This is a genomic window from Geodermatophilus sp. SYSU D00710 (genome assembly GCF_054050195.1).
Window position 1 is genome coordinate 1 of sequence record NZ_JBJGYX010000038.1, and the last position, 43,860, is coordinate 43,860.

Annotated in this window: 46 protein-coding genes and 1 pseudogene; 20 read left to right on the top strand and 27 right to left on the bottom strand. The window is 75.9% G+C overall.

Going from position 1 to position 43,860, the window contains the following annotated elements; genetic code table 11:
* Positions 1 to 358: hypothetical protein (locus tag ACI78U_RS16605; protein WP_456876445.1), on the top strand; the 358-nt coding region annotated here is incomplete at its 5' end.
* A gap of 127 nt (positions 359 to 485) precedes the next feature.
* Positions 486 to 1,082, top strand: a complete 597-nt coding sequence (locus ACI78U_RS16610; protein WP_456876446.1) for a TetR-like C-terminal domain-containing protein — start codon at positions 486 to 488, stop codon at positions 1,080 to 1,082.
* A gap of 30 nt (positions 1,083 to 1,112) precedes the next feature.
* On the opposite strand, the gene ACI78U_RS16615 is transcribed toward ACI78U_RS16610, so the two are convergent.
* A complete protein-coding gene (locus ACI78U_RS16615) occupies positions 1,113 to 1,820 on the bottom strand; it encodes a TetR family transcriptional regulator (protein WP_456876447.1) in 708 nt (235 codons plus the stop codon).
* 105 nt (positions 1,821 to 1,925) lie between these two features.
* On the opposite strand from ACI78U_RS16615, the gene ACI78U_RS16620 reads away from it, so the two are divergent.
* On the top strand, positions 1,926 to 2,879 hold the full coding sequence (locus ACI78U_RS16620; protein ID WP_456876448.1) for a Gfo/Idh/MocA family protein: 954 nt from the start codon (positions 1,926 to 1,928) through the stop codon (positions 2,877 to 2,879).
* On the opposite strand, the gene ACI78U_RS16625 is transcribed toward ACI78U_RS16620, so the two are convergent.
* The 6 genes from ACI78U_RS16625 to ACI78U_RS16650 form a co-directional block, all read right to left on the bottom strand.
* Positions 2,792 to 4,018 (bottom strand): glycosyltransferase, encoded by a 1,227-nt coding sequence (locus tag ACI78U_RS16625; RefSeq protein ID WP_456876449.1) that lies wholly within the window; start codon positions 4,016 to 4,018, stop codon positions 2,792 to 2,794. The genes ACI78U_RS16620 and ACI78U_RS16625 overlap by 88 nt on opposite strands.
* A complete protein-coding gene (locus ACI78U_RS16630) occupies positions 4,015 to 4,980 on the bottom strand; it encodes a glucosyl-3-phosphoglycerate synthase (protein WP_456876451.1) in 966 nt (321 codons plus the stop codon). The genes ACI78U_RS16625 and ACI78U_RS16630 overlap by 4 nt, the downstream gene beginning before the upstream one ends.
* A 169-nt stretch (positions 4,981 to 5,149) precedes the next feature.
* Positions 5,150 to 6,124, bottom strand: coding sequence for a glucosyl-3-phosphoglycerate synthase (locus tag ACI78U_RS16635; RefSeq protein WP_456876452.1), 975 nt, complete (start codon positions 6,122 to 6,124; stop codon positions 5,150 to 5,152).
* Between the two features lie 89 nt (positions 6,125 to 6,213).
* The gene (locus tag ACI78U_RS16640; RefSeq protein WP_456876454.1) at positions 6,214 to 8,382 is read right to left on the bottom strand and encodes a phage holin family protein; all 2,169 of its coding nucleotides are present in this window, start codon (positions 8,380 to 8,382) and stop codon (positions 6,214 to 6,216) included.
* Positions 8,379 to 9,059, bottom strand: a complete 681-nt coding sequence (locus ACI78U_RS16645; RefSeq protein ID WP_456876456.1) for a DedA family protein — start codon at positions 9,057 to 9,059, stop codon at positions 8,379 to 8,381. Before ACI78U_RS16645 ends, ACI78U_RS16640 begins: the two co-directional genes overlap by 4 nt.
* Complete coding sequence (locus ACI78U_RS16650; RefSeq protein ID WP_456876457.1) at positions 9,056 to 9,865, bottom strand: MBL fold metallo-hydrolase; 810 nt, start codon at positions 9,863 to 9,865, stop codon at positions 9,056 to 9,058. Before ACI78U_RS16650 ends, ACI78U_RS16645 begins: the two co-directional genes overlap by 4 nt.
* Positions 9,866 to 9,990: 125 nt before the next feature.
* Between ACI78U_RS16650 and ACI78U_RS16655 the strand changes: the two genes are divergently transcribed.
* The 6 genes and pseudogenes from ACI78U_RS16655 (at position 9,991) to ACI78U_RS16680 (ending at position 16,915) form a co-directional block, all read left to right on the top strand.
* Positions 9,991 to 10,260, top strand: coding sequence for a hypothetical protein (locus ACI78U_RS16655; protein ID WP_456876459.1), 270 nt, complete (start codon positions 9,991 to 9,993; stop codon positions 10,258 to 10,260).
* A gap of 32 nt (positions 10,261 to 10,292) precedes the next feature.
* The gene (locus ACI78U_RS16660) at positions 10,293 to 10,679 is read left to right on the top strand and encodes an MmcQ/YjbR family DNA-binding protein (RefSeq protein ID WP_456876460.1); all 387 of its coding nucleotides are present in this window, start codon (positions 10,293 to 10,295) and stop codon (positions 10,677 to 10,679) included.
* A 92-nt stretch (positions 10,680 to 10,771) separates the two neighbouring features.
* Positions 10,772 to 14,053 (top strand): annotated as a pseudogene (fdh, locus tag ACI78U_RS16665) (formate dehydrogenase).
* Positions 14,050 to 15,123 carry a 4Fe-4S dicluster domain-containing protein gene (locus ACI78U_RS16670; RefSeq protein WP_456876461.1) on the top strand — a complete coding sequence of 358 codons (1,074 nt, stop codon included), beginning with the start codon at positions 14,050 to 14,052 and terminating at the stop codon, positions 15,121 to 15,123. Before fdh ends, ACI78U_RS16670 begins: the two are co-directional and overlap by 4 nt.
* 5 nt (positions 15,124 to 15,128) lie before the next feature.
* Positions 15,129 to 16,202 carry an NrfD/PsrC family molybdoenzyme membrane anchor subunit gene (nrfD, locus tag ACI78U_RS16675; protein WP_456876463.1) on the top strand — a complete coding sequence of 358 codons (1,074 nt, stop codon included), beginning with the start codon at positions 15,129 to 15,131 and terminating at the stop codon, positions 16,200 to 16,202.
* An 80-nt stretch (positions 16,203 to 16,282) separates the two neighbouring features.
* On the top strand, positions 16,283 to 16,915 hold the full coding sequence (locus ACI78U_RS16680; protein WP_456876465.1) for a hypothetical protein: 633 nt from the start codon (positions 16,283 to 16,285) through the stop codon (positions 16,913 to 16,915).
* Here the strand turns inward: ACI78U_RS16680 and ACI78U_RS16685 are convergent.
* The 4 genes from ACI78U_RS16685 to ACI78U_RS16700 form a co-directional block, all read right to left on the bottom strand.
* Positions 16,912 to 17,343 (bottom strand): VOC family protein, encoded by a 432-nt coding sequence (locus ACI78U_RS16685; protein ID WP_456876467.1) that lies wholly within the window; start codon positions 17,341 to 17,343, stop codon positions 16,912 to 16,914. The two genes, ACI78U_RS16680 and ACI78U_RS16685, sit on opposite strands and share 4 nt — an antisense overlap.
* A gap of 11 nt (positions 17,344 to 17,354) precedes the next feature.
* Positions 17,355 to 18,227, bottom strand: a complete 873-nt coding sequence (rsgA, locus tag ACI78U_RS16690) for a ribosome small subunit-dependent GTPase A (RefSeq protein ID WP_456876468.1) — start codon at positions 18,225 to 18,227, stop codon at positions 17,355 to 17,357.
* 140 nt (positions 18,228 to 18,367) lie between these two features.
* Positions 18,368 to 19,675 (bottom strand): 3-phosphoshikimate 1-carboxyvinyltransferase, encoded by a 1,308-nt coding sequence (aroA, locus tag ACI78U_RS16695; RefSeq protein ID WP_456876469.1) that lies wholly within the window; start codon positions 19,673 to 19,675, stop codon positions 18,368 to 18,370.
* Positions 19,676 to 19,715: 40 nt separating this feature from the next.
* Entirely contained in the window at positions 19,716 to 21,179 is a 1,464-nt protein-coding gene (locus tag ACI78U_RS16700; protein WP_456876471.1) for an NAD-dependent succinate-semialdehyde dehydrogenase, read from the bottom strand.
* Positions 21,180 to 21,324: 145 nt separating this feature from the next.
* On the opposite strand from ACI78U_RS16700, the gene ACI78U_RS16705 reads away from it, so the two are divergent.
* Positions 21,325 to 22,071 carry an SOS response-associated peptidase gene (locus ACI78U_RS16705; protein WP_456876473.1) on the top strand — a complete coding sequence of 249 codons (747 nt, stop codon included), beginning with the start codon at positions 21,325 to 21,327 and terminating at the stop codon, positions 22,069 to 22,071.
* A 95-nt stretch (positions 22,072 to 22,166) separates the two neighbouring features.
* Positions 22,167 to 23,648 (top strand): fused MFS/spermidine synthase, encoded by a 1,482-nt coding sequence (locus ACI78U_RS16710; RefSeq protein WP_456876475.1) that lies wholly within the window; start codon positions 22,167 to 22,169, stop codon positions 23,646 to 23,648.
* Here ACI78U_RS16710 and ybaK read toward each other — a convergent pair.
* Positions 23,645 to 24,118 carry a Cys-tRNA(Pro) deacylase gene (gene ybaK, locus ACI78U_RS16715; RefSeq protein WP_456876477.1) on the bottom strand — a complete coding sequence of 158 codons (474 nt, stop codon included), beginning with the start codon at positions 24,116 to 24,118 and terminating at the stop codon, positions 23,645 to 23,647. The two genes, ACI78U_RS16710 and ybaK, sit on opposite strands and share 4 nt — an antisense overlap.
* Before the next feature lie 218 nt (positions 24,119 to 24,336).
* Between ybaK and ACI78U_RS16720 the strand changes: the two genes are divergently transcribed.
* Together ACI78U_RS16720 and rsrA are read left to right on the top strand one after the other, a co-directional pair.
* Entirely contained in the window at positions 24,337 to 25,053 is a 717-nt protein-coding gene (locus ACI78U_RS16720) for a sigma-70 family RNA polymerase sigma factor (RefSeq protein ID WP_456876479.1), read from the top strand.
* The gene (rsrA, locus tag ACI78U_RS16725) at positions 25,050 to 25,373 is read left to right on the top strand and encodes a mycothiol system anti-sigma-R factor (RefSeq protein WP_456876481.1); all 324 of its coding nucleotides are present in this window, start codon (positions 25,050 to 25,052) and stop codon (positions 25,371 to 25,373) included. The genes ACI78U_RS16720 and rsrA overlap by 4 nt, the downstream gene beginning before the upstream one ends.
* Positions 25,374 to 25,480: 107 nt before the next feature.
* On the opposite strand, the gene ACI78U_RS16730 is transcribed toward rsrA, so the two are convergent.
* Positions 25,481 to 25,555: a 50S ribosomal protein bL37 gene (locus tag ACI78U_RS16730; RefSeq protein ID WP_014377707.1), complete on the bottom strand. Its 75-nt coding sequence runs from the start codon at positions 25,553 to 25,555 to the stop codon at positions 25,481 to 25,483.
* Positions 25,556 to 25,737: 182 nt separating this feature from the next.
* Here ACI78U_RS16730 and ACI78U_RS16735 point away from each other — a divergent pair, with 182 nt between their 5' ends.
* Positions 25,738 to 26,787 (top strand): biotin carboxylase N-terminal domain-containing protein, encoded by a 1,050-nt coding sequence (locus ACI78U_RS16735; RefSeq protein WP_456876483.1) that lies wholly within the window; start codon positions 25,738 to 25,740, stop codon positions 26,785 to 26,787.
* A gap of 79 nt (positions 26,788 to 26,866) precedes the next feature.
* On the top strand, positions 26,867 to 27,091 hold the full coding sequence (locus ACI78U_RS16740) for a biotin/lipoyl-binding carrier protein (RefSeq protein ID WP_456876484.1): 225 nt from the start codon (positions 26,867 to 26,869) through the stop codon (positions 27,089 to 27,091).
* Between the two features lie 15 nt (positions 27,092 to 27,106).
* Here the strand turns inward: ACI78U_RS16740 and ACI78U_RS16745 are convergent, their stop codons facing one another.
* Entirely contained in the window at positions 27,107 to 27,901 is a 795-nt protein-coding gene (locus ACI78U_RS16745; protein WP_456876487.1) for a lipase family alpha/beta hydrolase, read from the bottom strand.
* 176 nt (positions 27,902 to 28,077) lie between these two features.
* On the opposite strand from ACI78U_RS16745, the gene ACI78U_RS16750 reads away from it, so the two are divergent.
* Entirely contained in the window at positions 28,078 to 29,679 is a 1,602-nt protein-coding gene (locus ACI78U_RS16750; protein WP_456876489.1) for a WS/DGAT/MGAT family O-acyltransferase, read from the top strand.
* On the opposite strand, the gene ACI78U_RS16755 is transcribed toward ACI78U_RS16750, so the two are convergent.
* On the bottom strand, positions 29,661 to 30,182 hold the full coding sequence (locus tag ACI78U_RS16755) for a GNAT family N-acetyltransferase (protein WP_456876491.1): 522 nt from the start codon (positions 30,180 to 30,182) through the stop codon (positions 29,661 to 29,663). The genes ACI78U_RS16750 and ACI78U_RS16755 overlap by 19 nt on opposite strands.
* 45 nt (positions 30,183 to 30,227) lie before the next feature.
* Between ACI78U_RS16755 and ACI78U_RS16760 the strand changes: the two genes are divergently transcribed.
* Complete coding sequence (locus ACI78U_RS16760; RefSeq protein WP_456876492.1) at positions 30,228 to 31,727, top strand: sensor histidine kinase; 1,500 nt, start codon at positions 30,228 to 30,230, stop codon at positions 31,725 to 31,727.
* A gap of 129 nt (positions 31,728 to 31,856) precedes the next feature.
* On the opposite strand, the gene ACI78U_RS16765 is transcribed toward ACI78U_RS16760, so the two are convergent.
* The gene (locus tag ACI78U_RS16765) at positions 31,857 to 32,105 is read right to left on the bottom strand and encodes a WhiB family transcriptional regulator (protein WP_456876495.1); all 249 of its coding nucleotides are present in this window, start codon (positions 32,103 to 32,105) and stop codon (positions 31,857 to 31,859) included.
* A 291-nt stretch (positions 32,106 to 32,396) separates the two neighbouring features.
* Positions 32,397 to 33,419 (bottom strand): diacylglycerol/lipid kinase family protein, encoded by a 1,023-nt coding sequence (locus tag ACI78U_RS16770; protein WP_456876496.1) that lies wholly within the window; start codon positions 33,417 to 33,419, stop codon positions 32,397 to 32,399.
* Between the two features lie 82 nt (positions 33,420 to 33,501).
* On the opposite strand from ACI78U_RS16770, the gene ACI78U_RS16775 reads away from it, so the two are divergent.
* Positions 33,502 to 33,975 (top strand): hypothetical protein, encoded by a 474-nt coding sequence (locus ACI78U_RS16775; RefSeq protein WP_456876498.1) that lies wholly within the window; start codon positions 33,502 to 33,504, stop codon positions 33,973 to 33,975.
* Between the two features lie 87 nt (positions 33,976 to 34,062).
* On the opposite strand, the gene ACI78U_RS16780 is transcribed toward ACI78U_RS16775, so the two are convergent.
* From ACI78U_RS16780 to sodN, 6 genes are all read right to left on the bottom strand, one after another.
* Positions 34,063 to 34,845 (bottom strand): HAD-IIA family hydrolase, encoded by a 783-nt coding sequence (locus ACI78U_RS16780; RefSeq protein ID WP_456876499.1) that lies wholly within the window; start codon positions 34,843 to 34,845, stop codon positions 34,063 to 34,065.
* 33 nt (positions 34,846 to 34,878) lie between these two features.
* Positions 34,879 to 35,364 (bottom strand): N-acetyltransferase family protein, encoded by a 486-nt coding sequence (locus ACI78U_RS16785; protein WP_456876500.1) that lies wholly within the window; start codon positions 35,362 to 35,364, stop codon positions 34,879 to 34,881.
* The gene (pssA, locus tag ACI78U_RS16790) at positions 35,361 to 36,188 is read right to left on the bottom strand and encodes a CDP-diacylglycerol--serine O-phosphatidyltransferase (protein WP_456876502.1); all 828 of its coding nucleotides are present in this window, start codon (positions 36,186 to 36,188) and stop codon (positions 35,361 to 35,363) included. Before pssA ends, ACI78U_RS16785 begins: the two co-directional genes overlap by 4 nt.
* Positions 36,189 to 36,195: 7 nt before the next feature.
* On the bottom strand, positions 36,196 to 36,885 hold the full coding sequence (locus ACI78U_RS16795) for a phosphatidylserine decarboxylase (protein WP_456876504.1): 690 nt from the start codon (positions 36,883 to 36,885) through the stop codon (positions 36,196 to 36,198).
* A gap of 67 nt (positions 36,886 to 36,952) precedes the next feature.
* Positions 36,953 to 37,366, bottom strand: coding sequence for a VOC family protein (locus ACI78U_RS16800; protein WP_456876505.1), 414 nt, complete (start codon positions 37,364 to 37,366; stop codon positions 36,953 to 36,955).
* A gap of 122 nt (positions 37,367 to 37,488) precedes the next feature.
* A complete protein-coding gene (gene sodN / locus ACI78U_RS16805) occupies positions 37,489 to 37,893 on the bottom strand; it encodes a superoxide dismutase, Ni (protein ID WP_456876506.1) in 405 nt (134 codons plus the stop codon).
* 51 nt (positions 37,894 to 37,944) lie between these two features.
* Between sodN and ACI78U_RS16810 the strand changes: the two genes are divergently transcribed.
* Positions 37,945 to 38,313, top strand: a complete 369-nt coding sequence (locus ACI78U_RS16810; RefSeq protein WP_456876509.1) for a S26 family signal peptidase — start codon at positions 37,945 to 37,947, stop codon at positions 38,311 to 38,313.
* Here ACI78U_RS16810 and ACI78U_RS16815 read toward each other — a convergent pair.
* Positions 38,310 to 38,915 carry a dTDP-4-dehydrorhamnose 3,5-epimerase family protein gene (locus ACI78U_RS16815; RefSeq protein WP_456876511.1) on the bottom strand — a complete coding sequence of 202 codons (606 nt, stop codon included), beginning with the start codon at positions 38,913 to 38,915 and terminating at the stop codon, positions 38,310 to 38,312. The genes ACI78U_RS16810 and ACI78U_RS16815 overlap by 4 nt on opposite strands.
* 86 nt (positions 38,916 to 39,001) lie before the next feature.
* Between ACI78U_RS16815 and ACI78U_RS16820 the strand changes: the two genes are divergently transcribed.
* Entirely contained in the window at positions 39,002 to 40,195 is a 1,194-nt protein-coding gene (locus tag ACI78U_RS16820; RefSeq protein ID WP_456876513.1) for an NAD(P)-dependent malic enzyme, read from the top strand.
* On the opposite strand, the gene ACI78U_RS16825 is transcribed toward ACI78U_RS16820, so the two are convergent.
* The 3 genes from ACI78U_RS16825 to ACI78U_RS16835 are packed head-to-tail and all read right to left on the bottom strand — an operon-like array spanning position 40,185 to position 43,736.
* A complete protein-coding gene (locus tag ACI78U_RS16825; RefSeq protein ID WP_456876515.1) occupies positions 40,185 to 41,639 on the bottom strand; it encodes a pyridoxal phosphate-dependent decarboxylase family protein in 1,455 nt (484 codons plus the stop codon). The genes ACI78U_RS16820 and ACI78U_RS16825 overlap by 11 nt on opposite strands.
* The gene (locus ACI78U_RS16830; protein ID WP_456876517.1) at positions 41,636 to 42,976 is read right to left on the bottom strand and encodes an MFS transporter; all 1,341 of its coding nucleotides are present in this window, start codon (positions 42,974 to 42,976) and stop codon (positions 41,636 to 41,638) included. Before ACI78U_RS16830 ends, ACI78U_RS16825 begins: the two co-directional genes overlap by 4 nt.
* 43 nt (positions 42,977 to 43,019) lie before the next feature.
* On the bottom strand, positions 43,020 to 43,736 hold the full coding sequence (locus tag ACI78U_RS16835; RefSeq protein WP_456876519.1) for a metal-dependent hydrolase: 717 nt from the start codon (positions 43,734 to 43,736) through the stop codon (positions 43,020 to 43,022).
* Positions 43,737 to 43,860: the final 124 nt, after the last annotated feature.

Here is a 43,860-nt window from a genome sequence, read left to right on the forward strand (position 1 = left end):
CTCCGTACCTTGTCGGCGCGGCGTGGTGGGCGGGGGGGGGGGCCCCGGGCGCGCCGCCGGGCCGGCCCCCCCCCCCCCCCCCCCCCCCCCCCTCGGCCGGCTGCACCTGGCACTGGGCCAGGTCACCGACGAGGAGGCCGACCAGGCGCTGCGGGACGCGGGCCTCGGCCGGCTGGAGGACGCCGAGACCGGCTCCCTCGACGCCACGGCGCTCCGCGCCGCCGCCGAGTCGCAGGCCGACGCCGCGGACTGGGCGCAGCGCTGGGACCGGATGGTCGAGCAGGCCCGGGAGCGCGGCTGGATGAGCGAGGACGGCGCGACGCTGCAGGTCCACGTCGAGAGCGCCGCCGGGGCCTGAACCGGGCCGTGACCTGCGTGTTCGACCGTCACCGCCGCGGTCGCCGGAATTCGGTCGTTGTGGTCACTCCATCCATTCGTCAGTATGAGGCTGTGCACAACCTGATGACGTGCGAACGGATCCGCTCGTGAGCGGCACGCCCGGGCGCCCGCTGAGCGCTGAGCTGTCCGAGCAGCTGGTCGCGGTCGCCGTCGACATCCTCGCCGAGGAGGGCTGGGGCCGGCTCAACAGCGACCGGGTCGCGGCCCGGGCACGCGCGGGCAAGGCCGGCATCTACCGGCGCTGGCCCTCGATGTCCGCGCTGGCCCGGTCGGCGGTCAGCCGCTTCCGCCTGGTCACCCCGCCCGACGACGAGGGCTCGCCCCGCGCCGACCTGGTCGCGCTGGTCGCCTCCTGGCGCCGCCCGCTGTCCCGCGAGGAGCGGGCCGTGGCCAGCCTCGTCGGCGCCGCCCGGCACGACGAGGACCTGCGGGCCGGCCTCGACGCCGCCCTCGTCCACCCGCTCACCGCGGCGGTCGAGGTCATGGGCGCGCGCTGGGCGGAGCGAGGTGACGAGGTGCCCGACGAGCGGCTGGCCCTGCTGCGCTCGGTGCTCGAGGCCTTCTGGTGGCAGCGACTCACCGTCGCCGGCGACGGCGCCATGGTGGCCGAGCACGTCGAGCAGGTGGTCGACGAGGTGCTGATGCCGATCGTGGCGCCGGCCGTGGAGCCCGTCGCCCGCTGATCCGCGGCCCGCGACCCCGGCGCCGCGCCCTCAGACGGCGCGCAGGACGCCGGGGTCCCCGTCGTCCCGGAGGGCACCGGTCCCGACGCCGAGGTCGGCACCGGCGTCGTCCTGCAGGCGGGCGAGCAGACGGTCGGTGAGCGCACGGGTCCGCGCGGCCAGCGCCGGGACGTCCTCGGGGGCGGGCAGCCGCTCGCGCACCGCCGTGACCAGCGTCCGCGTCGTCGCGAGCCAGGTGGCGGCCACCAGCGCGGCGGTCAGCCGCGGGTCGGCGGGCGCGGGCCGCTCGGCGTCCGGGCCGGTCCACGCCTCCTCCAGCGCGGCACACAGCAGCCGCTCGGCCTCGTGGTGCAGCTCCCGCTCGGCCGCCTGCAGCGCCGACGACCGGTCCAGCGCACCGACGGTGCACCGCCCCTCGGGCGTGCCCAGGCGCTCGACGAAGCGGCCCATCGCGTCGGTGAGGTGCTCGCGCAGCGCGGTCAGTGCCGGGACGCCGGGCGCCCGGTCCCGCACGGCGTGCGCGGGGCCGGGGACCCACGGCGACCGGCCCGACCAGAAGAGCTCCTCCTTGGTCGCGAAGTGGTTGAACACGGTCTGCACGGCCACGCCGGCGACGGCGGCGACGTCGGCGATGGTGACCGCGTCGAAGCCGCGCTCGTGGAACAGGCGCTGGGCGTTCTCGCGCACGTGGGCGTGCGTCCGTGCCTTCTTCTGCGCTCGGCGGGACTGCTCACTCACGGTCGGCAGGCTAACAACGGGCTGTCGGGCGGGTCCGGGATGCGGAACGAGATCAGCCGGAGTCGGCCGTGGTTCCCCGGGCCCGGGCCGGGGCAGTTCCGCGGCATGACGCTGAGGGCGGGCCTGGTCGGGGCCGGTGGAGTGGGGGCGCGGCACGGGCGCACGCTGGCGGGACTCGACGGCGTGGAGCTGGTGGGGGTGGCCGATGCGGTCCCGTCCGCAGGGGCCGCGCTCGCCGCGGAGCTGGACGTCCCCGCCCTCGGCGTCGACGAGCTGCTGCGGGCAGGCGTGGACGCGGTGTGGCTGTGCGTGCCGCCCTTCGCGCACGGGGAGCTCGAGCTGGCGGTGGTCCGCGCCGGGCTGCCGCTGTTCGTGGAGAAGCCGCTGGGCGCCGGGCTCGCCGTCGCCGAGGAGGTGGCCGCCGCCGTCGCCGCGGCCGGCGTCCCGACCGCGACCGGCTACCACTGGCGGCACCTGGACACCGTCGCCGCGGCCCGTGCGCTCTGCGCGGCGCACCCTCCGCGGCTGGTGTCGGTGACCTGGCTGGACAAGGTGCCGCCACCGGCGTGGTGGCGGCGGGCCGACCGCTCGGGCGGGCAGGTGGTCGAGCAGGCCACGCACGTGCTCGACCTGGCGCGCGTGCTCGCCGGCGAGGTGACCGAGGTCGAGGCGGTGACCGCGCCGTCGTCGGACCCGTCGCGGGACGTCGACGACGCCACTGCGGCGCTGCTGCGCTTCACCTCCGGCGCCGTGGGCACGCTCACCGCCGCGTGCGCCCAGCCGGCGAAGACCCACGCCGGGCTCGAGCTGTCCTGCGCCGGCGTGGCGGTGGAGCTCACCGAGACGTCGCTGACCGTGACGACGGCGGAGGGCGCCGAGCACCGCGAGCCGTCGGTGGACGCCCGCACCGCCGTCGACCGGGCGTTCGTGGACCTGCTGGTCTCCGGTACCCGGGCCGAGGGCCTGGTCGACTACGCCGAGGCGCTGCGCACCCACCGGCTGGCCGTGGCCGTCGCCGAGTCGGCGAGGACCGGGTCCCGGGTGCGGCTCGACGCCTGAGCGGCGCGCCGCACCACCTCGGCGTAGAGCCGCTCGTAGGCCGCGGCCATCACCGCGGGGGCGAAGCGGCGGCGGCCCTCGGCGGCGCAGACCTCCGGGTCGAGGGTGCCGACCCGGCGCAGCGCCGCGACCAGCCCCGCCTCGTCGTCGGCGAGGAAGCCGGTGCGGCCGTCGTCGACGAGGGTGGGCAGGCAGCCGCGGGCCGTGGCGACCACCGGCGTGCCGGCGGCCAGCGCCTCGCACACCGCCGTCGCGCCCGGCTCGTCCCAGCGCACCGGCGACAGCAGCGCCCGCGCGCGGCGCAGCAGGCCGGCCTTCTCCACGCCCGCCACGCTGCCCACCCAGCGGGCTCGGTCGCCGTCGAGCAGGGGCTCGACGTGCTCGCGGAACCACACGACGTCGGGATGCCCCGCCCCGGGGTGTCCCGGCGTGGCCAGCGCGGCATCGAGGGCGGCCCGGTCGGGGAAGGGACCCACCGGCCCGGCGAGCACCACCGGGACTCCGGCGGCGGCGCCGGCCCGCAGCGCGGTGTCGGTGCCCTTGAGCTCGCAGATGCGGGCCAGGACGAGGACGGCGTCGTCCCGCTCGTCGCGGGGCAGCGGCGGCGGCCCGTCCACCGGCACCGACAGCGGCACCGCGCCCAGCGTCTGGCGGCGCATCCGCTCGGGCCCGCGGGCCACCTGGCTGTCGGACACGCCGGCGAAGAAGACCCGGCCCCGGCCGTCGAAGCGCTCGTAGAAGTCGGTGTTGCGGCGCACGTCCCAGTGCAGCGTGTGCAGCACCGGCGGCACGGCCGCTCCGAGCGCGCCGAGCAGCGCCGGACCCACCACCTCCAGGTGCGTGTGCACCACGTCGAAGGGCTCGGCGGCGCTCATGAGGGCCTCGGCCACGACCAGCGCGTGGGCGTGCGCGGTGCCGACCACCTGCGCGTAGGGCGAGCCCAGCCGGTCGAACCGCCCGGTGGGGAACGCGCTGACCAGCCCGTCGACGGGCAGCGGGGAGTCGCCCGACGCCGCGAGGACCACGGTGTGCCCGCGGGCGCGCAGCTCCGTGGTGAGCGTGGCGACGACGTTCTCCAGCCCGCCGTAGCCCTCGGGCGGCACCGGCAGCCACGGGCCGGCGTCCATCAGCACCCTCACGGCCGGCGTCCCCCGTGCCCGCCGGCGGCCGCTCGTACGGTGCGCATCGGTGGCCGCTCGGTGACCGCGACGTCCCAGCTCACCGCCTCGACGCCGTCAGCGGTGCGCAGGAACTGCAGCAGCTCCGAGGCCGGGCTCCCGGCGCCGGGCCGGCGGGCCATCGCGGTCTGCAGGATCTGCCCGGCCATGCGGCCCAGCGCCGCGTCGGACTGGTGGCCGTGGTGGCGGGTGCCGAGGTCCACCTGGGCCAGCGCGTCGACCCCGGCCAGCCCCGCGAGGTCGACCAGCAGGCCGAACTCGACGCCGTAGCCGGAGACGAACGGCACCCGCTCGAGCAGCTCCCGGCGCCCGGCGTACTCCCCGGACAGCGGCTGGACGAAGCCGGAGAGCTCCGGCCACCAGGCGTTGAGCAGCGGCCGGGCGAGCAGCTCGGTGACCCGCCCGCCGCCGGAGGGGACGATGCCCTCGGTGGTGGACAGCGGCCGGTCGTAGAGCGCCTTGACGTACCCGATGGCCGGGTCGGTGAGCAGCGGGCCGAGCAGGCCGACGACGAACTGCGGGTCGAAGCCGACCAGGTCGGCGTCGACGAAGACGACCAGGTCCCCGCCGGTGGCGTGCAGTCCCTTCCACAGCGCCTCGCCCTTGCCCGGGACCCGGCCGTGGGCGGCCAGCACCGTGGTGGTGTCGACGACCCGGGCCCCGGCGGCCGCGGCGACGGCGGCGGTGCGGTCGGCCGATCCGCTGTCGACGACGACCACCTCGTCGACCAGCGGCGCGTCCCGGACGAGCGCCTCGCGGATGGCGCCGACGATCGCCCCGACGGTGGGCTCCTCGTCCAGCGCGGGCAGGACGACGCTGACGGTGGTGCCCTGCTCCCGCTTGGTGTCGGCCAGATCGGCCGCGTTCCAGCTGGCGGCGGTGTACGTGCGCCGGCGCAGCCAGCGGTGGACCTCAGGCCGCATGGGCGTTCTCCCCACGGTCGGGTGCCGGTTCCCTCGCCGGCACGGGACCCCCGTCGCGACAGGATGCCGTAGACCCCGCCCGGGGGCACCCCCGGTCGCCGTCCGCCGGTCGGGGCCGGTCCCCGCAGGTGGGAGCGCCGCGGGTCACCGGCCGACCCGCGCCGGGGTCTCAGACCACCCCGGCGCGGCCGGCCCCGTACTCGGGCACGGTGACCATCGGCGGCCGCTCGTCGACCGTCACCGGCGTGCTCACCGGCACGAAGCCGGCGCCCTCGCTCCGGAACTGGGTGAGCAGCCCGCCGGCGCCCGCGGACCCGGCCGCGGTGCGGGACAGCACCGCCGACACGACCTGCCCGGCCATCCGGCCCAGCGCCTCCTGGTCCTGCGAGGTGTGCCGGCGGACGCCCAGGTCCACCTGCGCGAGCCCGCCCAGGCCCACCAGCCCGAGCAGGTCGACCAGCAGGCCGACCTCCACGCCGTAGCCGGAGACGAAGGGCACCTGCTCGAGCAGCTCGCGGCGGCCGGCGTACTCCCCGCCCAGCGGCTGCACCACGCCGGCCAGCTCCGGCCACAGCGCGTTGAGCAGCGGCCGGGCGGTGAGTTCGGTGACACGGCCCCCGCCGGCCGGTGTCGAGCGGCCGTCGAGCTCCAGCGGCCGCGTGTAGCAGCCCTTGACGTAGCCGACCTGCGGATCGGTGAGCAGGGGGGCCAGCAGCCCGGGCACGTAGTGCGACACGTCGCCGAGCAGGTCGGCGTCGAGGAAGACGAGCAGGTCGCCGCTGGTGGCCGCCAGTGACTTCCACAGCGCCTCGCCCTTGCCCGGCCGGGCGCCGTGGGCGGGCAGGACGTCGGCGGCGGCCACGACCTCGGCGCCGGCGGCGCGGGCCACCTGCGCCGTGCGGTCGGTGGAGTCGGAGTCGACGACGAGCACCTCGTCGACCAGGGGCAGCGCCCGCACCCAGCGGTCGACCAGGTCGGTGACCAGCCCGCCGACGGTCGCCTCCTCGTCGCGTGCGGGCAGCACCACGCTGACCCGGTGCCCGCCGCGGCGCTTGGCCAGCAGGAGCGCACCGGCGTCGACGTCGGTGAGGGAGCGGACGGTGGAGGTGCGGCCGGAGAACCAGGCACGGGCGTCGGGTCGCATCGGCCCACTGTCGTGGAGCGCCCGGCGCGGTCGCCACGGGGGGCGCGCGTGTTCACGCACCCGTCGCCCGGCGTTCGGCGGCCGGTGGCTCAGGTGCGGCTGCGGTCGCCCTCGCGCAGCGCCGTGGGGCTCAGCGGGCCGACGGGCGCGCCGGCGCCGTCGGGCTCGGGGTGGCCCAGCTCGGTGAGCCAGCCGCGCAGCACGCGGTGCAGGTGCTCGGCGCCGACGATCTCGCCGGGGGCCGACAGCCGCCGCGGGTGGGCGAGGAACCCGTGCTGCTGCGGGCCGCCGAGCCCCCCGTGCGAGCCCACGTGCGGCTCGAACGGCGAGGCCTCGTCGGTGTCGGGGTCGTAGCGGCTGTTGACCACCACGTCGGGGCAGTGCGGGAACCCCGAGACCCGCGTCACCAGCGCCGGCGCGTGCCCGCCGTAGGGCGGCAGGGGGTCCTCGCCGATCACCACGCCGGTGTCGAGCCGGTGCAGGCCGTCGCGGCCGAGCACGACCGGCCCGTGCTCGGTGGAGTGCACGAGCAGGAACCCGACGCCGGCGTGGTCGACGAGCGCGGGCAGCAGGTCCGGCCAGTGCCGCTCGATCTCCTCCAGTGGCACCCGGCCGGGCAGGTCGGGGAAGGAGATCCCCGCGGTGTGGCCGGAGACGACGACCACCACGCCCGGCGCCACCCGCGCGACCTGCCCCGGCCGGCCCGACGGCGTCCGGTGCCGGTGCTCGGTGGCCCCGGCGCTCTCCACCCGGTCGCGCAGCCGCCGGGCGATGAACCCCGGTCCCGACGCCGCCTCGGCGAGCGCGGAGGCGACCTGCCAGCCCTCGGCGGCGCGGCGGCTGTCCCGCGGCTCGGTCCCGCGGTGCCCGGGCGCGGGGGACCCGCCGCAGTGCCGGCCGACGAACGCCTCGATGGTCTCCCCGAACCGCTGCGCGAAGGCCTCGCCCTGGGTCTGGCCGTGGTCGGACAGCAGCACCAGGTGGTAGTCGCGGGGCGCGAGCTGGCCGGCGCGGGCCAGCCGGCCGATCTGCTGGTCGATGCTGCGCAGCACCTCCAGGGTGTCGAAGCGCTCGACGCCGCTGTGGTGGGCGACCTCGTCGTAGCCCAGGAAGTCGGCGTAGACCACCGGCCGCCCGGCCAGCACGTCCTCCAGGATCGCCGCCACCACGATGTCGCGGGCGATGACCGTCGTGCCCGGCCGGGCCAGGGGGTAGACGCCTCCCCGGCTGACCCGCGGGCGGACGTCGGCGCGCCGCTGCCGGGCCGCGGCGGCGAGCTCCCGGTAGACGTCGACGAGCGAGACGCCCAGCGTGCGGACGGCGTTGACCGGGTTGGCGAAGTAGGCGTAGTAGCCCGCGCCCACCCGCTCCCGGCGCCGTCCGGCCCGCCGTGTGGTGACCAGCGGCAGCGAGCTCATGGTCAGGCTCACGTACGGCGCGTCGCCGCTGAACAGGTTGCCGCGGCTGGCGCCGCCGCCGGCCAGCAGCCCGCGCCCGTCGGAGTGCTGCCGCTCCACCTCGGCGGCGTCGGCGGGGTGCGACACCTGGACGACGTGGTCGCGGTCCTTCTCGTAGTACCGGAAGCCGACGATGTCGTGGTTGGAGCCGTGCAGGATGCCGCAGACCGCGGCGCCGGTCTGCGAGCTCCAGTCGGTGTGCCAGCCGGTCAGGGCGTGGCTGCCCGAGCGCAGCCAGGCGGCCAGGGTGGGCATCGACCCGTCGCGGACGGCGCGGCGGACGGTGTCGACGCCCAGGCCGTCGATCTGCAGGAACAGCACACCGGGCGGGAGCGGGGCGGCGGCCCCGGCCCCGGCGGCTCGGCGGCGGGCGCGGCGGAAGAAGAGCTCGTCCTCGTCGATCGCCAGCGCGCTGTTGACCACCGCCGTCACCGCGGCCATCGCCACGACGACGAGCACGGCGGTGCGCAGGTCGGCCACCCGGACCCCGGGGATGGCGAAGGAGACCGCCAGCACCGCCGCGCCCAGCAGCAGGAAGCTGCCCAGGCCCAGGGTGAACAGCGCCAGCGGCAGCGCCACCCGCATGACCAGCGGCCAGACCACCCCGGCGAGCACGCCGAGCAGCAGCGCGGCCAGCGGCGGCTGCCACCAGCTGCCCATCTCGAAGCCCTCGAGCCAGCGGTCGAGGGCGACGAGGGCGAGGGTGGTGAGCAGCCAGGTCAGCAGCACGCGGGCCGGCGCCCGGCCGCGGCCGAGCACACGTCCGCCGGCGCCCGGGCCGCGGGCGGCCGCGCGGCTCACGGTGCGGGGCCGCAGGGGGTGGCGGAGGCGGGGGCCTCGTCCCCGGCGGGACCGTCGCCGGCCGGGGCGCCGGGCCCGTCGGCCGTGTTCCTGCGCCGGCGCGACTGGGCGACGTTGAGCACGGCGCCCACCAGCAGCACGAGCAGCGTGGCCACCAGCGTGGCGAGCAGCGGGTTGTCGAAGACACCGCCGCTGGCCACGCCGATGAGCGCGTAGGCGACCGCCCACAGCGTCGCGGCCAGCAGCGACGCCGGCAGCAGTCGCCGCCACGGGTACATCAGCGCCCCGGCGGCGAGCAGGACCGGGATGCGCCCGGCCGGCAGCAGCCGCCCGACGACGATGATCTGCCAGCCGTGCCGGCGGAACTGCCCGCGCACCTCCTCGATGCGGTCGGCGTGCTGGCCGCGCGCCACCCACCGCACCGCGGCCGGCCCGCCCCAGCGGCAGACCGCGAAGGTGGCGACGTCGCCGGTCCAGGCGCCGAGCGTGGCCAGCAGGAGCACCAGCGCGATGTCCAGCTGCCCGGTGCTGACGGCCAGCGCGGCCGCGGCGCCGACGACGGCCCCGGTGGGGACGACCGGCACGACCGAGCCGAGCAGGACGCCGCCGAAGACGACGGGGTAGCCCAGGGACGAGCCGTCGGTCCAGCTCGCCGCGACCGTCCCGGCGGCGCTCACGGCGTCTCCGCGGCGGTGGGCAGGACGACCGGGTGCCCCGGTTCGGTGAGCGCGACCGTGGTGTCCAGGCCACGGGCGGCGACCGCGGCGGCGAACCGGCGCGGCGGCTCGACCAGCAGCCGCCGGTAGCGGCGGGACAACCCGGGCAGCGTCGTCGCGCCGGGGACGGCCAGGGTGCCCCAGTGCACGGGGACGGCGACCCGCGGGCGTACCCGGGCCACCGCCTCGGCGGCCCGGTGCGGATCGAGGTGGCCGGGGCCGAGGGTCGGGCCCCAGCCCCACACCGGCACCAGCGCGACGTCGACGCCGCGCCCGCCGACGTCCGCCATGCCCGGGAACAGGTCGGTGTCGCCGAGGGCGTAGACGGTCTGCCCGTCGCCCTCGACGAGGTGACCGACCGCCCGCGTGTCGGGCCCGTGCGTCAGCCGCGGGCCCCACCGGTGGCCGCTGTGCCGCGCGGGGACGGCGGTGACCCGCAGCCCGTCGTGGGTCAGGGACTCGCCGGGGGCCAGCTCGTCGACCCACCGCGGGCCCCGCGACCGCAGCCACGCGCCGGCGCCCCGCGGCACCACGACGCGGACCCCCTCGCCGAGCAGCCGCAGCGACGGCAGGTGCAGGTGGTCGGCGTGCAGGTGGCTGACCAGCACGAGGTCCACCCCGGACCAGGCCGACCCGGGCGGCGGTGCGGCCACCCGCCGCAGCGGGCCGACGGCGCGGGTGAGCAGCGGATCGGTGAGCACCGTGCTGCCGGCCAGGTCCACGCGGACCGTCGAGTGACCGAGGTAGTGCAGCACCGGGTCGCCCACGGGGCCAGTATCGACCCAGGCGGCGACGGAACCGCAGCGTTTTCACCCCGCCGGAACCGGACGGTCCCGATCGCGGCGCGCCGTTCCGGGTGCGGCCGGGACGGATGCGTTCCACCATGATCGCCATGACCTCATCGGGGCACGGCCCTGGGGTACCGACGACGACGGCGGACACGTCCGGCGAGCTGCGCCGCATGGCGCTGCACCTGGAGACCGCCGCGGTCCTGGAGCTGCGCGCCCAGCGGGCCACCGACCCCCGGCAGGTGGCCGTGCTGCGGCGCCGCGCCGAGCAGCGCCGCCAGGAGGCCGCCCGGCTCCGCGAGCGGCTGGCCGCCTGCGGGATGGCCCTGCCCCCGCGGGAGGGCCGGCCGGCGCGCACCTCCGCCGCCCCCTGACACCTGGTCGCCCCGCCGCTAGCCTGCCGCCCGTGGCCACCTGGGCGGACGTGCGGCGCCTGGCCCTCGCGCTGCCCGGCACCTCCGAGGGCACCGCGTGGGGCTCGCCGGCCTGGAAGGTCCGCGACCGGACGTTCGTGTGGGAGCGGCCGCTGCGCCGCGCCGACCTCGAGCACCTCGGCGACGCCGCACCCGCGGGCCCGGTGCTCGGCGCCGCGGTCGCCGACGAGGGCGTCAAGCAGGCGCTGGTCGCCGACGACCCCGCCGTCTACCTGACGACGCCGCACTTCGACGGCTACGCGGCGGTCCTCGTCCGGCTCGACGCCATCGACGTCGGCGAGCTCGCCGAGCTGGTCACCGAGGCGTGGCTGGCCAAGGCGCCGCGCCGGCTGGCCCGCGAGCACCTCGCCGGCGGGTGAGGGGCCGCGGGAGTGGTGCCGGACGATCCCGTCCGGCACCGGCCGGTCCGTAGAACGCGCCGGATCCGGCGCGTGGTGGCACAGTCGACGACGTGAAGACCTGGCTCGACGCCTGGCCGGTGTTCCGGCAGCTGACCGGCCCCGATCCGCTCGGCCGCGGCCTGTCCGCGCGGAGCAGGGCGACGGAGAGCGTGGTGAGCCGCACGGCCACCGCCGACCGCGTCGTCCAGAGCGTCTGCCCGTACTGCTCGGTGGGCTGCGCGCAGCGGGTGTACGTCAAGGACGAGCAGGTCGTCCAGATCGAGGGCGACCCCGACTCGCCGGTCAACCGCGGCCGGCTGTGCCCGAAGGGCAGCGCGAGCAAGTCGCTGGTCACCAGCCCGACCCGGGTCACGAAGGTCCGCTACCGCCGTCCGTACGGGACGGAGTGGGAGGACCTCGACCTCGACACGGCGATGGAGATGATCGCCGACCGCGTCCTCGACGCCCGCCGGGAGTACTGGCAGGACGAGTGCGACGGCCGGCGGGTCAACCGCACCATGGGGATAGCGAGCCTCGGAGGGGCAGCCCTCGACAACGAGGAGAACTACCTCATGAAGAAGCTCTACAGCGCCCTGGGCGCGATCCAGATCGAGAACCAGGCCCGCATATAGCACTCCGCCACGGTGCCCGGTCTGGGTGCCTCGTTCGGTCGTGGCGGTGCCACGAACCCCCAGCAGGACCTGGTGAACTCCGACTGCATCGTCATCGAGGGTTCCAACATGGCCGAGTGCCACCCGGTCGCCTTCCAGTGGGTGACCGAGGCCAAGGCCCGCGGCGCGAAGGTCATCCACGTCGACCCGCGCTTCACCCGCACCAGCGCGATCGCGGACCTGCACGTGCCGCTGCGCGCCGGCAGCGACATCGTCTTCCTCGGCGCGCTGGTCAACCACGTGCTGAGCAACGACCTGTTCTTCCGCGACTACGTCGTCGCCTACACCAACGCGGCGTCGATCATCCGCGAGGACTTCCAGGACACCGAGGACCTCGACGGCCTGTTCTCCGGGTGGGACCCCGACGCGAAGCAGTACGACCAGGCGAGCTGGCAGTACGAGTACGAGGAGTCCCCCGGCGACGGCGTCGCCGAGGACGACCCCGCCGGCGCGGCCGAGCAGGAGCGGCTGTCCCAGCAGGAGTCGGTCAAGGAGGCCGACCAGGCCCAGGCCGCCGGGTCCGGCGGCCCGCCGCTGCGCGGCCGGGCCAAGCGGGACGAGACCCTGCAGCACCCGCGCTGCGTCTTCCAGGTCCTCAAGCGGCACTTCGCCCGGTACACGCCGGAGATGGTCGCCGAGGTCTGCGGCGTCGAGCCGGAGGCCTTCCTGAAGGTCGCCGAGTGGATCACCGCCAACAGCGGCCGGGAGCGGACGACGGCCTTCGTCTACTCCGTGGGCTGGACCCAGCACACGGTGGGCGCGCAGTACATCCGGACGGCGTCGATCCTGCAGGCGCTGCTGGGCAACATGGGGCGCCCGGGCGGCGGGATCCTGGCGCTGCGCGGGCACGCGAGCATCCAGGGCTCCACCGACATCCCGACGCTGTACAACCTGCTGCCCGGCTACCTGCCGATGCCGCACGCCGTCCAGCACCAGTCGCTCGACGACTACTGCGCCGACGCGGCCGGCACCGGCGGCTTCTGGGGCAACAAGCGCGCCTACACGGTCAGCCTGCTCAAGGCCTGGTGGGGCGACGCGGCGCAGCCGGAGAACGACTTCTGCTTCGACCACGTCCCCAAGATCACCGGCGACCACAGCAGCTACCGGACCGTGGCCGACATGGTCGAGGGCAAGGTCGCCGGCTACTTCCTCGCCGGGGAGAACCCCACCGTGGGGCACGCCAACGGCCGCATGCAGCGGTTCGGGCTGGCCAACCTCGAGTGGCTGGTCGTCCGCGACCTGCAGATGATCGAGTCGGCGAGCTTCTGGCAGACCGCGCCGGAGATCGAGACCGGCGAGCTGGTCACCGAGCAGATCCCGACCGAGGTCTTCTTCATGCCCGCGGCCTCGCACGTGGAGAAGGACGGCACCTTCACCCAGACCCAGCGGATGCTGCAGTGGCGGTTCAAGGCGATCGAGCCGCCGGGTGACTGCCGCAGCGACCTGTGGTTCTACTACCACCTCGGCCGGATCCTGCGGGAGCGGCTGAAGGACTCCACCGACCCGCGCGACCGGCCGCTGCTGGACCTGACCTGGGACTACCCGCTGCACGGGGAGACCCAGGACCCCAGCGCCGACGCCGTGCTGCGCGAGATCAACGGCGTGGGCCCCGACGGCCGGGCGCTGTCGGGCTACCTGGAGCTGAAGGACGACGGGTCGACGACGTCGGGCTGCTGGATCTACTCCGGCGTCTACGCCGACGAGGTCAACCAGGCGGCGCGCAAGCGGCCTGGCCGCGAGCAGGGCCAGGTGGCCTCGGAGTGGGGCTGGTCCTGGCCCTACAACCGCCGCGTCCTCTACAACCGCGCCTCCGCCGACCCCGACGGCAGGCCGTGGAGCGAGCGCAAGAAGTACGTGTGGTGGGACGCCGAGGCCGGCCGCTGGACGAGCACCGGCGACGCCGTCGACTTCGAGGCCACCAAGCCGCCGGACTACGTGCCCCCGCCGGGGGCCAAGGCGCAGGCGGCACTGTCGGGCCAGGACCCGTTCGTCATGCAGAGCGACGGCAAGGCGTGGCTGTTCGCGCCGAAGGGCGTCGTTGACGGGCCGCTGCCGACGCACTACGAGCCGGCGGAGTCCCCGGTGGACAACGCCCTGTACCCGGTGCAGGGCAACCCGACGACGGAGCACATCCAGGCGCCGTACAACCGGGAGGCACCCTCGACGGGCGACGTCTTCCCGTACTCGGTGACCACCTACCGGCTCACCGAGCACCACACCGCCGGCGCGATGAGCCGCACGCTGCCCTACCTGTCGGAGCTGCAGCCGGAGTTCTTCGTGGAGGTGTCGCCGGAGCTGGCCGCCGAGCGGGGCCTGGAGAACGGTGGGTGGGCCACGGTCATCAGCCCGCGGGCGGCCATCGAGGCGCGGGTGCTGGTCACCGAGCGGATCCGGCCGCTGCGCACCCGCGGCGGCAAGGTGGTGCACCAGATCGGCGCCCCCTACCACTGGGGCGAGGTCGGCATCTCCACCGGCGACTCGGCCAACGACCTGCTGCCGGTGGTGATGGACCCCAACACCCACATCCAGGAGAGCAAGGCCTCGACGGTGGACATCCGTCCCGGTCGGCGGCCACGGGGACCGGAGCTCACCGAGCTCCTCGAGGAGTACCGGAGCCGGGCGGGCATCGCCTCGGGCCGGATGCCGGTCGGCGGCCGCGTGGCCGTGGAGGGGACCAGATGACATCGGTGAGCTCGGCGAGCCCGGCCTTCACGGGCCGGGACCCGCAGAACCGGCTGTTCGGGCCGCTGCCCGACGTCCAAGGGGAGGCCGGGTACGACACCGACCACCCGGCGCGGGTCGGCTTCTTCACCGACACCTCGGTGTGCATCGGCTGCAAGGCCTGCGAGGTGGCGTGCAAGGAGTGGAACGCGCTGCCGATGGACGACTCCTACGGCACCCGGGACACCCTCGGCCTGTCCGGCATGTCCTACGACAACACCGGCCAGCTCGGCGCCAACACCTGGCGGCACGTGGCCTTCATCGAGCAGGTGCGCACCGTCGACCTGCCGATGCCGACCGTCGGGCCGCCCCCGGCCGCCGCGGCCGGCCGCCGCGACGGGATCGTCGACGCCCCCGACGAGGCCGAGCCCGGCGACAGCGTGGTCACCGCCCAGACCAGCGTGCTCAACGCCGAGGCCCTGAGCGAGTACGACCCGCAGACCTCGCAGTCCGGCGACCGCGAGGTCCGCTGGCTGATGGCGTCCGACGTCTGCAAGCACTGCACGCACGCCGGCTGCCTCGACGTCTGCCCGACCGGTGCGCTGTTCCGCACCGAGTTCGGCACCGTCGTCGTGCAGGGCGACATCTGCAACGGCTGCGGCTACTGCGTGCCCTCCTGCCCGTACGGGGTGATCAACCAGCGCAAGGGCGACGGCCGGGTCTTCAAGTGCACGATGTGCTACGACCGGCTGACCGACGGGCTGCAGCCGGCCTGCGCGACCGCCTGCCCGACGCAGTCGATCCAGTTCGGCAACCTCGACGAGCTGCAGGCCCGCGCCGACGCGCGGCTGGAGACCCTCAAGCGGCAGGGCGTGCAGTCCGCCCGGCTCTACGGGCGGGACGAGGACGACGGCGTCGGCGGCAACGGCGCGTTCTTCCTCCTCCTCGACGAGCCCGAGGTCTACGGCCTGCCGCCGGACCCGGTCGTGACCACCCGCGACCTGCCCGCGATGTGGCGGTCGGCGGCCGCGGCCGCGGCGATGATGGTCGGGGTCGCGCTGTCGGCCGTCCTCGGCTCGCGGCGGCGGTGACCGGCGTGACCGGGGGCATCACGACGCCGGGTGAGGGCTGGCGGCGGGCCGGCGGGACCGACGTCGCCGGCGACGGCGTCCGGGCCAACGGGACCGGACCGCGCCGGAAGGGGCGCCGGGGCGGCCGGCGGGGCCGCGGCGGCGAGGTCCCGATGGTGGAAGAGGCCGAGTTCACCTCCTACTACGGCCGGCCGATCATCAAGCCGCCGGTGTGGAAGAGCCCCGACGTGCCGCTGTACCTCTTCCTCGGGGGCGCCGCGGGCTCGTCGGCCATCCTCGGCGCGCTCGCCGACCTGAGCGGCCGGCCGGCGCTGACCCGGGTCTCCCGGCTGACCGCCGGCGGCGGGTCGATCCTGTCGGTGGTCTTCCTCATCCACGACCTCGGGCGGCCGGAGCGGTTCCTGCACATGCTGCGGGTCATCAAGCCGACCTCGCCGCTGTCGATCGGCTCCTACATCCTGGCGCCGTTCAGCGCGGCGGCCGGGGCCACGGCCGCGGTGGAGCTGCTCGGCTGGTTCCCCCGGCTCAAGCGGTTCGGCGGGGCGGTGGCCGCGCTCTTCGGCGGGCCGCTGGCCACCTACACCGGGGTGCTGCTGGCCAACACCGCGGTGCCGTCGTGGCACGCACCGCACCGGGAGCTGCCGTTCGTGTTCGGCGGGTCGGCGATGGCCGCGGGCGGCGGCGTCACCATGGTGTTCACCCCCGTGGCCGAGGCCGGCCCCTCGCGGAAGATGGCGGTGACCGGGGCGGCGATCGAGCTCGCGGTGGTGCACCGGGTGGAGAACGGCCACGGCGTCGTCAGCGAGCCCTTCCACACCGGGCGGGCCGGGACGCTGCTGCGGGCGGCCAAGGCGTGCACGGCCGCTGGGGCGGGGCTGACCGTCGTCGCCGGGCGCTCACGGCCCGGCGCGGTCGTCTCCGGGCTGCTGCTGGCGGCCGGGTCGCTGCTCACCCGCTTCGGCGTCTTCGAGGCCGGCATGGCCAGCGCGAAGGACCCGAAGTACACCGTGGTCCCGCAGCGCGAGCGGATCGCGGCCCGGGCGGCCGAGAACGGGCACGCCTCCACCGTCTCCCGCTGACCCTCGTGCTCTGCACACACCTGTGTGCAGAGCACGACTACCCGGCAGACAGGTACCCGGCCGCGGTCCACACTGCCGGCGTGCCCGACGCCGACGCCTTCCGCGCGCTCGCCCGCTCCTCGCCGGAGCGCTGGACGACGCTGCGCTTCACCGAGCGGCGCCGCAGGGCGTGGGCCTGGTCCGAGCCGGTGCGCGCCTGGCTGCGCCGCCCCGACCTGCTGCGCGTCGAGGACGCCGCCGGCCGGGTCCACGTCCTCCGGGAGGTCGGCGCCGACCACGACCCGATGTGGCAGGACTACCGCTGGGTGGCCGAGCTGCGGCCGCGGGAGCTCGGCGACGGCCTGGACCCGGAGACCGGGCTGCCCGCCGGGTCCCCGCTGGAGATCGGCGGCCTGCGCGAGGTCGAGCACGCCGGCCGGCCGGCGTGGGAGGCGCTGGTCGTGCCGACCGAGCGGTACGAGCCCCGCTGCGGCTGCTGCCCGCTGCTGCGCAGCCGCCGCGTCGACGAGCTCGAGTGGGGGAGCGTCCCCGAGGACGTCGAGTACCCGACCGCGCACCTGGTCCGGCTCGACGTGGCGACCGGCGTCTGCGTCTGGGCCGAGCCCCTCGACGGCACCTACGCCGGCGAGACGCACGACCTGCGCATCGAGGCGGTCGACGAGCCGATGTCCGACGCCCTGTTCCACCGGGCGCGGCGCCAGGGTGCGGTCTAGCCCAGCCGCACCGTCCCGTCGGGGTCGACCGACCAGCCGGGGTTGTGCGCGACCTCCCAGACGACGCCGTTCGGGTCACGCACCAGGGCGTGGAACACGCCGCCGAAGGCGCCCTCCTCGGGCGCGGTGAGCACCGTGCCCCCGGCCGCCGCCATCCGGTCGCACAGCGTCGCGACGGCGGCCCGGTCGGCCACGTTGTGCGCCAGCGTCACGCCCGACATTTCCGGCCGCGCCGGGCCGGTGCCCAGGTCCTGCGCGAAGCGCGCCGTCTCGAAGAAGCCGAGCACCGTGCCGGGCGCGACCTGGAAGAAGACGATCTCGTCCGGCACGTCGAGCAGCGGCGTCCAGCCGAGCCCCTCGACGTAGAAGCGCCGGGCGGCGTCGAGGTCCGCGGTGGCGAGGGTGACGAAGTGGACCTGCTGTTCCATGGCGACCTCCCTCAGTAGCCGGGGCCGAGCTGGCCGACGGCGTCGAGCAGCCGCCGGACGCTGGCCAGCCGCTCGGCCCGGCCCGGCGGGCCGGCCGCGGCCCACGCGTCGAGCGCGCAGTCGGGGTCGTCGGCGGAGTGCCCGCACCCGGGCGGGCAGTCGACGGCGGCCTGCGCCAGGTCGTCGAAGGCGGCGACGACGTCGTCGGCGGTGACGTGCGCGAGGCCGAACGAGCGGATACCGGGGGTGTCGATCACCGTGCCGCCGCCGGGCAGGTCGAACAGCACCGCCGACGACGAGGTGTGCCGGCCCTTGCCGACCTTGCTGACGTCGCCGGTGGCCCGGTCGGCGTCGGGCACCAGCCGGTTGACCAGGGTGGACTTGCCCACGCCGGACTGGCCCACGAACACGCTGGTGCGCCCGCCGATCCGCGCCAGCAGCGGCTCCAGCGGCGTCTCGCGCGACATCGGCACCGCGTCGACGCCCAGCCCGGCGTATCGGTCGAGCAGCGGCTGGGGGCTGGCCAGATCGGTCTTGGTGAGGCAGAACAGCGGCTCCAGGCCACCGGCGTAGGCGGCGACCAGGCAGCGGTCGAGGAAGCCCAGCGCCGGCTCGGGGTCGGTCACCGAGGTGACGACGACCAGTTGCTCGGCGTTGGCCACGACCACCCGCTCGGTGGGGTCGGTGTCGTCGGCCGTGCGCCGCAGCGACGTCGTCCGCTCCTCGATGACCACGATGCGGGCGAGGGTGTCGGGCCGGCCGGTGGTGTCGCCGACCAGCCGCACCCGGTCACCGACGACGACGCCGTGCCGGCCGAGCTCGCGGGCGCGCATCGCGGTCACCTCGACCGGACCGCCGCCGGGACCCTCGACCCGCACGGTCATCCGCCCGCGGTCGACCGCGATCACCAGCCCGGGGACGGCGTCGGTGTGGGCCGGGCGGGTGCGGGTGCGCGGGCGGGAGCCGCGCCGGTTGGGCCGGACCCGGACGTCGTCCTCGTCCGACCGGCTGTCGTGCCGGCGGCTCAGGAGCCCGCCCCCGCCGTCGCCCCGGGCACGTCGGTGCCGAGCATCCCGGCCCAGCGCTCGCGGAAGTCCGGCAGCGTCTTGGTGACCGCCCCGGGCCCGGACACCCGCACCCCGTCGACGGCCAGGCCGAGGACCGCGGCGGCGTGCACCATGCGGTGGTCGGCGTAGGAGTCGACCAGCGCCGGCCGGAGCGCGTCCGGCGCGATCTCGAGGCCGTCGGGCAGCTGCTCGACCCGCGCGCCGACGGCGGTGAGCACCTCGTCGAGGGCCTGGATGCGGTCGGTCTCGTGACCGCGCAGGTGCCCGATGCCGGTCAGCCGCGAGGGCCCGTCGGCCAGCGCGCACAGCGCCGCGAGCACCGGGGTCAGCTCGCCGACGTCGCCGAGGTCGGCCACCAGCGGCGTGATCCGGCCGGTGCCCGTGACGCGCAGCCCCTCGGGGGTGCGCTCGACCTCGGCGCCCATCGCGCCCAGCAGCCGGTCCAGCTGCGCCCCGGGCTGGGTGGTGACGGCCGGCCAGCCGGGCACGGTCACCCGCCCGCCGGTGACCAGCGCGGCGGCGAGGAACGGCGCGGCGTTGGACAGGTCGGGCTCGACCACGCGGTCGCGCGCCGCGATGGGCCCGGGGGCCACCCGCCACCCGCGGTCGGTGGCGACGACGTCGACGCCGTGCTCGCGCAGCGCGACGACGGTCATCTCCACGTGCGGCATCGACGGCACCCCGCCGGCCAGCGCGAGGTCGAGCCCGTCGGTGAACCGGGGCGCGGCCAGCAGCAGGCCCGAGACGATCTGCGAGGACTCGCCCGCGTCGACGGTCACGCCGCCGCCGCGCACCGCCCCGGTGCCGTGCACGGTGAACGGCGCCCGGCCGCGGCCGCCGTCGTCGACCCGCACCCCGAGGGCGCGCAGTCCGGCGATCAGCCCGGCGTTGGGACGCTCGCGCAGCCGCGGGTCGCCGTCGAGCCGGACCGGCCCGGTGGCCAGCGCGGCCACCGGCGGGAGGAACCGCAGCACGGTGCCGGCCAGCCCGGCGTCGACCTCCGCGGGGCCGCGCAGCTGCGCCGGGGTGACCAGCCAGTCCGGGTCGGGGCGGCCGCCGTCCTCGTCGACCCGCACGCCGAGGGCGCGCAGCCCGGCGGCCATCAGGTCGGTGTCGCGGGCCCGCAGCGGCCGGACGACCCGGCTGGGCCCGTCGGCGAGCGCGGCCAGCACCAGTGCCCGCGCGGTGATCGACTTGGAGCCCGGCAGCGGGACGACGGCGTCGACGGGGGTGCCGCGGTGCGGCGTCGTCCAGACCTGGCTCACGGGGCACCATCCTGCCCGGTCCGGACGACGCCGCTCACGCTCAGCCGCCGACCGGCCGGTCGGACTTCTTCACCGGGACCGTGCGGACCAGCCGCCGGTTGGCGAACTCGAACACGGCCAGCTCGGAGAGCTCGCGGCCGTAGCCGGACCGCTTGATCCCGCCGAAGGGCAGCTCGGGGGAGGACCCGGTGGGCTGGTTGATCCACACCATGCCCGCCTCGAGCCGGTCGGCCACCGCCCGGGCGCGGTCGAGGTCGCTGCTCATCACGGTGGCGCCCAGGCCGAAGTCGGTGTCGTTGGCCAGCGCGACCGCCTCGTCGGCGTCCTTGACCTTGTAGACGACGGCCGCCGGGCCGAACAGCTCCTCGCGGTAGGCGCGCATCTCCGGGGTGACGTCGGTGAGGATCGTCGCCTCGACGAACGCACCGGCGTGGTCGGGCCGCCCGCCGCCGGCGACGACGGTGGCGCCCTTGTCGATGGCGTCCTGGATCTGCGCGTGCAGGTCCTTGGCCGCCCGCTCGCTCGACAGCGGGGCCAGCGACGTGGACCGGTCGGCCGGGTCGCCGGGGGAGAAGGTGGAGAACGCCTGCCGGAGCCCCTCGACGAAGGGCTCGTAGTGCTCCTCGGTGACGATCAGCCGCTTGGAGGCGGTGCAGGCCTGGCCGGTGTTCTGCATCCGGCCCATCGTCGCGGCCTTGACGGTGGCGGCCATGTCCTCGGCGTCGAGCACGATGAACGGGTCGCTGCCGCCGAGCTCGAGCACCGACTTCTTCAGGTGCTTGCCGGCCAGGGCGCCGACGGCGCTGCCGGCCCGCTCGCTGCCGGTCAGCGTGACGCCCTGGATCCGCGGGTCGGCGATGACCTGCTCGACGTCGGCGATGCGCAGGAACGTGTTGGTGAAGACGCCCTCGGGGGCGCCGGCGTCGGTGAGCAGCTGCTCGATGGCCACCGCGCACTGCGGGGTGATCTCGGCGTGCTTGAGGATGACGGTGTTGCCCAGCACCAGGTTCGGGCCGGCCACGCGGACCACCTGGTAGAAGGGGTAGTTCCACGGCTCGATGGCGAGCAGGACGCCGACCGGCCGGGTCTCGATGACCGCCTCGCCCTTGCCCATGAGCGGCTGGATCGGCGTGGGCTCGAGGAACGAGGGGCCGTTGTCGGCGTAGTACTTGAGGATCATCGAGCAGAGGTGGAGCTCGCCGGTGGCCTCGTCGTGCCGCTTGCCCATCTCGGTGGTGATGAGCTGCGCGAGGTCCTCGCGGCGCTCGTCCATGAGCTCGGCGGCCCGGCGGACGACGGCCGCGCGCTCCTCGACCGGGCGCTCCCGCCACTCCTGGTAGGCGGCGTGCGCCGTCGCGATGATGCCGTCGATGGCCTCGGTGGGCGTGAAGTCGAACTCCTTCTCCGTCTCGCCGGTGAACGGGTTGACCGTCGCGTACCGGCGCTCGGCGGACTCGCTCGCGGTCTTCGGCTGGTCGTGCGGTGGGTTCTGGGTCGCGGTCACGCACGTGATCCTCGTCTCTCGCCGTCGCGGGCTCCACCCGGCCTCCCCGCGGCCGCCCGGGGCGGTCGCACCGTCGGCACCCCCACCTAGAGTCGGCGGGGACGGGCCCGCCGTCCGGGCCCGACAGCAGCCGGGAGGACCAGCCGTGTGTGGTCGCTACGCCGCCAGCCGCCGTCCCGAGGACCTCGTGGTCGAGTTCGAGGCGGTCCCCGCCGAGGGCCAGGAGCCGCTCCGGGCGGACTTCAACGTCGCGCCGACCAAGGACGTCTACGTGGTCCGCACCAAGCGTGAGCGCGACCCGGAGGGCAGCCCCACCGGCGAGGCGCACCGGGAGCTGCGCGCGGTCCGCTGGGGCCTGGTGCCCTCCTGGGCCAAGGACGTCTCGGTGGGCAACCGGCTGCTCAACGCCCGGGTCGAGTCGTTGACCGAGAAGCCGGCGTTCCGCTCGGCCGCCCGCTCCCGGCGCTGCCTGGTGCCGGCCGACGGCTGGTACGAGTGGCAGAAGCGGCTCGACTCGCCCGGCAAACAGCCCTTCTTCATCACCCCCGCCGACGGGTCGGTGCTGGCCATGGCCGGGCTCTACGAGGTCTGGGGCAAGGGCGAGGACCGGCTCTACACGTGCACCGTCGTCACCGCGCCCGCCGTCGGCGCGCTCACCGAGATCCACGACCGGATGCCGCTGGTGCTGCCGCGCGAGCGGTGGGCCGACTGGCTCGACCCGGCCCGCGACGACGTGGAGGCGCTCGCCGAGCCGACCCCGCCGGAGCTGGTGGAGGGGCTGGAGCTGCGCCCGGTCGGCACCGCCGTCAACAACGTCCGCAACAACGGCGCCGAGCTGCTGGCCCGGGTGGAGGGCACCAGCGCCCCGGCCGACCAGCCGGCGCTCTTCTGAGGAGCCCTGCCCTGAGCGAGCGCGCGCCCGCCGTCCATCCGGCCGATCCGTCCGCCGACCCGCCCGACCCCGCCGGCGCCGCGCTGCCCGGGTGGGTGGCCGCGGGGGTCACCTTCCTCGCCTCCGGTGCCGTACTGGTGCTCGAGATCGTCGGGCTGCGGCTCATCGCGCCCTACGTCGGCATCACGCTGCAGACCAACACCGCGATCATCGGGTTCGCGCTGGCCGCGATCGCCGTCGGCGCGTGGGCCGGGGGTGCCACGGCCGACCGCCGCGACCCCCGGCAGCTCATCGCGCCGCTGCTGGTGGCCGGCGGTGCGCTGGTCGTCGCCGTCCTGCCGCTGGTGCGCTTCACCGGGTCGCTGTTCACCGGGGCCGACGCCGGCAGCGTGCTGCTGCTGGCCGCCGTCGCGGTCGTGGTGCCGGCCGCGCTGCTGTCGGCGGTGCCGCCGATGGTCGTCAAGCTGCAGCTGGCCAGCCTGGCCGAGACCGGGTCGGTGGTCGGGAAGCTGTCGGGCATCGGCACGCTCGGCGGGATCGCGGCCACGTTCGGCACCGGCTTCCTGCTCATCGCGGTGTTCCCGAGCAGCGGCATCCTGGTGGGCACCGGGCTGGTCACCGTCGCCGCCGGGATCGCCGTGTGGCTGCTGCTGCGCCGCCGCTCGCCGGGCGGGGCGGGTCGGCTGCCGGCCGCGCTGCTGCTGGCCGCCGTCGCCGGGTCGCTGCTCGCCGCGGTGGCGCCCACGCCGTGCGAGGCGGAGACCTCCTACCACTGCGCGCGGGTGGTCGCCGACCCCGAGCGCGAGACCGGCCGGGTGCTGCTGCTGGACACGCTGCGGCACAGCTACGTCGACCTCGCCGACCCCGCGCACCTGGAGTTCGAGTACGTCCGTGCGATCGCCGCGGTCACCGACGTCCTCGCCCCGCCCGGGGAACCGCTGTCGGCGCTGCACCTGGGCGGCGGCGGGCTGACCGTGCCGCGCTACCTCGCCGCGGTGCGGCCCGGCACGACCAGCCGGGTGCTGGAGGTCGACCCCGGCGTCGTCGCGATCGACCGGGAACAGCTCGGCCTGGAGACGTCGGCGGACCTGCAGGTGCGGGTCGGTGACGCCCGGGTCGGGCTGGCCGACGAGCCGGCCGGGGAGCGCGACGTCGTCGTCGGCGACGCCTTCGGCGGGCTGTCGGTGCCCTGGCAGCTGACCACCGTGGAGGCGCTGGAGCTGGTCGACCTCGCGCTCGCCGACGACGGCGTCTACGTCGCCAACCTCATCGACCACCCGCCGCTGGACTTCGTCCGCGCGGAGCTGGCCACGATGCGGCAGGTGTGGCCGCACGTGCTGCTGCTGGCCCGGGCCCCGGTGCTGGCGGGGGAGGACGGCGGCAACCTGGTCGCCGTCGCCTCGCACCGGCCGCTGGACGAGGCTGCCCTCGCCGGGGCGCTGCGCGCCCAGGACTCGGCGTGGCAGGTCGCCTCCGACGCCGAGGTGGCCGCCTTCGCCGGCGACGCGCGGGTGCTCACCGACGACGCCGCGCCGGTCGACCAGCTGCTCACCCCCTACGGCGTCCCGGACAGCTAGCGGCCGATGGGCGCGGTGCGGGCGCGGGTGAGCCGCACCAGGTCGGCCGGCGGCAGCTCCACCTGCAGGCCCCGGCGGCCGGCGCTGACCAGCACCGTGGGGAACCCCAGCGCCGACTCGTCGACGACGGTCGGCAGTGCCCTGCGCTGGCCCAGCGGGCTGATCCCGCCGACGACGTAGCCGGTGGTCCGTTCGGCGTCGGCGGGGTCGGCCATCGCCGCCCTCCGCCCGCCGGCCGCGGCCGCCAGTGCCTTGAGGTCGAGGGTGCCGCTCACCGGGACGACGGCGACGGTGAGCGTGCCGTCGACGCGGGTCACCAGCGTCTTGAACACCCGCCGCGGATCGGCGCCGAGCGCGGCCACCGCGGCCTCCCCGTGGCCCTGGTCGCTCGCGTGGCCGGGGTCGTAGGGGTGCAGGGTGTGCGTCACCCGGGCCTTCTCCAGGGCCCGCACCGCGGGGGTCGCCGCCACGGCCGGGGAGCGTAGCCAGCCCGCCCGGCGCGCGCCGCCGACTTCCGGGCAGGGGAATGACCGCGACCGGGGGCACCGTTGCAGGGACCGTGAGCAGCACCGTCTCCAACGCCCGCACGCGGGCCCCGCGCCGGCGGCCCCCGGGCCGGCCCGACGCCGCGCGACTAGGATCGACCGACGTGGTGACCCGCCTCCGGGTGCCGCAGAGAGGACGGTCGGTGCCTGAGGAGACCCCGGGCGGGAACCCCGCCGTCGAGCCGGTCGGGACCCCGCGCGAGCCGGTGGTCGGGGCGCCGGTGGAGGTGCCCGAGGCGCGCGAGGGCGGCAGCCGTACCGAGGTCGCCGAGACCCGCGCCGAGCGCGACGCGCGCTTCGAGCGCGACGCGCTGCCCTTCCTCGACCAGCTCTACCCGGCGGCGCTGCGGATGACCCGCAACCCCGCCGACGCCGAGGACCTGGTCCAGGAGACCTTCGTCAAGGCCTACTCCGCGTTCCACCAGTTCGCCGAGGGGACCAACCTCAAGGCCTGGCTGTACCGGATCCTGACCAACACCTACATCAACAGCTACCGCAAGAAGCAACGGCAGCCGCAGCAGTACCCCACCGACCAGGTGCAGGACTGGCAGCTCTACGCGGCGGAGGAGCACAGCTCCAGCGGGCTGCGCTCGGCGGAGATCGAGGCGCTGGACCACCTGCCGGACTCCGACATCAAGGAGGCCCTGCAGCAGCTGCCCGAGGACTTCCGCCTGGCGGTCTACCTCGCCGACGTCGAGGGCTTCGCCTACAAGGAGATCGCCGAGATCATGGGCACGCCCATCGGCACGGTGATGTCCCGGCTGCACCGCGGCCGGCGGGGCCTGCAGAAGCTGCTGGCCGACTACGCCCGGGAGCGCGGCTTCGTCCGCGCCGGCGCCGGTGAGGAGGGGCGGTCGTGAGTGCTGAGCACCAGCACGCGTCCTCGTGCGACGACGTCCTGTCGCACGTCTTCGAGTTCCTCGACCACGAGACCGACGACGCCCGCCGCGCCGTCATCGCCGAGCACCTCGAGGACTGCTCGTCGTGCCTGCGGCAGTTCGGCATCGAGCAGGAGTTCAAGGCGCTGGTGCGCCGCCGCTGCGGCGGGGACAAGCCGCCGCTGGGCCTGCGCGACCGGATCAAGCTGCAGCTCACCACCGTCTCCTTCGAGGAGGACGGCACGCACGTGAGCGTCGAGCAGGTGCGCACCGAGGTGGTCCGCACCGACTGGTCCGAGTAGACGAAGGACCCTCCTGCCCCCCACCGCTCGCACGCTCGCGGCGGGCCCCTGCAGGAGGGCCACACACGAGGCCCCGCTCCGGATCTCCGGAGCGGGGCCTCGTGGGTTCAGGCGTTGGGGCGCTTGCCGTGGTTGGCCTTGTTCCCCTTGCGGGAGCGACGCTTGCGTCCGCGCTTGGACATCGCTGCCCTCCTCTCCTCGTCGTCGCGTGCCGGGCGTCGTCCGACGCCCACCGGTCCGCCCCAGGGTCCCACAGACGGGGGAGGGCCCCCTGGCCGGTGGCGCGGGTGTCACAGGCGCCAGGCACCATGGGCAGGCCGGGACGACGGTGACCCGGCGCGGTGGGACGGGGAGGACCGGGAGCGTGGCCCAGCACGGGATCGAGAGCGTGCTCGTGGCGGGGCGGGGGCCGGCTGCGTGCGCGGTGATCGCCGCCTGCTCGCGGCTCGGCGTCAAGGCGGTCGCCGTCTACTCCGAGGCCGAGCGGTCGGCGCGGCACGTCCGCCTGGCCGACGACGCCGTCCTGCTCGGGCCGGCGCCCGCGGCGGAGTCCTACCTCGCCGTCGACCGGATCGTCGAGGCCGCCCGCCGCAGCGGCGCCCGTGCCGTCCTCGCCGTCCCCCCGGCACTGGCGGGCAACGCCGCGCTCGCCGCCGAGGTGGCCGCGGCCGGCCTGACCTGGGTCGGGCCACCGGCCGAGGTGCTCGAGCGGCTCGGCGGCGACGGCGTCGAGCCGGCCAGCGAGCACGGCCTGCTGGCGTTGGTCACCGACGAGGGCCTGCGCTACCCGACGACGGTCGCGCGCGACCGGGCGGCCGGCATCGCCCGCGTCTCCTGGACGCCGGAGCCGCCCGGCGAGATGCCCGTCGGCGCCAAGCGGCTGGCCGAGGTCGGCTGGCGCGGACTGGTCACCGTCGGCGTCGACGAGGACGGCGAGCTCGGTGAGGTCGCCGCCGGCTTCTCCCTCGACATGGCGGTGCTCGAGCGGGCGTACGGCGTCGACGCCGTCGACCTCGCGCTGGCCGCGGCCGCCGGCGAGCGCGGCCCCCGCCGCCGCACCCGCGAGGAGCACCCGCCGCGGGCCGCCGTCGCGGTGCAGCTGCGCTCGACGCTGGCGCCCGGGCAGGCGGGACGGGTCACCGGTCTGCTGCCCAGCGCCGGCCGGCTGCGCGGCACCACCGGCCGCACCGAGGTGGTCGCGGTCAGCGGCTACGACCCCGGCGACCGGCTCGACCCCTGGTACGACGCCCTGCTGGCCACCGTCAGCGCCGGCGCGCCCGACACCGCCACCGCCGCCCGCGCCGCCGCGGCGGCGCTGACCGACCTGCCCGAGACCGGCGTCCCGCACGACGGCCCGGAGGTGTGTGCGGTGCTCCAGCAGCTGGCCGCCGGCGCCCCCGAGCCCGGTGCCTAACCCAGCCGTTCCCCGGCGTGCCCTGCCCGGCAGCGGTCGGCCTGCTTGGATGGGTCATCCGGCTCGAGAGGGGTGCTGCGTGGTGGTCGAGGAGATCCACGCCGAGATGGTGTCCAGCGTCTGGAAGGTCCTCGTCGCCCCCGGGGCCGAGGTCGGCGCCGGGGACACGCTGGTGGTCCTCGAGTCGATGAAGATGGAGATCCCGGTCCTCACCGAGCGCGCCGGTGTCGTGCAGGAGCTGCACGTCGTCGAGGGCGAGGTGCTCCAGGAGGGCGACCTGATCGCCACCGTCGCCGACGCCTGAGCGGCGCCGGACGGCTCAGGGCGTCCGTCGGGCCAGGCCGGGCAGCCGCCGACCGAGGAGTTCGTAGACCTCGGGGTGGACGCTCATGCCGACGTGGCTGGAGTCGACGTGGACGTTCTCGGCGGCCGGGTCGACGCACGCGTGCCAGTCGACCACCCAGTCGCTGTGCGAGTAGACCGAGACGTAGGGCACCTGCGTCGGGAACGGCCGCTCCAGCTCCACGGCGAGCTCGTCGGCACACGCCCCCCGCAGGCAGTCGTCGACGAACATGCCCGGCACCCCGGCGGTGCCGAGGGCGGCGACCAGCCGCACCTGGGCGGCGACCAGCGGGTTGATCGCCATGTGGTCGACGTTCGGGCTGCCCAGGGTGACGATCCCGCTCACCCGGTCGGGCCGGCGCACCGCCATGAGCTTGGCGAACAGCCCGCCGCGGCTCTGGCCCACGATCGCCGCGGGTCGACCGGCCCGGTCGGTGAGCTCGAGCAGGCGGCGCTCGAGGCGCTCGACCGCCTTGCGGGTGCAGTCGACGTTGACCCGGATCTGCGAGGTGCACGTCCGGTAACCGCGGGCCCGCAGCCAGCTCTCCAGGAGCGACAGAGACGGGTCGCCGGCGAGGAAGCCGGGGACCAGCAGGACCGGCAGGCCGCCGCCGTCCGGGACGCCGCGGCCGCGCCACACGGGGGAGCGCAGCAGCGCCGCCGCCTCGCGCCACGGCCGCTGGACGGCGAGCAGCGCGGCGACCGGCGACGCCCCGATCCACGGGGGAGCCTCCCCGGCGGGTGTCCGGTGCAACGGCGCTGTCGCACGCATGGCCTGTCCTCGTCTCCCCTGGGCGACCGGGCACGGTGCGGACCCCGTCGCGTACTGCGCGGGCAACCACCCGCCTGCAGGAGCAGTGTGAGGGCTGACACACTTCCCCACACCACGGGGAGCCGTCCGGCTGGGATGCGTGTCGCGGGTCCCGCCGACTCGGGAGGGCAGGGGCCATGAAGCAGTTGTCGGGGCTGGACGCGACGTTCCTGCACCTCGAGACGTCCGCGCAGTTCGGCCACGTCTCGAGCGTGTCGATCTACACCCGGCCCGACGACCCCGGCTACCGGCCCTACGACGCGTGGCGGGCGCAGCTGCAGCAGCGGCTGCCCCTGCTCGAGCCGCTGCGCCGGCGGCTGGCCGAGGTGCCGCTGGGCCTGGACCACCCGTACTGGGTGGCCGACGCCGCCTTCGACCTGGACTTCCACGTCCGGCACACCGCCGTCCCGCCGCCGGGCACCGACGACCAGCTCGCGGCGCTGGTCGGCCGGCTGGTCTCCCGGCCGCTGGACCGGCGCAAGCCGTTGTGGCTGTCGTACGTGATCGAGGGCCTGCCCGACGACCGCTTCGCGATCCTCACGATCGTCCACCACGCCACCATCGACGGGGCCTCCGGCGTCGAGCTCATGACGCTGATGCTCGACGACACCCCGGAGGGCACCGTGCCGCCCGAGGCCGACCCGTGGACGCCCGAGCGGCCACCCGGCGACCTGGAGATGCTCGCGCGGGGCGCGCTCGGCCTGGCCCGCAAGCCGGCGCGCGGGGTGCTGCTCGCCGCCCGGACCGCCCGCGAGGTCGGCCGGGCGACGCGCAACCCCGTGCTGGTCCGGGCCGCCAACGACGTCCGCCGGAGCCTGCGCGGGCCGCTCGGCACGGTGCTCAACCTCGGCCGCTCCCTCCCCGAGGAGCCCGACCAGCCCCCGCCGCTGCCCAGCGTCCGGCCGCCGCGCACGCCGTTCAACGGGCCGATCACCCCGCACCGCAAGCTCGCCATCCGGTCGACGTCGCTCGACGTGGTCAAGCAGGTGAAGTCGGCGCTGGGCGCGACCGTCAACGACGTCGTGATGGCCGCCTGCGCCGGCGGCCTGCGGACCTTCCTCGACCGGCGGGGCGCGCTGCCCGCGGAGCCGCTCGTGGCGCTGGTGCCCGTCTCGGTGCGCACCGGCGAGGAGACCGAGCGCTGGACCAACCGGGTGTCGATGCTCTCGGCCGTGCTGCCGACCGACGAGCCCGACCCGATCCGGCGGGTCCGGCGTGTGCACGAGGCGATGACCAGCAGCAAGGAGCTGTTCTCGGCGCTGCCGGCCGAGCGGCTCACCGACTTCGCCGAGTTCCCGCCCCCGGCCGTCTTCGCCCGCGCCATGCGGCTGAGCGCGCGGCTGCGCCTGGGGTCGCGGCTGACGCCGGGCAACCTGGTGATCTCCAACGTGCCCGGTCCGCGGACGCCGCTGTACGCCGCGGGCGCGCGGCTCGAGCACTACTTCCCGGTGTCGACGATCGTCGAGGGACAGGGCCTCAACATCACGGTGCAGAGCTACCTCGACCGCCTCGACTGGGGGCTGGTCTCGTGCGCCGAGCTGCTGCCGGACGTCGACGTGCTGCTGCGCGACATCCTCGACGAGCTCGACACCCTCGCCGCGGCGGCCGGCGTCCCGGCGCGGGAGGCCGAGCCGGCGGAGCCCGCGCCCCAGGAGCCCGCGCCCCGTCGTCCGTCCCGGTCCCGGGGCACCGGTCGCCGGCGGGCGACCGACGCCGGCGGTCAGAGCTCCAGCGCGTAGACCAGCAGGTCGATGCCCGGGCGGGGGCTCCAGTCCCGCTCGGGCAGGCGGGTGAAGCCGAGCCGGGCGTAGAGGCGGTGCGCGGCGGTCATCCGCGGGTCGGTGGACAGCACCATCCGCCGCTTGCCGGCCGCGCGGGCCCGGTCCAGGCACTCCCGCACCAGCGCCTCGCCCACGCCCCGCCCGCGCACCGCGGGGTCGACGACGAGCATCCGGAAGGCGGCCTCGTCGTCAGAGGCGGTGACCTCGCCGAAGTCGCCGTCGAGCACGAGCGCCACGGCGCCGACGACCCGGGCGCCGTCGCGCGCCACGACCAGCCGCGACCGCGCGGCACGGCCCTCGACGTCGGCCAGCTGGCCCAGGTACTCGGCGGAGGCCAGCCGCTCGTCGCGGTAGACGGCGACGGTCAGCTCGGCGATCCGCGGCCAGTCGGCGGGGACGGCGTCCTCGACGCGCACCGGCGGCAGGTCGGGCGAGGGCAGGTCGGGGGAGGGCAGGGCCACGGGGCGCCAGCCTAGGCGCGGGGCGCTCCTACGCTCGGGGGCACCATGAGCACCCTCTCCGAGCGCCTCCACCGCGGGTCGGCGACCGCCCCCTCGCAGGTCGACCACGCCCGTCGGCTGGTGGCCGACTGGCAGCTGCTGGCCGACCTGGCCTTCGCCGACCTGACGCTGTGGGTGCCGCTGCGCACCGACGCCTGGTGGTGCGTCGCCCAGGTGCGCCCGCTGACCGCGCCCACCAGCCGGCCCGAGGACCTGGTCGGCAGCGAGGTCGACGGGCCCGACGCCGACCCCTTCCGGCTGGCGCACCGGGAGGGCCGGCCGGTGACCGAGGGCGATCCGGACTGGTCGGGCGGCGCGCCGCGCCGCCGCGAGGTCATCCCGGTACGGCACGACGGCGTCGTCGTCGCGGTGCTGGCCAAGGACACCAACCTGGCCGTCACCCGGTCGCCGTCGACGCTGGAGCTGACCTACCTCGACATCGCCGCCGACCTCTGCCTCATGGTGTCGGCCGGCACGTTTCCGCCGGAGAAGCTGCTCGACGCCGAGATGAGCCCGCGCGTCGGGGACGGGCTGGTGCGCCTGGACGCCGCCGGCCGCGCTGTCTACGCCAGCCCCAACGCGCTGTCGGCCTACCGGCGGCTCGGGGTGGTCGGCGACCTGGTCGGCGCGGACCTGGCGAAGGTCACCCGGGCGGCGTCGGCCGACCGGGTGGCGGGCGAGGCGGTCGCGGCGACGGTCGCCGCCGCGGTGGCCGGGCGGTTCCCCGACCCCACCGACGTCGAGGGCCGCAGCGCGACGATGCTGCTGCGCGCCCTGCCGCTGCAGGCGCCGGGTGTCGAGGAGGGCGCGCTGGTGCTGGTCCGCGACGTCACCGACCTGCGCAGCCGCGACCGGGCGCTGCTGACCAAGGACGCGACGATCCGCGAGATCCACCACCGGGTGAAGAACAACCTGCAGACCGTCGCCGCGCTGCTGCGGCTGCAGGCCCGGCGCATGACCGAGCCGGCCGCGCGGGCGGCGCTGGAGGAGTCGGTGCGGCGGGTGGCCTCGATCGCCGTCGTCCACGAGACGCTGGCCGGCAGCCGGGAGGACGTCGTCGACGTCGACGACGTCTTCGACCAGGTGCTGCCGATGCTCGGCGACCTGACCTCCATCGGGCCGGCGGCGTGCACCCGCCGCGTCGGGCGCTTCGGGGAGCTGCCGGCGGTGACCGCGACCCCGCTGGTCATGGCGGTCACCGAGCTGCTGCAGAACGCCGCCGAACACGCCTTCCCGGCCGACGGGCCGCCCGGCGCGATCGAGCTGGTGGCCGAGCGGGACGGCGACGACCTGGTGGTCCGGGTCCGTGACGACGGTCAGGGGCTGCCCGAGGACTTCGACCCGGCGCAGAGCGACGGGCTCGGGCTGCAGATCGTGCGGACGCTGGTCACCAGCGAGCTCGGGGGGGCGCTGCACGCCACCACCCCGGCGGAGCCGCCGGGGCCCGGCCGGCCGGGCACGGAGGTCGTGCTGGAGCTCCCCGGCGCGGGCCGGCCGCGGCGGTAGGCGGATGGGCTCCGAGGTCCTTCGGGGCACGTGGCCGCGGTGTCGTCCGGTAGGTCGACCGTGTGACAGCGACGAGGCCGGTCACCCGGAGCGGGTGACCGGCCTCGTCGGCGCGTCTGGCGGGATCGATCAGGCGCGGACGCGGGTGCGGGACTGGCGGCGCTTGAGAGCGCGCCGCTCGTCCTCGGAGAGCCCGCCCCAGACGCCCGAGTCCTGGCCGGACCGCAGGGCCCAGTCGAGGCAGGACTCCATGACGGAGCAACGACGGCACACGGCCTTCGCCTGCTCGACTTGCACGAGGGCGGGGCCGGTCGTCCCGATGGGGAAGAACAGCTCCGGGTCCTCGTCCCGGCATAGGGCGCGGTGGCGCCAGTCCATGTGCGTGCACTCCTCGGTGTCGACGACGTTCTGGGCTTGCTGATCGCTGACGTCGGGCCGCCTGCGCGGGCGCGACACCGGTTGCCCAGCGCCCCGTTCCAGCGACCGCCTGCCGCTTGTTACCGGCAGGTTGCGTTCCTCTCGCGATGTTTTCACCTGAGGACGGCGTGTCAAGCGCGCGGCGGTCGTGGTCTGACCCCGCGTGAGCAACCTCACCACGCGCGTGCTAGGGCCGCCACTCGGCGGTGCGGTGGTCGTTGACACCGCACCCCGGGCGTGCCTGAGGGTCCTTCAGGCGACGACGGACAGCGCCGCGGGCACCGAGCGCACCCGCAGCCCGGTGGCGGTGCCGAGGTGGTCGCCGTCGAGCTGCCAGCCCTGCGGCCGTGCGGCGGTCAGGACGACGTCGTCGAGGTCGTGCCGGCGGTGCACCCCGCGGCCGCGGGCGTCGGGACGGCGGGCGAGCACCTGCCGCGCGTGGTGCAGCATCCGCAGCACGCCCATCCGGCCCATCGCGAACACGTCGAGGCCGGCGTCGAAGGAGGCCTCGGGACTGGGGTTGACCGGACGCGACCCCAGGTAGGTCCAGGGGCTCACGTTGGACACCAGGCACAGGAACAGCCCGTCGAGGTCGGGCTCGTCGGGCAGGGCCAGCGTCATGGCCGGGCGCCGGCGCTCCCGGCCGAGCACGAAGGCGCGGGTGGCCTCGCGGACGTAGAGCGCGCCGGTGGAGCGGCGGCCGCGGGCGCGCTGCCGCTCCACCCGCGCGATGACGTCGGCGTCGAAGCCCATGCCCGCGGCGAAGACGAACCAGCGCGGCTCGCTCCACCCGGAGTGGACCGCCGCACCCGCCTCGGCCGCCGCCACCGCGGTCGCCGGGTCGACGCCGCGGGCCGGGACCGTGCTGGTCCCGGTGGCGCTGGCGGTGCCGAGGGACACCCGCCGCGTCCGCCCCGACCGCAGCGAGTCGAGGATCTCGCCGGTGGCCTCGACCGGGTCGCGGGAGCGGCCCAGCGCGCGGGAGAAGACGTTGGTGGAGCCGCCCGGGACGACGGCGAGGGTGGGCACGTGCGCGCCCGGCCCGTCGGTGAGCAGGCCGTTGACCACCTCGTTGACCGTGCCGTCGCCCCCGAGCGCGACGACGACGTCGAACCCGTCGGCCAGCGCCTGCCGGCCCAGCTCGCGGCCGTGGCCGCGGTGCGTGGTCTCGGCGAGGTCGACCTTGAGCTCGCTGGCCAGCGCGCCCACGAGCACGTCGCGCACCCGGCCGGTCGTGGTCGTCGCCGCGGGGTTGGCCACCACGAGGGCACGCATGCCGGTGAGCTAACCAGCACGGGGACCGTCCAACCGGCACGGACGGGGACTGCCGTGGCGGCTGACGCGTAGCCTCGCTGGTGTGACGGAGGAGGACGCGACACGCCGCCCGACCAGGGCCGAGCGGCTCCTCGGTGCCGCCGCGCAGCCCTCGGCCCGCCCGCCGCGCCGGCCGGGTCCCGCGGCGCCGCCGTCGGTGGTCCGGGCGGCGCTCGTGGCCGCCGTCGAGGCCGGGCTGCTGCTGGCCGGGGCGCTGGCCCTGCTCTGGCTGACCCTCACCGGCGAGCCCGACAGCGTCGGCCGGGCGCTGGCCGAGGTCGTCTACGTCGCGATCTTCGGGGTCGCGCTCGCCGCGGCCGCGGCCGGGCTGCGCCGGCTCGCGGGCTGGGCCCGCGGGCCGGTCGTCGTGCTGCAGCTGCTGCTGGGCCTGTTCGGCTACAGCACCGCGTTCCCCGGCGGCCAGCCGCTGCTGGGCATCCCGCTCATCGTCCTGGCCCTGGCCGAGCTGTACCTGCTGTTCACCCCCGAGGCGCGGCTGGCGTTCCTCGACCGCTGAGAGGATCCGCTCCCTCCCGGCGGTGCCTGCGGCCCCGTCCCGGGGCCCGCCCCGAGCGTGCGAGGGGTGGGGAGGACGGGGTCCTTCTCACACCAGGTCGACGACGTCGGCGATCGAGTCGAGCACCCGGCTGGGGCGGAACGGGAAGCGGGCGACGTCGGCGGCCGTGGTCGACCCGGTGAGCACCAGGATCGTCTCCAGGCCCGCCTCGATGCCGGCGACGACGTCGGTGTCCATGCGGTCGCCGATCATGACCGTGCTCTCGGAGTGGGCCTCGATCCGGTTCATGGCGCTGCGGAACATCATCGGGTTGGGCTTGCCCACGAAGTAGGGCTTGGCGCCGGTGGCCTCGGTGATCATCGCGGCCACCGAGCCGGTGGCCGGCAGCGGGCCCTCGGGGGAGGGGCCGGTCACGTCGGGGTTGGTGGCGATGAACCGCGACCCGGCGCCGATCAGCCGGATCGCCCGGGTGATGGCCTCGAAGGAGTAGGTGCGCGTCTCACCCAGGACGACGTAGTCGGGATCGGTGTCGGTCAGGGTGTAGCCGGCCTCGTACAGCGCCGTCGTCAACCCCGCCTCGCCGATCACGTACGCCGAGCCGCCGGGCAGCTGGGAGGACAGGAAGTCCGCCGTCGCCAGCGCCGAGGTCCAGATCGACTCCTCGGGCACGTGCAGGCCCGAGCGCGCCAGCCGGGCGGCGAGGTCACGCGGGGTGAAGATCGAGTTGTTGGTCAGGACGAGGAAACGCCGTTCCGCGTCGACCAGCCGGGCGAGGAAGTCCGCGGCCCCCGGCAGGGCCTGTCCCTCGTGCACCAGGACGCCGTCCATGTCGGTCAGCCAGCACTCGGGCGTGCCACGCTCGGTTCCCACGCCTCCAGCCTGCCTCACGCCGTGACGACCCGGTCAGTCGCGTCGGTCGGCGGCGAAGTCGGCGAGCGCGTCGTCGGTCAGCCGGAACACCGTCCACCCGTCCAGCGGGAGCGCGCCGGCGGCCCGGTAGAAGTCGATCGACGGGGTGTTCCAGTCGAGCACCGACCACTCCAGCCGGCTGTAGCCGCGCTCGACGCAGGTGGCCGCGAGCGTCCGCAGCAGTTCCCGGCCCAGACCCGTTCCGCGGTGCTGCGGCCGGACGTAGAGGTCCTCCAGGTAGAGGCCGTGGGTGCCGCGCCAGGTGGAGAAGTTCAGGAACCACAGCGCCATCCCGGCGACCTCGCCGTCGGGACCGAGCGCGACGTGCCCGAACAGCGCGGGCGACTCCCCGAACAGCGCGGCGTGCAGCTGCTCCTCGGTGAGCCGGACCTCGTGCGCGGACTCCTCGTACTCGGCCAGCTCGCGCACCAGGCCCACGACGGCCGGGACGTCCGCGGGCTCGACGCGGCGGATCGTCACGTGAGGACCTCCCGGACGCGGGCCGGCACCAGCCGGCCGAGGGGGGAGAGCAGCGGCACCAGGACCGGCGCGAGCAGGTACCCGTAGGCGAGCACGCAGCCGGTGACGACCGGGACGGTGGCGAACCCGACGACCAGGGCGACGGCGGCGAGGACCAGTCCGTACGGGCGCCCGCTGCGGGGGCTGACCAGCGACCTGAAGGAGCGGAACCGGACGGTGCTGACCATGAGCAGCGCGGGGACGGCGACGATGAGGAGCACCCAGAGCCGGTCGCGGCCCTGCATCTGGTCGCCGAAGGCGAACACCGACGCCAGGACGACGCCGGCCGCGCCCGGGCTGGGCATGCCCGTGAAGTACCGCTTGTCCGCGGTGGGGTCGATGGTGGTGTTGAAGCGGGCCAGCCGGATCGCCGCGCACGCCACCCACAGGAAGCAGACCACCCAGCCCAGCGGGTCCCACTCGTCCCGGCCCTCGGAGAACAGGGTGAACGCGAGCAGGGCCGGGGCCAGGCCGAAGGAGACCAGGTCGGCCAGCGAGTCGAACTGCAGGCCGAAGGAGCTCACCGCGCCGACCAGGCGGGCGACCGCGCCGTCGGCGATGTCGAAGAGCACCGACAGGCCGATGAGGACGGCGGCGAGGGTGTACTGCCCGCGGATCGACAGCAGGATCGCGGCGAAGCCGCACATCATGTTGGCCAGCGTGAACAGGCTGGGCAGGGTCGCCATGGCGCGGCGGCGGCTGCCGCGGACCGAGCCGCGGACGAACTCCACGGTCGCCGTGCGGCGGGTCGTGGGCCGCCCCTCGCCCGAGGCCGAGCTGGGCACCGGGCCCTCAGCCGGCGACGGGCCAGCGGGCGATGACGGTGTCGCCGCCCCGCACGCGCTGGCCCTTCCGCACGGTGATCGTGCACTCCGCGGGCAGGAAGACGTCCATCCGCGAGCCGAACTTCATGAGGCCGAACCGCTCCCCGGTGGCCAGCCGCCGGCCGACGCCGGTGCGCGTGACGATGCGGCGCGCCAGCACCCCGACCAGCTGGCGGAAGACGACGGTCCGCTCGCCCTCCGGGTGGTCCTCGCGCAGCCACAGCTCACTGCGCTCGTTGCGGTGCGCGGACTCGGCCCGGTAGGCGGCCAGGAAGCTGCCCTTGCGGTAGGAGCTCTGCACGACCTCGCCGCGGTAGGGGGAGCGGTTGACGTGCACGTCGACGACGGAGAGGAACACGCTGACCTGCTGCCAGCCACCCGGCGGGGCGGGCTCGGGGGCGACGCCCTCCTGCGGCTCGCCGGCGACCATCACCATGCCGTCGGCCGGGGACAGGACGACGTCGGCCGGGGGCTCCTCGCGGTCGCAGGGGCGGTCGGGGTCGCGGAAGAACAGGGCCATGTAGGCCGACAGCGCCAGGAACGGCCAGGCCGCGACGCGCGCCCAGCGGCGACCCGTCCGCGCGCCCGCGGCGGCCAGCACGGCGGCCGGGCCGAGGGGTCCGGTGATGAAGGGCCACCCGGCCCGGTCGATGCGCATCGAGGGCTGACGGTACCGGGGCCCGCCGGGGACCCCGCCGCCCCGCCGGGGCTCCCGGCGGGTCGCCTCACACGCCGGGCGTCGCGACGTTCACGAGCCAGCGGATGCCGAACCGGTCGGTCACCTGGCCGAACGTGTCGCCCCACATCTGCTTCTCCAGCGGGACGTCGACCGCGCCGCCGTCGGCCAGCGCCTCGAACCAGCGGGTGAGCACCTCGAGGTCGTCGCCGGACAGCGAGAGCGACACCTTGTCCGGCCCACCGGCGTCGGGGTCGTGCCCGTCGGAGGCCATGAGCTCGAGCCCGTGGTCGGTGCGCAGGAAGGCGTGCATGACGCCGTCGTCGGGGTACTGGCCCCCGCCCCCGCCCATGTCACCGAACGTCATGACCTCGAGGTGGCCGCCGAGGATCGAGCGGTAGAAGTCCATCGCCTCGCGGGCGTTGCCGGAGAAGTGCAGGTAGGGGTTGAGCCGGACGGCCATCGCGGGTCTCCTCGGGTCGGGGTGTCGCAGGCTGTGACCGGCGCCGTCCCCGGATCTCACCGGTGCCCGGGGACGCCGACGGCCGGCGGGCGAGGAGCCCACCGGCCGTCGGGGTCGTTCCGCTATGCGGCGGCCTTGGTCTCCCAGAAGATCCGGTCGATCTCGGCGATGTAGTCGAGCAGCTTCTGGCCCTCGGCGGGGTCCATGCTGCCCTTGCCGCCGGCCGCGCCGGCCTGCTTGGTGGCCTTGTTGAACAGCTCGTGCAGCTGCGGGTACTTCTCGAAGTGCGGCGGCTTGAAGTAGTCGGTCCACAGCACCCACAGGTGGTGCTTCACCAGGTCGGAGCGCTGCTCCTTGATGAGCACGCAGCGCTGCCGGAAGACCTCGTCCTCGCTGCCCTGGTACTTCTCCTGGATGGCCTTCACCGACTCCGCCTCGATGCGGGCCTGGGCAGGGTCGTACACGCCGCACGGGAGGTCGCAGTGCGCGCTGGCCTCCACGGCGGAGAACACGCGGCTGAACAGCATGCCCTCTCCTCCGTATGTCGATCGATCGGGTCGTCTGGGACCCTACTCGCGGTGATCAGTCCCCGTCCCGGTGAGCGGGCCGTCCCGCCGCTGCGGTCGGCGTGGGTGCTGGCGCGGGTGAGCGGCCCGTCGATGTCCCCGACGGTGCGGCACGGCGACCGGCTGCTGGTGCGGCGGGCGCGGCGAGGGGAGGTGGCGGTCGGCGACGTCGTCCTGGCCCGCTTCCCGTCCCGGCCCGACCTGCTGGTGGTCAAGCGGGTGCACCGGCTGCTCGGCGACGGCGCCGTCGACGTCCGCGGCGACAACCCGCTGGTCGCCGACGACAGCCGCGCCTACGGGCCGGCGGTCGCCGTCGGCCGCGTGGTCGCCCGGCTGCGGCCGCGGCCCGGCCGGCTCGCGCAACCCCCGCCGTCGGGCTAGGAGCCCGCGCGCTGCCGGTCGTAGTGGGCCGTGCACTGCTCCATCGTCGGCAGGATCCCCTGCTCCCGGGCCTGGGCGAGGGTGGGCGCGGCCCGGTCCTTGTCCGACAGCCGGTACTCCACGCCGGCCGGCCACGGCAGGTCGAGGTCGGGGTCGAACGGGGAGATGCCGAACTCGCGGCCGGGGCTGTAGCCCGAGGACACCAGGTAGGTCACCGACGACCCGTCCTCGAGGGCGACGAACGCGTGCCCCAGCCCCTCGGCGAGGAACACCGCGCGGGGGCGGTCGGACTCGAGCAGCACCGCGTCGGAGACGCCGAAGGTCGGCGACCCGACCCGGATGTCGACGACGACGTCGAGGACCCGCCCGGCCGGGCAGTAGACGTACTTCGCCTGCCCGGGCGGGACCAGCGCGAAGTGCACGCCGCGGAGCACGCCGAGGGCGGACACGCTGTGGTTGGCCTGCGCCAGCGGCAGCGACCGCCCGGTGGCCGAGGCGAGGACGTCGGCGCGGTACCACTCGGTGAACCGGCCGCGGTCGTCGCCGTGCGGCACCAGGTCGAGGACGTAGCTGTCCGGCACCGCGAGCTCTCGGATCTCCACGGGCGGCACGGTAGCGAGGCGGCGGGCCCGCGGCCTCGCCCCACGGGGTGGGGCGGGGGAGCGCACGGCACTACCCTGCTGGGTCCATGGGCGCAGAGACCGGTCAGCCGGGGACGACCGCCGACCGATTCGCCGGCGACCCGGCGTTCGCGGTCCACGAGGGCGGCAAGCTGACGGTCCGGCCCACCCGCGGCATCACCTCGCGGGAGGACCTCGCGCTCACCTACACCCCCGGGGTCGCCCGGGTCTCCAGCGCCATCGCCGCCGAGCCGGCCCTGGCCCGCCGCTTCACCTGGGCGCCGCGCGTGGTGGCCGTCGTCTCCGACGGCACCGCCGTCCTCGGCCTGGGCGACATCGGACCGGCCGCGGCGCTGCCGGTCATGGAGGGCAAGGCCTGCCTGTTCAGCGAGTTCGCCGGCCTGTCCGCGGTGCCGGTCGTGCTGTCGACCACCGACGTCGACGCGATCGTGGAGACCGTGGCCGCGATCGCGCCGTCCTTCGGCGGGATCAACCTCGAGGACATCAGCGCGCCGCGGTGCTTCGAGATCGAGGACCGGCTGCGCGAGCGGCTCGACGTCCCGGTCATGCACGACGACCAGCACGGCACGGCGATCGTCGTCCTGGCCGCCCTGCGCAACGCCGCGACGGTCACCGGCCGCGCGCTCGCTGACCTGCGGGTGGTCGTGGCCGGCGCCGGGGCCGCGGGGGTCGCCTGCACCCGGATCCTGCTCGAGGCGGGGGTGGGGGACATCGCGGTGGCCGACTCCCGCGGCGTGCTGCACCGCGGCCGCGAGGACCTCACCCCGGTCAAGCGGGAGCTCGCCGAGCACACCAACCGCGCCGGCTTCGCGGGCACGATGACCGGTGCGCTCGAGGGCGCCGACGTCTACCTGGGGCTGTCCGGCGGCACGGTGCCCGAGGCGGCCATCGCGTCGATGGCCCCGGGCGGGATCGTGTTCTCGCTGGCCAACCCCACGCCCGAGGTCGACCCGGAGATGGCCGCGCGGTACGCCGCGGTGGTGGCCACCGGGCGCAGCGACCTGCCCAACCAGATCAACAACGTGCTGGCCTTCCCCGGGGTGTTCCGCGGTGCCATCGACGCCGGCGCCCGCGCGATCACCGAGGAGATGAAGCTCGCGGCGGCCGGGGCCATCGCCGACGTCGTCGGGGAGGACCTGGCCCCTGGCCACGTCGTGCCCAGCCCGCTGGACCGGCGGGTGGCGCCCGCGGTGGCCGAGGCCGTGGCCGCCTGCGCGCGGGACCAGCGGATCACCCGTTAGCGCGTGCCTCCCGGCGCGGCCGGTAGACCAGGTCGAGGACCCCGGCCAGGAGCCGCTCGGCCACCGGACGGGGGAGCGCGGCCACCAGGGCGTGCACCGGTGCCATCCGCTCGGGGAGCCGCCCGCCGCCGACGCCGGCCAGCTCGAGCAGCGCGTCGACCTCGGCGACGGTCAGCGTGGCGGGGTCGATCGTCGCCGCGGCGGCGACCAGCCCGGGGTCGGCGACCGGGCGGGGCAGCGCGGCGGCGGCGCGGGCGGCGTCGGCGAGGTCGGCGAGCAGCGCGTCCACCCGTCCCGCCGTGGCGCCGGTGACCGTCAGGTGCAGCGTGGCCGGCAGGTCCGCGCCGCCGGGCTGGGCGAACGGCGGCTGGGGCTGCAGCAGCCAGCCACGGGCGGTGGCCTCGTCGGCGAGGTTGAGCACGTCGACGCCGTCCGGGCCGTCCTGCGCGAGCGCGACCAGCGTGGCCACCGGCGTCCCGACCACCCGCAGCCCGGGGACCGCCGCCGTTCCCTCGGCCAGCGCGACCGTGGCCGCCCGGGTGGCGCGGGCGAGCTCGGCGTACCCGTCGCGGCCCAGCCACCGGTGCACCGCCCAGGCGGCGGCCATCGGCCCCGCGGGGCGGGTCCCGGCCAGGGTGGGGTTGACCACGGGGTAGCCCGGCCAGCCCGCGGTGCTGAACCAGTGCGCCTGGCGCAGCTCCGGCTCCGCGGTGAGCAGCACCGAGACGCCCTTGGGCGCGTAGCCGTACTTGTGCAGGTCCACCGACAGCGAGGTCACCCCGGGCACCGACAGGTCGAAGGGCTCGGGGACGTCGTCGAGGAAGGGCAGCACCCAGCCGCCGATGCACGCGTCGACGTGGCAGGGGACCCCCGCGGCGGCGGCCAGGGCGGCCACCTCGCCGACCGGGTCGAGCACCCCGTGCGGGTAGGACGGCGCGCTGACGACGACCAGCGCGGTCCGGGCGTCGAGCGCACCGGCCACGGCCGAGGGCAGCGCGCGGCAGGTGACCGGGTCGACGGCGACGTCGACGACCGCCAGGTCGAACAGGTGCGCGGCCTTGCGGAAGGCCGCGTGCGCGGTGACCGGCAGCAGCAGCCGCGGACGGCCGGTGCCGCCCCGCGCCCGCCACCGCTCGCGGGCCGCCAGCACCGCCAGCAGGCAGCTCTCCGTGCCGCCGCTGGTGACCGTGCCGACGGTCGCCGGGCCGCCGCCGAGCAGGTCGGCCGCCGCGCCCACCAGGTCGTCCTCGATGCGGGCCACGCTGGGGAAGGCGGTCGGGTCGAGCGCGTTGGTCCACTGGAACGCCGCCTGGGCCACGGCGGCGAGGTCCTCGAGGCCGGCGCGCCCGGAGTCGTAGACGTAGGCCATCGTCGAGCCCCCGTGGGTGGGGACGTCGCCGGCCTGCAGCGCGGTGAGCTCGGCCAGCACCTCCTGCGGCGTCACGCCGGGACCTCCTCGGGCCGGGTGGGGACGGGGCCGAGCCGGTAGCGGGCCAGCACCGGCAGGCTGGCCAGCACGAACAGCGCCGGGACGACGGAGAAGCCGAGCCGCACGGCCAGCACCGCGCCGGCGGACTGGGTGGCGTCCCCGCCGGCGGAGGAGACGTACCCGGCCGCGCCGAGCAGCAGCCCGAGCAGGCCGGGGCCGACGGCGAGGCCGAGGGTCTCGGCCGCCGTCCAGACGCCGGTGAACACGCCGGCCCGCCGCTGCCCGGAGGCGGCCTCGTCGGCGGCGACGACGTCGGGCAGCATCGCCAGCGGGAACATCTGCATGCCGGCGTAGCCGACGCCGACGAGCCCCACGAGGGCGACGGCGAGGCCCGTGCTGCCGGGGCCGACCAGCGCCAGCGCGGCCGCCGCGCAGCCGAACAGGGCGGAGGACGCCAGCAGTCCGGTGCGCTTGCCCAGCCGCCGGCTGACCCGCAGCCACAGCGGCATGACCAGGATCGCCGGGCCCACGAGCGCCCCGAACAGCAGCGAGCCGGCCGCGGGGTCTCCGAGCACCTGCTCGGAGTAGTACGGGACGCCGGCGAGCATGACGCCGATGCCGAGCGCCTGGACGACGAAGCCGGTGAGCAGCACCCGGAACGGCCGGGACCGCCAGGTCAGCGCCAGGGTCGCGCGGAGCCGTCCCTCGCTGGTGGTGCGGGTGAGCGTGGGCGCGTTGCGGGTGCCGGCGACCGCGCCGAGCATCCCGCCCGCGAGCAGCACCGCCACGAAGACCGCCATCGCCAGGTGCCCGGCGCGCCCGCCGCCGAAGGCGTCGACCACCGCTGGGGCGCCCGCACCGGCGAGCAGGATGCCCAGCGCCAGCGCCGCCACCCGCCAGGACACGAGCGTCGCGCGCTCGCCGGGGTCGTCGGTGATCTCGGCCGGCTGGGCGACGTAGGGCACCTGGAAGCAGCCGTAGGCGGTGGCGGCCAGCAGGAAGGTGACCGCGACCCACGTGGCGGCCAGCGCCGGCGGGGCGCCCGGTCCGGCGAAGACGAGGACGAACAGCGGCGGCAGCGCCAGCCCGCCGGCGAGCATCCACGGCCGGCGCGGCCCCCAGCGGCTCCTCGTCCGGTCCGAGCGGCTGCCGATCCACGGGTTGAGCAGCACGTCCCAGGCCTTGGGTGCGAAGACGACCAGCCCGGCCAGCCCCGCGGCGACCCCGAGCACGTCGGTCAGGTAGTAGAGCAGCAGCAGGCCGGGGACGGTGCCGAAGGCCGCGGTGCCGATGGAGCCCAGGGCGTAGCCGACGTGGGTGCCCCGGCCGAGTCGGGGCGGGACGGCGGTCACAGCGGGGGACCGTAGCGGCTGGTCGGCGGGGCCCCGCGCGGTCTCAGCCGCCGAGGCTGAGCAGCCCCTGCAGGTAGGGGTCGACGACGTCGCGGGCGGCGGTGTTGTCGTAGAGGAACCACACGGCGACGAGCAGGAAGGCCGGCGCCAGCACCGCCTTCTCCAGCGTCGTGCCCGTGCGCATGGGCGTGAGCGCGACGCGCCTGCGCTTGAGCAGCCACACCAGCGGCAGCGGCACGCCCTGCTTGGTGATCAGGTCGCCGACGACGTGGGTGAGCACGCCCAGCGCGACCGCCCAGGGCAGCCACAGGGGCTGGGGCATGTGCTCGAGCAGCAGCCACGCGCCGCCGAAGGACAGCAGCAGGTTGCCGACGACGGTGTTCTCCGCCCGGCCGGGGATGACGAAGTGCAGCGCGCGCAGTGCCAGCCCGATCGCCAGCGCGATGACCACCAGGCTGGACCAGTACAGGTTCGCGGCGGCCAGCGCGACGGCGCCGAAGGCCACCGGCGCCAGCAGCGCGTCGTGCGTGCCCCAGCGGTGCCCGCCGGCGAGCCGGCCGATCGCGCCCGACGGCACGTCGGTCACGGGGCCCCACATGTCCGAGACGGTCGACCCGCTGTGGTCGAGGTCGGGCAGCATCGCGAAGCCGCCGGCGGCGGCCACCCACGCCACCTGCGCGACGGTGCCGTCGACCGGGGCCCAGGGGAGGGTCGCCGCACCGGCGGCCAGACCGGACAGGGCGTGGGAGTGACCGAGCACGTGCGCAGCGTCCCGTCCGGCGGCCCGCAGGTGGCGGAGGCGCACCGGGGCGATCACCGTGACCGGCGTCCTCCCTCACCGCAGCGCGTCCTCCCCCACGGTGGGACGTGAGGGAGGACGCGCC

Coding starts and splice junctions, on each gene's coding strand:
- ACI78U_RS16770 (WP_456876496.1), bottom strand. CDS start 33,419: ATGCGTGCCCTCGTGGTGGCCAACCCCGCGGCGACGACCACGACCGGC.
- ACI78U_RS16745 (WP_456876487.1), bottom strand. CDS start 27,901: ATGCGTGCGACAGCGCCGTTGCACCGGACACCCGCCGGGGAGGCTCCC.
- ACI78U_RS16750 (WP_456876489.1), top strand. CDS start 28,078: ATGAAGCAGTTGTCGGGGCTGGACGCGACGTTCCTGCACCTCGAGACG.
- ACI78U_RS16800 (WP_456876505.1), bottom strand. CDS start 37,366: ATGGCCGTCCGGCTCAACCCCTACCTGCACTTCTCCGGCAACGCCCGC.
- ACI78U_RS16630 (WP_456876451.1), bottom strand. CDS start 4,980: ATGCGGCCTGAGGTCCACCGCTGGCTGCGCCGGCGCACGTACACCGCC.
- ACI78U_RS16760 (WP_456876492.1), top strand. CDS start 30,228: ATGAGCACCCTCTCCGAGCGCCTCCACCGCGGGTCGGCGACCGCCCCC.
- ACI78U_RS16685 (WP_456876467.1), bottom strand. CDS start 17,343: ATGGAACAGCAGGTCCACTTCGTCACCCTCGCCACCGCGGACCTCGAC.
- ACI78U_RS16655 (WP_456876459.1), top strand. CDS start 9,991: ATGACCTCATCGGGGCACGGCCCTGGGGTACCGACGACGACGGCGGAC.
- sodN (WP_456876506.1), bottom strand. CDS start 37,893: ATGCTGTTCAGCCGCGTGTTCTCCGCCGTGGAGGCCAGCGCGCACTGC.
- ACI78U_RS16795 (WP_456876504.1), bottom strand. CDS start 36,885: ATGCGCATCGACCGGGCCGGGTGGCCCTTCATCACCGGACCCCTCGGC.
- ACI78U_RS16620 (WP_456876448.1), top strand. CDS start 1,926: ATGACGCTGAGGGCGGGCCTGGTCGGGGCCGGTGGAGTGGGGGCGCGG.
- ACI78U_RS16820 (WP_456876513.1), top strand. CDS start 39,002: ATGGGCGCAGAGACCGGTCAGCCGGGGACGACCGCCGACCGATTCGCC.
- ACI78U_RS16670 (WP_456876461.1), top strand. CDS start 14,050: ATGACATCGGTGAGCTCGGCGAGCCCGGCCTTCACGGGCCGGGACCCG.
- ACI78U_RS16635 (WP_456876452.1), bottom strand. CDS start 6,124: ATGCGACCCGACGCCCGTGCCTGGTTCTCCGGCCGCACCTCCACCGTC.
- ACI78U_RS16765 (WP_456876495.1), bottom strand. CDS start 32,105: ATGGACTGGCGCCACCGCGCCCTATGCCGGGACGAGGACCCGGAGCTG.
- rsgA (WP_456876468.1), bottom strand. CDS start 18,227: ATGACCGTGCGGGTCGAGGGTCCCGGCGGCGGTCCGGTCGAGGTGACC.